A 57,671-nucleotide genomic window follows, 5' to 3' on the forward strand; every position below is an offset into this window, starting at 1 on the left:
GGGAAGGGCTCACTACAGCTGTAGTTCGAGTCGCGGTCCGCCGTGTGGTGAGTGATCCGAGGAGAGTGAGACGTCATGGACCAGCCCCGTGCCCTCGTCATCGGCGGTGGGATCGGCGGACTGACCGCGGCCGTGGCCCTGCGTCAGCGGGGGTGGGCGGTCACCGTGCTGGAACGCGCGCCGGAGCTGACCCCGGTCGGCGCCGGCCTCGCCCTAGCGCCCAACGCGCAGCGCGCGCTGGATGTCATCGGGCTCGGCGACCGGGTCCGTGCCCTCTCCGCCTGGCAGGGCGACGGCGGGCTGCGCGCCCCCGGTGGCCGCTGGCTCTCCCGTACGAGCGGTGAGGCCGTGGCCGACCGCTTCGGCGGCCCCCTCGTGCTGGTCCATCGGGCCACCCTCGTCTCGCTCCTGGCCTCCGCCCTGCCCGAAGGTGTGGTGCGCACCGGTACGGCCGCCGCGCTCGCCGATCCGGGCGGTGAGCGCGGTCCGGCCGTCGTCAGCACGCCGGACGGCGAGCTGGAGGCCGAACTCGTCGTGGCCGCCGACGGCATACGCTCCGCCGTACGCCGGACGCTGTTCCCGGGCCATCCGGGCCCGCGCTACACGGGATTGACCACCTGGCGCGTCGTCGTCCCGGCCCCCGAGCGATCGTTCGCGCCGCACGAGACCTGGGGCCGGGGGCGGTTGTGGGGCACCCAGCCGCTCAAGGACGGCCGTGTCTACGCGTACGCCATGGCCACGGCGCCCGAGGGCGCTCACGCGCCCGACGACGAGCGGGCGGAGCTGCGCCGGCTCTTCGGCGACTGGCACGATCCGGTGCCGGGGATCATCGAGGCCGCCGACCCCGGGCAGGTGCTGCGGAACGACGTCCATGAGATGGCCGTACCGCTGCCCGCGTACCACCGGGGCCGGGTCGCCCTGCTCGGTGACGCCGCGCACGCGATGCAGCCCACGCTGGGCCAGGGCGGCAACCAGGCCATCGAGGACGCCATCGTCCTCGCGCACCACGCCGGAGTGGACGGAGCTGGTCGGCCCGCCGCCGAGTTCGCCGCGGGACTCCCGTCCCACGACCCCGCCGCCGGACTCGCCTCCTACTCCGCCGACCGGCTGCCGCGTACCACCGCGATCGTCCGCCAGGCCACCAGAACGGGCCGGATGACCGCCGTCAGCAATCCGGTCGCCGTCGCCGTACGCGACGCGCTGATCGTCGCCGTGTCGCGCCTCGGGCCGGGGATCGTCCTGCGGGGCTTCGCCGGGATCGCCGACTGGCGGCCTCCGGGGCGCACGTATGCTTCCGGGACACCGCGTCAGTAATGCGGACAGACATGCGAACCCGCGTGTCAATCGCGCGTAAAGGCGCGTGGCGGCGCGTAAGGACAGGCTGGGGAGGCCCTTGTGAAGGTCGGCTGCATCGGGCTCGGCGACATCGCGCGGAAGGCGTATCTGCCGGTGCTCACCACACTGCCCGGGGTCGAGCTGCATCTGCAGACCCGTACGCCCGCCACCTTGTCGCGTACCGCCGAGGTCCACCACATCCCGGCGGACCGGTGCCACACGGATCTCGACTCACTGCTCGCCCAGGGACTCGACGCCGCGTTCGTGCACGCCCCGACCCCCGTGCACGCCGAGATCGTGACCCGGCTCCTGGCGGCGGGCGTACCGACCTTTGTCGACAAACCGATCGCGTACGAACTCGCGGACTCCGAGCGGATCGTGCGGCTCGCGGAGGAGCGGGGCGTGAGCCTCGCCGTCGGCTTCAACCGCCGGTTCGCGCCCGGGTACGCGCAGTGCCTGGAACATCCGCGCGAGCTGATCCTCCTCCAGAAGAACCGGGTGGGTCTCCCCGAGGACCCGCGCACCTTCGTCCTCGACGACTTCATCCATGTCGTGGACACGCTGCGCTTCCTGCTTCCAGGACCGGTCGAACACACCGACGTACGGGCGCGGATCCGGCAGGGACTGCTGCACCATGTCGTCCTCCAGCTCTCCGGCGACGGCTTCACCGCGATCGGCGTGATGAACCGGCTGAGCGGCTCCACCGAGGAGATTCTCGAAGTGTCGGGGCAGGACACCAAGCGGGCCGTCCACGATCTCGCGACGATCATCGACCACAAGGGGCAGCCGAGTGTCCGGCGGCGCGGCGACTGGGTCCCGGTGGCCCGTCAGCGCGGTATCGAGCAGTGCGTGCTGGCGTTCCTCGACACCGTACGGGCCGGAAAGACCCTCAGCGCGCGGGATGCGTTGCTGACTCATGAGCTGTGCGAGCGGGTGGTACGAGAGGCGCTGGACCAGTCCGCCGCCTGAGCGAGCGCGCGCCCTCCACCGCGAAGAACGCCGCCAGAACGGCCAGCGCGCCATGGACCGCCCAGTCGCCGAACCGCGCGTAGAGGGTCGTGCCCCGGGCCAGCGGGAGGTCGAAGACCGTGGCGGCCGAACGGTCGACACCGATCGCGCCGCCCACCCGTTCGCCCTCGGGGCCGAACACCGCACTGACGCCCGTGAGCGTGGCGTGGACCATCGCCCTGCCGGTCTCCGCGGCCCGCAGCGCCGCCAGTGAGGCATGCTGCTCAGGCGCCCAACTGCCCTGGAACGACGAGGTCGAGGACTGCGCCACCAGCAGCTGCGCGCCGTCCCTGACCAACCGCCTGCTCATATCGGGGAACGCCGACTCGAAGCAGATCAGCGGACCGAACCGCAGCCCGCCCCTGCCCTCGCCCGGCAGCACCATCACCGACTGGCGGGTGCCGCGCACACGGTCCTCACCGGCCGCCTTGCCCATCGAGGTCACCCAGCCCAGCGCGGCACGGGCCGGTATGTACTCGCCGAACGGCACCAGCCGCATCTTGTCGTACACATCGCCGGTCGGACCGTTCGGCCCCACCAGCACAGCGCGCTTGAATATGCCCGCCCGGCCCGTCGGGTCCGTACTGCGCGCATCGACGTTGACCAGGATCTGCGCGCCCACCGTGCGGGACAGTACGGCGATCCGCGCCGCGAGATCGGGCCGTGCCGCCAGATCGGCGCCGACGCTGCTCTCGCCCCACACCACCAGATCGAGATCCTGTCCGGCCAGCGTGCGGGTCAGTTCCTCGCCGCGCGCGAACCGGCGTTCCACGGCGCCCGTGCCGGACACCACGCCCGGCTGGACCACCGCGATCCGCGCCAGGCCCGACCGCTCGGGCCCCGGCGCCCACCACCCCACCGATCCCACCATGACGGCGCACACCACGATGCCGAGAGCCGCCGCCCCGCGCGCCCGGGGCACCGAGACCAGCAGGGTCAGCGCGGTGTTCACCGCGACCACCAGCAGACTCACCAGCCACACCCCACCCACCGAGGCCAGCCGCAGCGCGGGTGGGACCTCCCACTGGCTGGCGCCGAGCAGACCCCATGGCCCGCCAAGTCCCTCCCAGGACCTGACCAGTTCGATCATCAGCCAGCCCGAGGGGAGCACGGCCAGCGCGACGGCGGCACGGCCCGTGGACGGCGCCCCGCCGAGCACGGCGCGCACCAGCCACCCCCACGGCGCCCACAGCAGACCCAGCAGCGCCGCGAGCACCACGATGAACACATGAAGGCTCGGTATCAGCCAGTGGTGCACGGCGACGATGAAGCCGAGACCGCCGAGCCAGCCCTCCAGCGCCGCGCGGCGGCCCGTGGGCGCGGACCGTATGAGCAGCGTCCAGGGCACCAGCGCCACATACGCCAGCCACCACAGGGATGGCGAGGGGAAGGCGAGGGCCGGGAGCGCGCCGGCGGCCACGGCTGACGCGCCGCGCCACCACGGCGATGCCGTTCGCATACCGCGCCTCCTCTACCGTTCAGCAGTCCCTTCCCCCGATCGAGGGAACCGAAGCGGATACGGAGCAGCCGCGTCCGGCGCGTACCCCGCAGGTCAGCCGTCGACGGCGGGGACCACGGGGACGACAGGGACCGCGGACACGGCGGACGCGGAGGCACGGCGCCACTTCTCGTGGGCCTCGACCGTACGCAGCCGCCAGCCCTCCTCGCCGCGCAGCAGCCCGAACGTGAACCCGCCGCCGCTCATCAGGTCCTCGCCCGACTCGTGCCGCAGCGGGCAGAGATAGTCGGCTCGCAGCTCGGCGCGGTCGCCCGGATAGCCTCCGAGGTCCTGGATGCGCAGCCGCCGGTTGACGATCAGATGCTGACGGACGGTGAACGGCCGCAGCGTGCCGGCCAGCCAGTCGGCGACCTCGGCCGCGGACCCCTCGATACCGCCCGCCGCGGTGTAGTCGGCGCGGCCGTCCGGGGTGAACAGGGCGCGGAACCCCGGCCAGTCGGCGTCGTCCATGGTCACGGCGTAGTCGGTGATCACCTCATCGATCGACAGACGGTTCATCACGGTCGCGAGATCCACACGCTGTGTCATCGGTTCAGTCTCCGTCAGCGACAGGCCCAGGCCAAGGGCCAAGGGTGGTCGGATCGACATCCGGACACCAGCGTGGCCCATTCAGCGCCGTCCGAAGAACTCGATCTCGGCGACGGCGGGTCTGCGGCCGGGTCCGTTGCCATGGACATCGTCGATCGCGAGCCGCACCCGGACGACGTCCGAGCCGCGTATGTCGAAGGTCTGCTGGCCGGGCTGGTCCTTGAGCGTGATCCTCTTCTCGGTGACCTCGTCGGACGCGGAACGCAATGTCACGGTCAGCGCGGCGGGCCTGGCCTGCGCGAGGAACTCGTCCGCCTTGGCCGACCGGCCCGCGAAGACGACCAGTTTGAGCAGCCGTACCGGCTCCTCGAAGTCGGCCTCCAGATACTCGCCGAGCCCGGGTCCGGCCTCGGCGGGGACCCAGAAGCGGTTGGTGTAGGTGTCGAACGCGTCCCTGGGCGGGTGGTCCGACAGCGCGCTGGAGCCGCGGACCCGGATCGGGCGCAGCTCCTCGGGCGTGCCGGTGCTGTCCTTCGTGAAGTCGAACGCCTCGGAGAGGTGCGGACGTGCGAACCAGACGGCGGCGGCCAGGATGACGAGGGTGAGCGGAATGGCCAGGCTGGGCCGGCGCCACAGGCGACGCTTGGGACGCGTGCCCGCGGTCGGCAGGGCGCGCCGACGGCGGCGGGTGAGGATCCGGCGCCACCACGGCTGCGGCGGTTCGGGCGGTGGTCCCGGATCCAGCAGCAGACCGCAGCGCAGACAGAGGGTGCGGTCGGGAGCGTTCTCCGTACGGCAGTTGGGGCAGCGGACGGGGGGTCCGTGGTCCGGGCGCGGTACGGCGTCGGGGTCCGGCCGGCCGGCCGGTTCGTCGAGTTCCTCCCCGGGGCCGGGTACGGGGGAGTCGAGCCGGTCGCCGGGGCGCCGGGGGCCCGCGGTGACCGGCTCCGGGGCGGGCTCTCGTACGGGCTCTCGTACGGGCTCCCGGGCGGGTTCTGGGGCGGGTTCCGGCGCGGGCTCTCGTACGGGCTCCGGGGCGGGAGGGTCAGCGGGTGTGGGGGCAGGCGGTGTTGTGGGCGTAGACGTGGGTGTGGGTGTGGGTGTGGGCGTAGACGTGGGCGCGGGTGGCGGTGTGGGCGTTCGTGGCGACGATCCGGAATCCCCGGTACCGGTCCCCGTGCCGGTCCCGGCACCTGACCGCTCCGGATCGCCCCACTCCAGGAACGTCTCGCAGGACGCGCAGAACGCCGTGCCCGGCGCGTTGCGGTGCCCGCACTCGGGGCAGGTCATGGCCGCTCCCCGGGACCGCCGGACGGCGCCTCGGCCGACGGCAGGATCTCCACCTCGTACCCGATGTGCGCGGGGATCTCTCCCTCGATCAGCTCCTCCAGACCGACCCGGTCCACCGCGCCCGGCTCGGGCACCCGTAGCCGTACGGCCACCCAGGGGCGCTCCTCGCCCGGCAGTGCCGTGTGGGGGGTCGACGACCAGCCCGCGCCGCCGCTCTCGGTGATCTCCGGCTCCACACCGGTGCGCCGCCGGATCGCCTCCGCCAGCCCACCGCGCGTCCCCCGGCGGCTGTGCCTGGCCACCGCCTCCGTCACCGCCGTCCGGCGCTCACCGACCGGCGCGTCGCCGTGCGGCTCGGCGGCGACCCACCGTGCCACCCAGTCGAGGAAGTCCTCGGGCGCGCTGCGCGGATCCAGATGCGCGGGCAGATTGTCGAGGGTCAGCTGGATCGGGGCGAGCACCTCGTCCAGCGCGGAGAGGAAGCGCCTCAGGAAGTCCTGCTCCAGATAGAGCGCGGGCAGCAGCTCGACCAGCGGATGCGGCGAGGGCAGCCCGGCGACGGTTCCGCGCATCGCTCAGACCTCCCGTATCCGCAGCTGGTGTTCGTACGAGAAGGCCAGCGCGTGCCGGTCGAGCGTGATCCGCGTCGTCGCCTCCCCGCGCTGCCCGGTCATCGGGTCCGCCGGGAAGAGCCGTACGTCCTCCACCAGATCCACCTCCGGCACCCGCTGGAGCACCGCGAACGCCTCACCGGACTGGATGGGCCGTCCGAACGGCCAGCCCTGTCCGTCAGGGCCGCCGGTCAGCGGGTTGAAGTAGCCGTAGAGCGCGGTGAGCGCGGCCTCGCGCAGCCGCTCGGGTACGGCGCCCCGGCGCGCCTGCACCGAAGCGACGACGGTGACGCCCTGGTAGAACGGCGGCTCCACCATCAGCCGGGCCCCGATCGGACGCCGCTCGTCCAGATGCCCGCGGATCTGTGCCATCGTGTCCGGCGGCGGGATCAGCTCGTCGAAGCTGATCCGGCCCTGTTCGTCACTGCGCCCGGCCGGTACGACCAGCAGTCGCACCCCGCCCGCGTCCGCGTCCCGGCCCGCCGGTACGCAGTACACCCGCGCCGCGTCCGGGGCCACCTCGCGGGCCAGTAGTTCGTAGTCGTGCGGTACGACGGCGCGGTGCAGCGTCCGCAGCGTCATCGGCCCGCGCACCCGGGCGCTCTCCACCGTCTCGCCGTCGACCCCGCCCAGCGCGGGCCGCCGGTTCTCCACCCGCGCCACGAACGGCAGGGAGCCGCGCAGGACACGCAGCGCGCCCCTGGCGACATTGCCCCGTCTGCCCCCGCCCGTGCGGTAGCCGCGCACCCGGACCGCGCTGCCCTTGCGCGGGACCGCGCCGTAATACCGCAGGCCGCCGTCCTGCTCCCGTACGGCGGGACCGAAGTCCACCCGGCCGGAGTTGGGGTCCAGGGTGATGTGCCGGTCGTCGGGTCCCGAGTGGGCGAAGTCGTCGACCCGCGTCCAGTCGGCCCAGCCGGACCCCTCGTCCGGATCCGCCACCTCGACGACGAAGTCCCCCGGTACGACGGGCGGTCTCGCGAGCAGGAAACTCTGTCCGGGAACGCCCTCGGCGGCACCGAGCACCTCGTCACGTACCGTCTCGGCGTGCGCGGCCTCGACCGTCGCCCCGATCGTGAAAGCGGTGATCCGCCGGACGGTCGGCGGTGCCACATAGCCGGGCTGGCCCGGCTCGGACTCCAGCAGCCGGCAGCGCAGCCAGCCCGCGGTGCGCCGTACGACCGCCGAGGCGCTGTGGGTGCGCGGCAGATGCAGAATCAGCTCGCCCGACTTGTTGAAGCCGCCGGTATCGTCCTTCTCGATCTCGCAGGCCCGCCACTCCGTACCGTCCCATGCCTCCCAGCGCAGCGGCGCGCGCCGCGGATCGACACCCACGCCCTCGACCCGGCAGTCGAGACGCAGCACGACCACCCCCGCGGGCACCGCGGCGGAGAGGCCCACATAGAGCGCGTCTCCGGGGGTGGGGGTACGGCCGAAGCAGGGCACCTCGCGGCCGAGCGCCAACTCCTCCGACCGCTCCACCGCTTCGCCGTCCGCCGATCGGGTGGCCAGATACGCGAACGCGCAGGGAACGATGGACAGTGGCCGGCTCGTGGTGAAGACCACCGCCTCCTCGGTCTCGGTACGGACCGTGGCGACCTCGGTGCCCGCCCTGACCCGTACCGGCTCGGGCTGCGGCGCCGAGAGCCGGAACGTCACCTCGGTACGGGCCGCCGTCGGCGGATAGAGCCGTACCCCGATGAGATCGAGGAAGGTCAGATAGTTCTTCTCCGGCACCCGGTTCAGCCGGTAGACGAGCTGGTCGACCATCGTGGCGAAGGCCTCGATCAGGGTCACCCCGGGGTCGGAGACATTGTGGTCGGTCCACTCGGGACAGCGCTGCTGCACCAGCCGCTTGGCCTCGTCCACCAGGCCCTGGAAACGGCGGTCGTCCAGATCGGGGCTGGGAAGCGTCACGCGCCGTCCTCCTCGTGCTGGGGGATCACATAGAACGGGAATACGAGATTCCGGGGGTCGTTGGAGCCGCGCACCGTGTAGCCGATATCGATATAGAGGACTCCGTTGTCCGCCTCGTCGAACCGGACCGTCACCTCGGCCACCTCGATCCGGGGCTCCCACCGCTCCAGCGCGAGACGCACCTCGTACGCGAGCTGCCCCGCCGTACCCGCGTCCGCCGGGGCGAACACATAGTCGTTGACGGCGCAGCCGAACTCCGGCCGCATCGGGCGCTCGCCCGGCGAGGTCGCGAGGATCAGCCGGATCGACTCCTCCAGCGCGCGTTCGCCACTCACGAGCGCGATGGAGCCGGTGGCGTCCGTGCGCGGCGGGAAGGCCCAGCCCGCGCCGATGAACTGCTCTCCCATGGCGCTCAGCCCCCGATCAGCACGGTCGGGCAGCCGGTCACGACGGGTGAGCCACAGCCCGCCCGGTCACCGGCCCGGGCGGCCGGTCTGCCGCCGATCAGTACGGTGGAGCTGCCGGGGCCGGCGATCGCGGACGGCGGGTGTACGGCGGGCGGCGGGACGGCGCACTGGTGCGGGGTGCCGACGGTGGCGGCGGGCCTGCCGCCGATCAGCACCGACGGTACGCCCGGCGGGCCGACCGTACCGGGGTGGCCGGTGGGGTCGCCGACGCGTGCGGCTGCCGACATCTCCGTGTGCTCCTCTCGTCCGCTGGGTTGCTTGCCTCAGGTGGCTCGCTTGCCTCAGGTGGCTCGTCCGCTAGTTGATCTTGACCAGTGGTGCGTTGATGGAGCAGGTGCCGCCGCCCTTGATCTCGGTCCGCGAGGTTCCGTCGACCGAAACCTGACTGCCCGTCATATCGACTGTTCCGCTGGTGGCCAGCCGGAGCCGACCGGTCCCGCCGTCCACCTGAACGCCGCTGCGGGCCGTCAACTTCACCGAATCACCGGCGAGTTCGAGCGCGCCCTGCCCGGCGTCCAGTGCCACGCCGCTGCCCGCTCTGATCGAGACCTGTTGCCGGGCCTCGATCTCCACGCTGCCGTCGCTGTTGACGACGATGGTGGTGCCTCTGCGGTCGAGGTCGATCCTCAACTTGCCGTCGCCGGTGACCAGTCGTACGCCCTGCGGGCCGTTCGCGGCGTCCAGCAGCTCCAGTTGATTGCCGCCCCTGGAGGCGAAGGCGCGCCGGTTGACCGCGCCGCTGGTGGGGTCGATCAGCTCGCCGCCGCCGGAGCCCCCGGCGCCCTCCCCGCCACCGCCGTCGCTTCCGCCGCTGCCCTGGGAGGGCTTGTCCTGACCGTTGTAGAGACCGGCCAGTACATACGGCCGGTCCAGATGGCCCTGCTCGAACCCGACCAGCACCTCGTCCCCCACCTCGGGGATGAACGCCTCCCCGCCGCCCGTACCACCGGACTGCGCCGTACGCGCCCAGTCGCTCGCGTACTCGTCCGACAGCCACGGGAAGCGGACCTTCACCCGCCCCATCCCCTGCGGGTCCTGAGTGTCCGTCACCGTTCCATTGACCAGCCCCGAGCAGCGGCCGGCCGCGCCCGCACCGGCGCCGCCACCGCCCGAGCCCGCGCCGCCGCCGGTCAGACCGAACAGCGAGCGCTCCTGCTGCCCCGAGACGGTGATCCAGGTCTCGTAGCCGCGTACGGGGTCGAAGACATGCCGCGAGGAGGTGACCGTATAGCGCCCCTCGAAGGGCGCGCCCACGGCGTTGAGGGCCACGGCGCTGCCCGCCCGCACCCGTGGATTGCCCCTGATCACCGCCTCCAGCTCGGCGAAGGATCCGGCGATCCGCTCCGCCAGCGCCTTCGCCGCCTGGTCCACCTGCGCCTGCGTTCCGTACGAGGCGTCCGTGACGACGAAACTCGCCTCACCGAAGGGCGCCGACACCTCGGCCGCCGTCACCCCGAGGGCCAGCGTCGACGTACTCCCCGCCGGTGCCCGGCCCACCAGCGGCTGTTTGGCCGCCACGTCCCAGCCGCGCACCTCCACCTCGGAGACCTGCTCGGCCGACGACACCCCGGCCCGGCAGCGGATCAGATTGCTCCCCATCTCCAGTACCAGCGGGTTCTGTTCGGCCCGCGCGGAGCTGTCCGGCGCGCCACTGGCCTCGGCGGGCCTGGTGATATGCAGCCGGCCGTCCGTGACATACGCCTGGGCGCCCGCCTCCTCCGCGAGCCCGCGTACGAACTCCCAGTCGCTGATGTTGGGTTGGGCCACATGCTCCAGCACCGGCCCGGCGACATCGATCGTCCCGGGGCGCAGCCCGGCCCGCTGCGCCACCTGCGCGCAGATATCGGCGAGCGTCATGTTCTGATACCCGGCGACACGGCGGCCCCGGAACAGCCGGTGCGACTCGTCGAGCCCGCGCACCACCGTGAACGTGCCGGTGTCATCGATCTCGACCTCCAGGGCCGTCACCACACCGGTCAGCAGCGGTGTGGCGGAGGGGCCCCCGCCCGCGTGCGCCAGCAGCCGGGCCTCACCACCGATCTTGAGGCCCGTCCGTTCCAGCAGCACCCGGCCCGGATCGCGGAAACGCAGGACGAAGAGGTCCGGCAGCGTGCGGCTGTCGTCCACGTACCCCTCGACCAGTGTGTTGGCGAGGGCCGGTGGCAGTGGACTGCCACCGAACTCGATCACCAGCGCCTTGGCGACACTCTGCTGGGCCATCCGCCCTCACCCCCGCCCCGGCAGTTCCCGCGCGCGTTCGGATTCGCGCAGCCGGTCCAGCTCGTCGAGTGCGGGCAGCAGCAGCTCCTGGCCGCTGGTCAGCCGCATCGGGTCGTCGATCCCGTTCGCCTCGGCGATGACCCGCCACGCGCCCGGATCTCCGTACTCGCGGTGGGCGAGACCCGGCAGCGAATCCCCGGCGCGCACCCGGTGCACCCGCCGCGCCGCCAGCGCACCCGAGGTCGGGTTCTGCCCCGGTGTCTCTCCGCTGATCTCCTCCATCGTCACCTGGCAGAGCGCCCTGATGGGTACGCCGGAGGTCGTGAAGAGGGTGTACTTCGCCTGCACTTGGCTCACATAGCCGGGAAAGCCCGTGAGCCCGCCCCAGTGGAAGACCACCCATGGCGGTGAGGAACGCTGCTGCTGACGGGTCTCGTCGGTCGGCACACAGCAGGCGAAGAGCTTCTCCACCGAGGTCACCACACTGCTGTCCTGGGTGTCGCTGGCGTCGAAGAACATCTCCACCGTGAGCTTGCTCGGCTGCGGCCCCTGATACTCAGGCGGCCCGGAACTCTTCGCGCCCTTGGCCGGGGTGCGCTTCCAGGACGCCGCCTTCGTCAGGCTCAACTCCTTGGGATTGAACTGGAAGTCGATACGGCCGCACGGCCCGCCGGGGGTCAGACTGCCACCGGGCGGCGGTGTACGCAGCTCCAGATAGGCGTGCTCCAGCTTGGGCCTCGCCGAACCGGGCGCCCGGGAGGCGGCCGTACCGGAGCTGCCCGCGGCACTGAAGGCGATGGGCCCGCTCATCGTGCTCAGCCCTCCATCACATAGCCGTGATGGGCGATCTCGATCGTCTCGATCGCGACCTTGGGGGACTCGGGGGTGAAGGAGGGGCCGGTCCAGCGCACCGGTACGACCTCCAGCAGCCCCCACTGGGCGACCTTGCGGCCGTCGCCCGTCCTGGCCTCGATATGCGCGGTCTTACGACTGAAACCGGTCGTCATACTGGCGAACCACTTGGCGACCTTCTCCGTCTCCCGGGTCAGCGGGCGGGACAGCTTGACGTTCGAGTACTTGAGGCGGGTGGGCAACTGCCAGACGTGGCCGTTGTTGCCGCCCTCCTCGCGCGCTTCGAGCACCACTTCGCAGCCGAGACCGTCACAGGTGTTGAACGAGCCGAGTTCGATGCCGTCGATGGTGACGACGAAGCAGACGCTGACGGCCGGATCGTCGTTGTCGGTCGGGGCCATGGCACGTACCTCTCCACGCTGGTGTTGATCAGGTCAATGCCTGGTGTTGATCAGGAAGCCGGCGCGTTCGCGCTCCAGGCGCAGGTCCGCCTTGAGGAGTCTGCTCAGGGGCGCGTACAGCGCTCGTACGAGTTCATCGGTGACGGGTGGGGTGCCTGTGCCCGTGCTCGTGCCCGTAGCCGTGCCTGTGCCTGTGCCTGTGCGTGCGTCTTGGGTGTCAGGGAAGCCGAGTGGGGCGGACTCGGGGTCTTCGGGCACTTCCGGGGCGGTGGCGTCCGGGAACGCGGGGGCGTCGGCGCTCGGTTCCGGGTCCGGGGCGGTGGCCGACGGGAAGACGGGGTCCGGCGCGGGCGGGGGATCGGGGAAGGGTGCGGGGGCCGGGGGCTCGCTGATCGCGGTCGCACGCTGGATCGTCCGCGTACCGCCGAAGACCACGCTGCCGTCGGCCATCCGCTGGGCCACACCCGCGGCGACGGCCGCGGAACCGGCGTCCTGGAACGTGGCGGCGGGGCGCCCGGGATCACTTGTCGCGGTGTCTCGGGATGTGGCTTCTCCGGCCAGGGATTCTCCGGCCAGGGCGGCTCGGGACATTGCGGCTCGGGGCACGGCCGCTTGGGCTACGGCTGCACGGCTCACCGGCAACGGACCTGCTGAGGAGGAGCGTTGGAGCGATGTCGGCCGCGCGTCTCCAGGGGGCGCCCACCGGACCGGCACGGCCGGCGGCTCCGGGGCCCTGCCGGTGCCGGTGGGTGCGGGGGCGTCCGGCCCGGTGGCGAAGAGGGGGACCGCCCGCTGTGCGAGGAGCGGAGCCACCGGACCGGACGCCGGTTCTGTCGGCCGGGGGAGTACGGGAGGACCACTCAAGCGCTGGAGCGGGACGGGTGCGGGTATTACCGCGTCTGTCGGCGACGCGGTGAGTGGTTGATCCGTCCCGGACTCCGGCGCGTACGCGGTGTGTTGTGGTGTGAGGGAAGGCGCTTCGCCGAGCAGCGGCCCGATCGGTTCTCCCGTATCCGGCGGAGACGCGTGTGGTGTGGCCGGTGCGGTCGGCTCGGTTACCGGGCCGGAGGTGCGAGCGGCGATCGCCCGTTGTGCTGTCGGGGGCAGACCGGCCAGTGGCGCCCCCAGGCCCGGCATGCGCGGTCGGGGCGGCTGCGGCGGCTGCGGTGTTTCCGACGTTTCCGGCGCCTCCGACGTTTCCGGCGGGACGCGCGGGGGCGGAGCGGCATGAGACCGCTGAACGGCTTGAGGGGCGGGACCAGTTGGTGACGTACCGAAGGTGGGGACGCCGGGCAAGGCCGGTTCCATCGGCCGCTCACCGATCAGCTGACGTACGGGGAGTGCGGCGGGCGAGGCGTCGGCGGTGATCATCTCCCCCGGGGAATGGCTCCGTTGCAGTGGAACCGATCGCGGAACTGATCCCGGAACTGATCCCGGAACTGATCCCGGAACTGCTGGGGGAGCCGCTTGGGGCTGTATCTGCGCGTGCCCCGACGCCCCCGGCCAGGCGGCGACCACGTCGCCTTCCGCCCGTCGCGTCTGCTCGCTCCCGGCCTTCCCGCCCTCGGCCTGTCGGCTCACCGTTGTTGTCGTCGGACCGGTGGAGGCGACGAGTCCGTGCACCAGCCCGGAGGGCGCCTGGGGACTGACCAGATGGCCCAGCGGCGTACTGAGCGAGGTGTTCTGCCAGGTGCCGAGCGATCCCCGGAAGCCGTCCGGGTCCGTGACCAGGCCGGGCGTCGTCAACGTACGCTGGACAGGGGGGAGTTCGCGCCAGCCGGCCGCCGTCGGACGACCCCTCTCGGCCGGTACGTCGGCGTCCGCCGCGGTCCTACCGGCGTCCGCCGCGGGCCGGTCCCCACGCAGCCAGGACAGCAGTCCCATGGTGTCTTGTCCCTCCCTCGCGTTTCCGGTCCCCGCTGGACGCTTCCTGTTACTCCTGGCCGGTGAGCCGGGCGATCTGTGCGATATATCGGCGCCGTTCGGGATGCTCCAGATCGAGCAGTTCGTCGCGTGGCCAGTGGAAGTGATAGGCGAGGTACGCGACCTCCTCGTACAGCAGGTCGGCCGCGTACGTCACGATTCCCCCGGGCGACCACCTCCGGCGAGGTCCACGGCGAAGTTCGACTGGCAGGACGGGCAGGTCACGGCGGCGCGGGTATGACCCTCGGCGTTGATCCGGCGGTAGAAGTCCTGGAGGAAGGCGAGGTCCGAGGCGAACAGGTCCTCGATGACGCCCGGATGGATGTCATCGACGGTGCCGATCCGGCTGACCACGCGGGCGATCAGGACCACCGACAGATAGGCGGCGTTCTCCCGTACGCGGTCGTCCCGGAGCGGGATCAACTCGTCGCGGGCGGTGGCCAGCCGCATCACGCCATCGCGGTGGACGGTGCCGGCGTCGTCCACGTACCCGCGCGGCAGTTCGAAGGGGAACTCGGTCCGTAGCGTCTCGCGGGACTCGCGGGACTCGCGGGAGTCCTGGGAGTCCCGGCCAACGCGGGGCTCCCGTGCGGGAACACGTTCCTCGTCGCTCGCCCCACCGCGCGCGGAGGCTGACAGCACCCGCCGCATCAGTCGACTTCCATGCTCTCGTAGGTGATCGACAGCTTCTCCGTGAGCACGGAGGTGTCGCCCGCCTTCAGCGTGCCGATCTCCAGGGACTTCGGCCAGGCGTTGATCAGCTTGTAGCGCTTGATCGCGATGCCCTCGTAGTCGTAGACGATGATCGCCCCGTTGCGCCGGGCGTCCGACATCCGGCCGAACCGCGAGTCCTTGACCCACTGCTCGAAACTGTTGTCCTCGGTGAGTCCACGGCTGACGGTGACCTCACCCGCTTTGGGCCGTCCCGGAAGCTTTTTGATGGCGTATTTGCCGTCGGCGGTGTTCTGCTTCAGCTCGATGACATCCTGCTCCATCTTCAGACCCGTCACCTCGGTGATCTGCTTGATGACGACACTGTCGAATTCCAGACCGAAGGAATGTCCGACGGAACTGTCGAGATCGGGAAGTGGCACTACCAGCCTCCTCTGCGCTAATGGTCAGTTCGTCGACCGTCGGTGATCGATCGGCGAAGGTCATTTCTCGACGGTCATTCCGCGGCGGTCGTTCCTCAGCGGTCATTCATCGACGGCGCCGGTGCCACCGGTCAGCTGGGACAGCCGGAACACCACGAACTCCGCCGGCTTCACCGGTGCCACCCCGATCTCGCAGATGACCTGCCCCGCGTCGATGCTCTCGGGCGGGTTCGTCTCGCGGTCGCACTTGACGTAGAACGCCTCCTCGGGAGTCAGCCCGAACAGCGCGCCCCTGCGCCACTCATTGACCAGGAACGCCGATACCGTACGGCGGATACGGGCCCACAGCGCATCATCGTTCGGCTCGAACACCACCCACTGTGTTCCGGTCAGAATCGACTCCTCCAGGTAATTGAAGAGTCGGCGCACATTCAGGTAATGCCAGTCGTGGTCCGACGCCAGCGTTCGCGCGCCCCAGACGCGGATACCGCGACCGGGGAAGGCCCGGATGCAGTTCAGACCGATCGGATTGAGCAGATCGTGTTCGCCCTTGGTCAACTGCGTCTGCAAGGAGACCGCTCCGCGTACGACCTCGTTCGCGGGGGCCTTGTGCACCCCACGTGAGGCGTCGTTCCGGGCCCATACACCGGCGATGTGCCCGCTCGGCGGTACGAAGGTATTGCGGCCGGTCGCCGGGTCGAACACCTTGATCCATGGGTAGTAGAGCGTCGCGAACCTGGAATCGAAGCCTGTCGTCTCCGTCCGCCAGCCCCTGATCTGCTGTGGGCTCAGGGCGGGGGGCGTGTCCAGGATCGCGATGCGGTCACCCATCAGCTCGCAGTGGCTGATCAGGGCCTGCTGCACCGAGATGACCGACTCCTCGTCCAGTACTCCGCGCTCGAAGGCGCTCATCAGGTCCGGTACGGCGACCATGGTGACCTCGTCGATGGCCTCCAGCCCGCCGAGGCCGGTGCGCTGGTCCGGGTCTCCCACGTACTCGTCCGCGGACAGCGGCCCGGTCGCGGTCCCCGCGTCGTCCGCCGGCCGGAGTGTCACGGTCTGCGCCTCGGGTCTGCCCGGCGCGGGCCCGCGCCCCGGCTCGCGTACCTCGATCAGCTGAGACCGGGCCTTCACCTGCGAGGCGACATTGTCCTTGCTGCGCTTGGACGACACCGCGGGGTAGGTCTCCACGACCTTGCCGTCCCGGGCCACCACCAGACTGAACACGTCCTGCGGCGGATCCTCGCCCTCGGGATCGGCCACGGTCACAGTGATCTCACCGGTCACACCGGGCAACGCCTGTACGGTGTACGGCCCGAGGCGCGCCTCCGCGCCGGAAGTGAGCTCCCCGGCCGGACCGCTGCCCGCCTCGCCTCCGCCGATTCGAATCACGTAACAGGTGCCGCCGCCATTGGCGAAGAAGCCGTATACGGACGAGGCGAGATAGGTGCCCTCGACGAATTCGCCGAACTGGCATACGAACTGGGACCAGTTGGTGATCAGCGTCGGTTCGTTGAACGGCCCCCGCTGGGCGAAGCCGACAAAGGCGGCGACGGACGTGCCCACGCCCTCGATGGGGCGCGAGCCGGACTGGACCTCTTCGACGTACACGCCCGGGGACAGATACGACGGCATTGCGACTCTCCTTGACCGGGAACGTGGGCGCGATGACCGTGGATCGTGATGGATCAGGATCGTGGTCGATCAGGTACGTGGTTGATCAGGGAACGAGGGCGATTCTCGCCGTGGGCGAGATCATCCGGAACGGGCATTCGGCCGCCGCGTCGTACCGAGGCCACTGCCCGAAGAGGCAGAGTCGCAGGGACAGGTGATCGGGCAACGCATCGTGCCCTCGGAGCTGTCCCGCCTACGCTGCCGGGCGTACCGTACGCGCCCACACCCTGGCTGGTATGTCGGGGACCTGTGATCGGGAGCGGCGGTGAAGGCCGCTCCGGAGAAGAGCTCCGCGGCAGCTGCGCGCGCGGACGCGCCCCGGTCCTCGGCCCCCGCGAGGGAGGCGGCCCCCTCAGCTGACGTACCGACGGCATCCGCCCCCGGCCCGCGGCTGAATGTCCGGAGCCTCCACGGGCTCCAGGGCAGGGCGGGCAACGCTGCGGTGTCGCGGCTCGTCGCGCAACGGTACGCGGAGGTGGTGAAGCCTCCGCCGTCACAGGCGCCCGGCTTCCGCAAGGTCCAGCAGGACGTCGCCGCGAAGAAGCAGCGGATCAAGCAACACAAGCCGGCGGCGAGCGAATCGAGGTCGGCGCAGGACGCGGCCGTCGCTCCGCCGGACGACAAGCAGGCGCAGGGCAAGGCGGCCAACGCCGAGAAGATGAACGAGGCCAAGCCGGGGGAGTTCGACAAGAACGCGTTCGTCGGCGCGGTCAACGAGGCGATCGCCGCCCAGGCGCCGAAGAACCTCGACGAGGCCGATGGATTCGCCGACTCCGGTAAGGCCGACTCCATCAAGGACTCGGTCGACGGCAAGGTCAAGGACGGCAAGCAGTCGTCGGCCGAGGACATCGAGAGCACGACGACGGCCGCCCCGGACACTTCTCAGGCCAAGGAGAAACAGGTCACCCCGATGGGCCCGGACCAGCCTCCGGGCAACCCGGGCGCGCCCAGCGCGGCGGACGCGGTGCCGGACAGACAACCGGACAAGGTGCTGGATTTCTCCGAGGGAAATCAGCGGGTCGACCAGCAGCTGGCGGACGCCGAGGTCACCGAGGAGCAGCTGGCCAAGGGCAACGAGCCGCAGTTCGACGCGGCGCTGTCGGAGAAGAAGAAGGGCGAGCGGCACACCGCGGGCGTCCCCGCCAAGGGCCGCGCGGCCGAGGCCAAGCAACTGTCGGCGGCGCAGGCCGGCGCCGCCGCGTCCGGCGCGGCGGCCATGAGCGCCATGACCGCCGACCGTGCCGCGGCGGGTAAGGCGGTCGACGGCGGCAAGGGCGAGACGAAATCGGCGGACGAGAAGAAGCGCGAGCAGGTCACCGCCAAGCTCCAGAAGGTCTTCGACGCCACGCAGAAGGACGTCGAGAAGATCCTCGGTGACCTGGACGGAAAGGTCGACAAACAGTTCACCGAGGGTGAGAAACGGGCCCGCGACGACTTCACCGCCGACCACAAGCGCCGCATGAGGCAGTACAAGGACAAGCGCTACTCGGGATTCACGGGCAAGGGCCGGTGGATCAGGGACAAGTTCAAAGGACTGCCGCAAGAGGGCCTGGACATCTTCAAGAAGTCCCGCGAGCTCTATGTCACCAGGATGCAGGCCGTCATCTCGTCCATCGCCGACACCATCGGCACCGAGCTGGGCCGGGCCAAGGCCCGTATCGCCACGGGCCGCGCCGAGTTGAAGGCGGAGGTCGACAGACTCCCCGCGGATCTGAAGCAGTTCGGTGAGGAGGCGGCGGCGGATTTCGCCGGCAAGTTCGACGACCTGGAATCCGAGGTCAACGACAAGTCCACCCAACTGGTCCAGGACCTGGCCCAGAAGTACACCGAGGCCCTCAACTCGGTGGACGAGGAGATCAAGAAACTAGAAGAAGAGAACAAGGGCCTGATAGCGAAGGTCGTGGACGCCGTGGCAGGCGTCATCCAGACCATCATGGAGCTGAAGAACCTCCTGATGGGCATCCTCGCTAAAGCCGCCGGCGCCATCGGCAAGATCATCAAGGACCCGATCGGCTTCCTCAGGAACCTGGTCTCGGCGGTCGGCTCAGGCCTGAATCTCTTCATCGGAAACATCGCCACCCATCTTCAAAAGGGGCTGGTCTCCTGGCTTCTGGGCACGGCGGTCAGCACGGGCCTCGAAATCCCCGCCCGCTTCGACCTCAAGGGCATCATCCAGCTCATCGCCTCGCTCTTGGGCCTGACCTGGGACAACATCCGAGCCCGCGTCACCCGCAAGGGCGTCCCCGACGAAGCGATGACCAAGGCCGAACAATCCGTCCCCGTGGCCCAGGCCCTGGCCCGAGAAGGCCCGGCCGGCGCCGCCCAGGAGATCACCGCGGAGACAGGCGATCTCAAGTCGACCATCCTGGACGACCTCAAGTCCTATCTGATCCCGACCGTTCTCATGGCGGGCATCACCTGGATTCTCTCCCTCCTCAACCCCGCCTCGGCATTCATACGGGCGGTCAAGGGGATCATCGACATCGTCACGTTCATCGTGACCCAGGGCGCCCAGATAGTCGAATTCGTCAATTCGGTCCTGGACGCGGTAGTGGCCATAGCCAACGGCGCCGCTGCCGCCGTCCCCAAAACAGTGGAAACCGCCCTGGCGGCCGGCATCCCTCTCCTCATCGGCTTCCTCGCCTCACTCCTGGGAATCGGCGGCCTGGCCAACAGGGTCAGACAAGCCTTCCAAAAGGTTTCCCGCCCGGTGAACCGAGCCGTCGACAAAATAGTCGACAAAATCGCGAAGGCCGCCAAAAAACTCGTCAGAAAGAACAAGAAGATGTCCGGGGATCCCAGCGACCGGAAACGGGGAGCGGAAAGAGGTGATCCCAGAAGGGGAGATCGGAGAAATGAGAACGAGAAGCGTGATGCCGTTCGCGCTGCCATACGTGACGTCGAGAGAGTAATGGGAGTCGATGACAATCCGAGAAGCGTTGTGGAGAAGGCTCTTCCCGGAATCAGGCGTCGAAGGAGAGTGAGGGAGCTATTCCTCTTCGACTCGGCCGATGGTTCGTATCGTGCGCGGGCAAAAATTAATCCGGAGGAAGACAGTGCTGAGGATTCCGATGTCGATCTTGTGGGCAGGAATTTGATCAAGCACGGAGACGTCTTGATCGGGAAAGCCCACTCGGATTGGTGGGACAAGCAGCTTCAGCATCCAGAGGTCTCGAACGTGAAGCTGTGGGCGGACAGTGGAATTCTGCCCCCCACGGACGTTTTGGCGAAGAACTACCTTAATGACAGGGAAGTGCACAAGAAGGTCACAAAGGACTACTACGCCGATGGGCGAAGTGACCCTACGAACGACAACTTTTTTGCCAGAGTTCTCGGGAACTCGGAAAAGTATGCACGGAAGGACATTGTTGAGGCACTTGGAAGGGCTGCACTCGGAACCGTTCGCCAAGTCGGCTCGGGGAGCGTGCAGGACAGTGCGACCGAAAAGATCCTTCGGAAAATGCGCTTCCTGCCTGACGAGGGACACTATGGACGTTTCTATCCGTTCCCCAAGGGGCAGAAATCGCCTGACCGAGACCTTGAGCAGGCCATTGAGGGGGTCAGCGCGCCACCAAGAGAGAAGATTATCGAGTTCCTTCGGCGGATAATGGAAGGAGAAACTGTTGGAAAGATCGACTGGTTCAAGTTCAAAGATTTATGGCGAAATCACGGCAATTCGAGGAGATATGTAAAGACTAAGTTCCGCGAGGCAGACGGAGGGAAGCATGAGTGGATCCCTACGAATTACATAGAGAATGTGATGGAATTTGCGGTGGAGCACAGGTCGAATGGACGGCTGGAGGCCGGACGCGACTGGATGACCTTGCATCATAAATTACGTTCCTTTACTTCCGATGTGATCTATCGCATTGAGATACCGCCAGGCGCTGAGTTGATCACGAGGGGCGCGATCGGTGCGCACGTGGGCGCGTTTATTACCGTCGCAGACAGGGCATTTGTGTTCAATGAAGGAGATGATCCGTGGCACAACGGCCTTCGGGGGTTGTTCGATGGCTTCGTAGCTGCTAACCCTGAAGGAACTGCTTTGGAATTTCTTGGGGTACTTCAAGCAAAGTTGCCTGAATCTGGGAGCTTACCCGAAGTCGCTCGTCTCATATGGGACCCCGAAGTGCAGCCCATCCCTGCCTCCATGCGTAATGTGAAGGTCGACGCGATATACCGCAAAGTTACGGTGGGTGCGGATGGTGTCAGTCGGACGGACGAGCGCATAAATATAGAGTTGGGAGATCTGGAGGCTCTCCAGAAAATAAACTACGACCGAGTCCACGCAGACTTCGAATTGGTTCGCGAGATTCTCAGTAGGGAGTGAAATTTCAATGGAACACCCTATGGAACCAGAGATCGAAAAGGCTCTTGAGCTGGCACGGTTGCATAAAAAGCTGAGGGGTGACACTAGTGACGTAATCACCGAACTGCATGTGAGTCATGCCGCTTCTCTGGGTGGGCTCAAGAACTTCCCGGAACTTGAAGTGCTGATTATCGCCGGATGCGATCCTGTGTCTCCGTCGGATCTCCCTCCCCTGGAGAGCCTGCTCTCGCTGAGGATCAATGACAGCGGTTTGCGCAATGTTGCAGGTATGGAAAAGTTACCGCGCTTGCGTATCTTGCGAATCCAGAGGAACTTCGTCCGAGACTTGACTCCGCTCCTTGAGTGCACCCTTACGACCCTTGAGGTCGCGGGAAATCCGTTGTCCGAGGAATCGTATGGCGAGGTGCTGCCGAAATTGGTGGAGCGAGGATGTGAGGTCTCCTGCTCCGGAGAACGAGAATGGCGGGCCGCTCTTCGCCTGTCGAACGCGAATATTCCACTCAGTTGCTACGAAAATGACGGACGTTATTACCTGTGCAGTCCCGGCCTCGGTGTGACCAAGTTTCCTGATTATGACCATCCCGAAGTCGAAATATCTGAGGTAGAAGGACTCTTGGACCGCGACCCGGGTGAACTGCTGAGGGTGTTCGAGAGTCGTGGGGGTATCTGGTCCTCGCCGGACGCATGAGGGTTGTCCCGTAAACGCTGCCCCGACCAGTTGACGAGGGATCTGCCCCGGATCTGTGGCCTCGGCCAAAACCCTGGATCCGGGCCTTGCGGATGTGACAACCTGCCGTCATGCCAGCAGAGCTGCGAGAGTATGCAGGCCGCCGCTAGCTGGTATGGATCACGGCGTCCGCCCCATCCTCGTCAGGGCGACGTGGGGGCGGTGCGTGGGTCTCATAGCCCGGTGTCTTCGCGGTGTGCGGGGTCTCGGCTGCACAGCCAGCCGTTGATGGCGAAGCGGCTGTCCGCGTGGTGCTTGGTCGGGCAGCTGACCGGGCGCACCTCGTGCCAGGCGGTCGGCCGGAAGAACACGATGCTGTTGTGCTCGGGCGGCCAGTCCCGCCAGGTGCGCTCCTCCCACCTGCCCGTTGTCTCGGTGTGGAGCGGCAGGGCGGCATCGAACACACGCAGCTCGCCCCCGTCGAAGGGCCGGGGTGTGCGATGCAGGTAGTACACGAATGTGAGCAGTCGCCGAGGGGCGAATCGAGCGGCGGTGTCCTGGTGCGCCCGGTAGAAGTCGCCGTCGTTGTGCGCGTTGAGGCTGTAGTCGGGTTCGGTGTTCCGGCAGGAGACTCCGAGAGTGTGCTCGATCGGCTCCAGTACCTCATCGATGGCCGCCATCAACTCGGGTACGGGGAAGTCCTGTCGGGACCGGGACCGGCGAATGTCGGGGACCAGCTCCCGGTCGCGGATCAGGGAGGGCTTCAACGTGTCTCCGGTGGAGGCGATGGCGCGCTCCAGCAAGGCGTCGGCCGTCCGCTCGCTGAGGAACTGGGTGATGCGACAGACCGTCACGGGCAGCCGCCAGACCGCGTCCGTACACATCGGCGACGGCTGATCCACCGTCCCGGACGATCCCGTCACGGTGTCCTGTTGTGTCATGGTGTTCTGCCTTCCGATCGCGATGAGTGTTCCGCGGGGATCGACAGGGGCTGACCCACCCCTGTGCGCGAGCACCTAAGACGCGGGCTCGGCCTCGGCGTCGGCCTGGGGCTCGGCCTCGGGCCGGTTCACGCTCGACGCTTCTCGTAGACGAGCCACTTCGGCCGTGAGTTCTTCCACGTGGCGGTGCAGTGCCTGGACGCACACCAGGGCGACGCCGAGGCCGTCGACCACAGGGATCTTGGTGTCGTCCTGGTTGAAGCCGAAGGCGGCGTGCCAGTCCTGGGCCATCGGCCCGAGGTGACGTACCTCCTCGGGCTCCCAGAGGTAGCGCCAGGTGCTGATGGGCAGCGTGGCCACCGTCTCCAGAATCTCGTAGCCGTTGACCGCTCCGGCCGGGGCCACGGTGTCGCTCTCCCGTGCGCCGGCCGAACGACGGGCCGGGGCACCGTGGTCGGCCGCCCGGCAACGCCGACGGAAGGACCACATCTCTACCGGCTCCAGTCGACCGGCACCACGTCCTGCTTGAGTCCGCGGTCACTGCAGACGGAGCACGGGCCGGCCGGTACGCCGGGGCCTTGGTCGATGCCGATGGTGATCGCTCCATGGGCTCCGGCCGGGGCGTGAACGCCGTCGCCGATCATCGAGGCTTCGTAGCCGCCCAGCAGCTCCTGGAGGGTTCCGGGGCCCAGGTTCTCCGGGGCGGTGATCGCGGCGATGCCGTCGTAGTCGGTGTAGGACGCCCCCAGCGTCCGGCCGCCGATGGTGGCGAACACGATCCGCGCACCGCGGATGGGCTCCCCGGTCACCGCATCGACCGCCATCGCGTGAATGTTCTCCAGCTGCATCTGCGTGACATTCAGGGAGGCTTGGCTTGCCGTGAGCCTGGTCGGCTTCAGGGTGGTGCAGTCCTCCGCCCCGCTGCACGCCGGCGCCGCCGTGTCGGCCGCGGTGGCGGGGGCGCCGCTTCCCACCCCGAGCGCCGCCAACGCCACGGCCATCGCCGAGACAGCCATACGCCCCGAAGACCTCATGTCCACTCCTCTTCCGCCGGCGGATGCCGTCGCATCCGGACGGCACAGGAGACAGTAGGGGCGCACGGCCGCCGATCCCGCTGGGCGATGAGTGATGCCTTCCATCGAGTGAACTCCCCTCAATGCACGGTGACTTGACGCAGCATCAGGCGTTGATGTCAGGAGTTGATGTCAGGAGTTGAGCAGATCCAGATAGGGGCCGAACTCCGAGGCCAAGGTCAGACGGCCCAGTTTCTGGTACTCGCGTTGGATCGCGTGGATCAGGATCGGCATCGTCACCGGGGTGCCCGAGGCCGCTGAGAGGTAGGCCGCCGTCACCGCTACCGAGCGGATGTTGCCGCCCGCCAGCTCGAAGGACTCCGCGCAGAACGGGAGGTCAAGGCCGGAGGCGCGCGGGAGTGCGGGGCCCAGACAGCGTTCCCAGAGGAGCAGGCGTTGGGGCGGGTCCGGGACGGGGAAGTCGACGACCAGGTCGAGGCGGCGTGTGAAGGCGTCATCGAGATTGGCACGGAGGTTGGTGGCCAGGATGGCGAGGCCGTCGAAGGACTCCATGCGTTGCAGCAGGTACGCGCTCTCGACGTTGGCGTAGCGGTCATGGGCGTCCTTGACCTCCGAGCGTTTGCCGAAGATCGCGTCCGCCTCGTCGAAGAGCAGGACGCCGTTCACACCGGCCGCTTCGGAGAAGATGCGTTCGAGGTTCTTCTCGGTCTCGCCGACGTATTTGTCGATGACCGTCGCGAGATCGACCGTGTAGAGGTCGAGACCCAGATCCGCCGCGATCACCTCGGCCGACATCGTCTTTCCGGTGCCGGAGTCGCCCGCGAAGAGGGCCGATACGCCCCGGCCCCGGCCGCCGCCCGGGCGCATTCCCCACTCGCCGAGGACCTGGTCGCGGTAGCGGGCCCGGGCGGTGAGTTCGCGGAGCTGGGCGTGCGCGTCCGGGGGGAGGACCAGGTCGTTCCAGGTCACGGAAGGTTCGATACGGCGGGCCAGCCGGTCGAGGCCCGCGGCGTTCTGGGCGCGGGCGCCCCGGCGGATGTGGTCGGCGCCCAGGGCGCCACCGTCCAGTCGGGCCGTCTGGGCCGCGCTGCGGGCCGCGCCCTCGATCTGGTCCGGGGTGAGGAGGAACGGGGAGAGCAGAACGTCGACATCCAGCTCGGCCGGGACCGGCTCGGCATAGGCGTCGCGCCAGAGGGCGGCCCGTACCGCCGGTTCCACCCGAGGGGCGGGCAGCAGCAGTGGCGGGCGCGTCGACCAGGCCGCGTCCCAGGGCGTGCGGCCCACCAGAATCGTCGGCAGCAGGGTGTCGGTGAGCAGCCGGAGGGTCCCCGGGTGGTCACGCGACAGCGCGTCCAGCGGCGCGCAGACCAGCCCGGCCCCCGTCAGCCGGCCCTCCCGTACCAGCGCCCGCACCGCCTCGACGGGCGTCGGATCCTCGGCCAGCCGGGACAGATCCAGGCCCAGTACCCGGCGCCCCGCGAGGCTCAGCGCCGTGGCGGCCAGCGCCGTACCGGCGCCGCCCTGTTCCTCGCGGAGATACGCAAGCCGGACACCGGAACCGAGGGTACGGGCGAGCGGTCCGGGATCACCCACACCCGGTACGGGGTGCCAGGGCGCCAGCAGGCCGGTCAGCCGGGGATCGGGGCTGTCGTCGCCGAGGAGGTGCGCGGTGACGCGGTCGGGAACCCGTAACGCGCGCCCCAGGAACGGCCGGTCCGCCTCCTCCACCAGCAGCAGCCCGCCTGCGCGCAGCGGTGCCCGGGGGCCGAGCCTGGCGCGGGCGTCCGCGTCCGCCGGGGAGAGACCGCAGAGACCGAGGGCGAGTCCGGAGGTCGGGCGACGGCGGGTGACATCGTCGTTGAGGTAGCCGTAGAACGCCTCGAACCGGTCGTCGAGATCCGGCAGCAGCGCGATGAGCAGAATCTCGACATCCAGCGGACCGAGGTCGAACTCCCTTGCCAGCGTGGTGAGTCGGGACGGCGGCCCATGCGCGGGGGAAGCGCTGCCCTCGTCAGGCGTACCTGTCGCAGAGGTCGCGCCTGTCGTATCGGTCTCGTCCGGCGCGGGGAACGTACGCCGCTCGTCCAGCAGCCGGGTAATCGTCTCCTCGGTCAGATACAGACCCCGGAACTCGTCGTCCGGATGCGGGTCCGTGAGCCGGCGCGCCTCGACCGCCCGGCGTACGCGCCGCTCGATCCGTACGGCACAGCTCAGGAGATGGCGGAGGTCCCGGCTTTCTCCGTCGGAATCGGCCCGCTTCCCGTCGGGCCGTTCGGGCTCAGGCATCGCCCCGGTTCTCCGTAATCCGCAGCGACAGCCCAGGGCGCCGCCGCGCCGTCTCGCCCTCGTCCGCACCGCCGGGCTCGCCCCCGCCGGCGCCCTCGTTCGCCGGCTCCCCGCCACGGTCGACAGTCGCCCCGTACACCGGAAGCGCCCCACGGCCCGGCATCGCCCCGGCCGGCCGTCGCGCGCGCTCCTCCCGCGCACGGTCACTCGCGCGGTCACCGAAGTGGACACGCATCCCCTCGTCACCCACCGGCGGACCCACGGCATAGGTCGGCGACGCCGTGACCGGCACACTGATCACCAGGTCGAGCGACGGCTTCAATTCGCCGCCGAGCGCGCTCCACACGTCCGCGAAGGAACGGTCCTCCGGCGGCGGCAGCGCGATGGTCATCGGTACGGCCACCCCGATGTCCTGGAGCGTTCCCGTCAGCCGCTCGGAAGGCAGCGCCTCGTACCGCAGCAGACAGGCCAACAGCGAGGACAGCAGCCGGTGTTCGTCCTCCGGCCGCTTCGTCCAGGCGGTGATCAGATACGAGAGCTTGAAGAAGCGCGGCGGCCTGCGGCGGGCCACGACCGTGCCGCGCTCGTCGTACTCGTTGTGCAGCCCGCGCTCGCGCCGCCGCATGTCCTCGCGGATGTCGTAGAGATACAGATTCACCGTGGGCGCGTTGACTTTGGCGGCCCAGTCGCGGGTCGGCGCGTCGAACACCACAGCGATCTGGGCGCCTTCGAGGACCTCGGCCCTGAGCAGCGCGCGCAGGGCGTCGTCCACCTCGTGGATCACGACCCCGCCCCTGTCATCCCCGGCCCCGTCATCCCGGACTCTCTCATCGTCTCGCTCATCCGCGCCCCGCGAAGTCCGGTGGCTGGAGCTTGCGTTGGACCACCAGGACGGGCTCGGTCAGCCGGTCGAGTCCAGTGACGTCCGCGCGGAGATCGCGTGGCCCGAGCCGGTCCCTGCGCAGTACCGGCACCTGTGCCTCGAACGTACCGTCGCGACCCACCGTCACCGGCGAACCGTTGGCGGTGATGCCCGCGCTCCAGCTCAGCCGTACGTTCGAGCCCGGCGGGAAGTCCGTCCCCCGTGCCAGCACCACCTGCCCCGGTGTGGCGACCGGCGGTGTGACGGCCAGCTTCGGCTGGAGGACGCGGAGCGCGCCCCGGTCGGTGTTGTTGGCCGGTCTGCGGTCGGGCAGTGTGGCGACGGCGGTCGCGTGGACGTCTCCGCTGATCGCCATCCGGTACGTGGCCGTCTGGCTGACCTCGACCCGGCCGCCCGCCGGGATGGTGCACGGCGCGGACGGGGTGCAGCGCGACAGCCCGGCCAGCGTACGTCTGCCCGCGTCCGGCGTCCTCGGCCAGGCGGAGGTGACGATGACACCGGTCGCCGTGTCCGGACCTGTGTTGGTGAGGAGGAAGCGGGCACGTGTGGTGCGGCCGGTGTATGTGCGCGACGGGGTGAGCTGTACGTCCACGGTGACATCGGCCGTCGGAGGCACAGGGGGAGCGGGGGGAACCGGCGGAACGGGCGGGACAGGTGGCAGCTCAAGCACCTCCACCGTGGCCGTGTCCGTTCCGGTGTTTCCGTTCGAGTCGGTGGCCGAGCAGGTGACCAGGGTGCGGCCGACCGGGAAGAGCGAGCCCGACGCTGAGGTGCAACGTACCGGCAGCCGACCGTCGTTGGCGTCCACCGCGGTCACGGTCAGCTCGACACGGGCCCCGTCCGGGTCCCTGGTCGCCACCGTACGGTCGTCCACGACGACCACCGGCGCCTCGACATCGTTGACGTCGATGTTGATCGTCTGCGTCAGCCCGGGGTCGGCCACCGCGTTCGGCCCGACGGCATCCGTACCTGGCGGGCTCGTGCCCAGCAGGAACTGGACCGTGCAGGTCAGCCTCCGCCCCTGCGGAGCGTCCTCGGCGACGGTGATCGTCTCGTCGAAGGCCGCCGGATCACCGCTGGTGACGGTACGGGTGGGCGGGGCGAGCGTCACCGTCAGGGCGGGATCGCAGTTCTCCAGGTGGTGGCCGACCTGAGTGGGCAGGTTGGCGAGGCCTTCGGCGATCGAGGTCACCACCGCGTCCGCGTCGACGCCGGGGATCAGCCGGCCCCTGGTGGCCTCGATGACCTTGTCGGCCTGGCCCGGGTCGTGCAGTGGGATCTCGATCTGGCCGGGCACACCGGCGTCCCCGTTGCCGTTGAGTCCGTCGCCGACGGCGGTGGCGACATCCACGCCCAGGACCCGGATTTCCCGGTCCTGGAGCGCGTAGACGGTGTCGGTCAGGGAGTGGCCCATGCTGGGGTCGTGGCTGGAGGCGTCGCCGACCAGGACGACCACGGGACTCGCGTCCGAACGGAACTCGGTCTGGCCGCCGCTGCCGTTGGCGATCTGCCACAACGCGTTGATCCAGTCCTCGGAGGGGCCCATGCTGCCCTCGCCGCGTTCGACAGTGAGGTCGTCCACCCCGTCCTGCACCTTGCCGAGGTCGTCCGTGAACGGCTGGAGCACGGTATAGGTCCGGGCGCCGTCGACCTGCTGGTCGCCGTACGTGGCCACGGCGAAGCGCGAGTCGGGCTGCTCCTCGATCACTCTCTCGGTGATCACGGGCAGGTTCCGCTGGATCTGCTCGATGGACGGTTCCATGCTCAGGGTGCCGTCCACGAGCAGCACGATGTCCGGCTTCGGCGGGATGGCCGGCGTGCGCACCAGCTTGTCCACGGAAACGGACTCACCCGGGTCGAGCCGCTCCGTGACCACGGCGGGTGTGACGGGCGGTTCGGGTACGGGGACGGCCGCGCGCGGTTCGGCGGCCGAGCTGGGCAGACCGCTCACGACCAGCAGCAGGAGGGCGAAGGACAGGACGAGGCGCAGGGTATTGCCGTTGCGCCGTGGCTGTTTCCGTGTAGTCCGTGTAGTTCGTGTAGTCCGTGTGGATCCTCGGAATCGCTGTTCTGACCGTTTCCATGCCGACCGCCGGAACCGCTGAGACCGCCGCACGGAACCCTCCCCCAGATCGGCGCACCGGCGCCCACCATCCCGTACTCGCGCCCCGCGGGCAGCGGGGCGCGAGTCATATCCGCGGGTACCGAGTTCTGCCCTTTGGGGCAGCCGTGCGGCGCGTGGCCGTGATGAAGATCAGAACCCGGCGCGGTTCGAACAATGGATCTCTTCAGCCCGTGGATCTTCTCGGTCCGCGATCTTCTCGGTCGTGGATCTTTTGGGCCTGCGGATCTTTTGGGCTGGTGGATCTTTTGGGCTCGTGGATCATTTCGGCCCGTGGATCTTTTCGAACTGTGGCTCAGATCAGACCCTGGCGCAGCGCGTACGCCACCGCGTGGGAGCGATTACGCAATTGAAGCCGGGTCATGACCGCGTGCAGGACGTTCTTTATCGTGCGTTCGGAGTACGCGAGCTTGGTCGCGATATCGGCGGTGTCGTATCCCTCCGCGACCAGTCGGAGCACATCGATCTCGCGGGAGGAGAGTCCGGTGAAGTGCAGGCCGCGTGGTCCGAGCACCTGGCCCTGCAGCTTTCCCACCTGCTCCAGAAGGCGTCCGAGAAGGTCGGCGGGGACATGGCCCTCGCCGTTCGCCACGGCGACGATGACCCGTACGAGATGATCAGGTGTCGCCTCCGAGCGCCGCACCACCCCGGCGACACCGCACTCCGCCGCGCTGACCAGCTTCTGCTCGTCAATCTCGGTGGCCACCAGCACTCCGCGTGCCGTACCGCTGCGCTGGATATTGCGCAGCATCCGTAATGCCTCCTCATCTATGACGTCCACGACCACCACGACCACCTGCGGGGTGAGTTCACCGTCCTCCCATCCGGTGAGTGTCACCTCCGGCCTGGTCCGCAGTTGGCTGGCCACCCCCGCTTGGGAGATCGGATCCTGTGCGCGTAAACCAACGATCGTACGGTCTGTCATGAATTTCCCCCTCCGCAAATGCGAACCGATGGCGTCATCATGGGCCGTATGGGACCTGGCAAACTGAGCGGCGGTTGCCTTACGCATCGGCAGATACTCCATTCCCACCGAGTGCGGACGCGAAATCCGCAGCCGCCCGATGGGCACTACATCTGCCCGAAAGTGTTCCTGTCCGACCGCTGCTCCCGGTAATGCGCGGTCCTACGGTGCGACGTATGAGTCTTACGGCCAGCCTCGACGCATCGTCCGTCACCGCCGAGCCGGGCGCGCCGACGGACGTACCCCTACAGATCCTCAACTCCGGCAGTACGGTCGAGGAATACCGCTTCGAGGTGGTCGGAGCCTGCGCCGCGTGGGCGACCGTGGAACCGCGGACGCTCTCCCTCTATCCGGGCGCCTCCGGCACCGTCGTGCTACGGCTGACACCGCCGCGCGACCCCTCGGTGCCCGCGGGCGAGACACCGTTCGGTGTCCGTGTGGTGCCGACGAGCGAGTCGAGCGAGACCGTGGTGCCCGAGGGGCGGGTGACCGTGGCGCCGTTCACCGAGGTGACCTCGGAACTGGTGCCGCGCGGCTCCACCGGCGCTCGCCGCGGCAGTCACCAACTCGCCGTGGACAACAGGGGAAACGCGCCGGTGACCGTGCGCCTCAGCGGACGGACCGGCACCGAGCGCGCCGGTGTCCGCTTCGCCACCACCGAGCTGCTGATACCGCCCGGACACGCGGACTTCGCGAAGGTGTGGGTGCGGCCGGCCAAGCGGTTGTGGCGCGGTACGCCGGTGACCCACCCGTTCCAGGTTCTCGCGGCGCCCGTGGCGGCGGAGGAGGGCCAGGAGCCGTACGAACCGGTGGTACTCGACGGATCGTACGAGCAGCAGGCGATCCTGCCCGGCTGGCTGCCCCGCGCGCTCCTCCTCGCGGCGGTCGTGGCGATCGCGCTGGTCGGGCTCTGGTACGCGCTGCTGCGCCCCGCGGTGAAGTCGGCGGCCCGGGAGGCGATCACCCCGGAGGCGGTGGCGTCCGCCGCGGAGAAGACGGCGTCTCCGAGCGGCGGGACGGCGGACGGCGGAGCCACGGCCGGCACCGGCGGCGGGAACGCCGGCGCGACAGCCGGTGCCACAGCCGGTGCCGAGGGAGGCGCGACCAGCGGAGCGGGGCAGAACGGGACCGGCTCCGGGGCGAGTTCGGGATCCGGTACGGGCGCGGGCAGTGCGCAGGGGGCGGGCGCGCCGACGAGCGCGCGCGTCGAGGTCAGGGACGCGGTGGGCGGCGGCTCGGCCAGCGGATCCGCGTACCGGGTGCCGGCCGGCAGCACCTTCGAACTCACCGACATCGTGGTCCAGAACCCGCAGGGCGACGCCGGAACACTCATTGTGTCCAGCCAGAATGATCCCGTGCTGCGACTGGCGCTGGAGAACTTCCGTGACTCCGACTATCACTTCGTCACCCCCATTCTGGTACCGGCGGGCGGCGAGATCACGATGACCGTCGACTGCCGGCAGGTGGGCAGGCCGGTACAGGCGCCGAGGCCGTCGCGCTGTGCGGAGTCGCTGTTTCTGGGAGGGACGCTGCGGTCGGGCTCGGAGTGAGGGAGGGATTTCCCGGCGTGGTCAGGCGGGCGGGGCCTCTTCCTCTTTCTCCTCCTCGGAACCCTCCTCGGCCCGCTGGACGAAGGATCCCTGTACGTTCGCGGGCTCCTCGTCCTCGTCGTCTGTGGCCTGACGTTGGACGGGGGCCGTGGCACCGGTGGTAACGGGTGCGGGAGTGGGGGTGAGGGTGGGGGCGGACTCGGGTGTCGGCGTCGGTGCGGGGCTCGGCTCGGCGAGCACGCGGTCGGCGTTCGCGACGGCCTCCTGCTCGAAGCGGTCGGACGGATCGCTCACGCGGATCCCGCCGGGCGCCTCGGACCCGTCCACCGGACCGTTGCGCTGCTGGACCACATGCGTCAGCTCGTGCGCCAGTGTGGTCCGTCCGTCGGGTGAGGACGGGTCGTAACTGTCGCGCTGGAAGACGACATGGCTGCCGACGGTGTAGGCGCGGGCGCCGACCCCCTTCGCGGACTCATGGGCCGCGGCGTCGGTGTGCACGCGTACGTCGGAGAAGTCGGCGCCCATGCGGCTCTCCATGTCGCTACGGGTATCGGCGTCCAGAGGCGAACCGCCACCGGAGGAGATCACATCGTGCACGGGGGAGCGGTCCTGGTGGGCGCCGGGTGTGGGGTCCTCCTCGGGTGCCGCGTCCCTGCTGAGCATCGTCCCGACAGCGCTGTTTCCCACGGAGCGTTGGAGCCTGCTCAGCCCGGCCGCCCCGACCACATCGGGCCGCCCGGCGGCCGCTGCCTTGAAGAGATACGAGGTCTGCGCGGACTCCCGTGCGTCAGTGGCTGAACCTTGTTCGGCGGACCGGAAGGTTTCGTCGTGCTCGTGCTCGTGCCCGCGTTCATGCTCCGACTCGTGCCCTTGGTCGTGTGCGCGCATCTCCGTCTCCCCTCTCCCTTGACTGTGCCGCTCACCCTGCCTGGACCTCCACTGCCCACTCTCGGGCCGAGCGCCGAGGACGGTCCAGCCCGGACTTCATAGGCGGGGGGCATCGCGTTCTGCCTTATGGGGCAGGGGGGGGCGGCTCGGGAGGGTGGGTGCGGGTTCGGGATGGGGGGGGGGTAGTCGGGGGCGTCCGGAGTCGGTCATGGCGGGTGGGGGCCGCCCCTAGGTTTCAGTTTCGCGGTTCCGGGTCGGGCGTCAAGGGCGCTCCTACGTCGCGTCGGCTGCGCCGATTCCGCTTCGCTCCACCCTGGACACCCAACCCTCCACCGCAAGTGCAGCTTTGAGGGGGGCGGCCCGAGGGGAGGGGTCCCCGGGGAAGCTCCCATGTACGGAGGGTCCGCTCCCGGCCTCGGGCCGGTGGGTGGTCTGCGCGGCAGTGGAATGGGGCGGCCCGGCACCGGCAAAGCGACTGACCCCCGTGGGCAGCTGGGATTCATGCCCCGCTGGTGGCGGTGTGTGGGTGGTGGGGTGGCTGTGACTCATGAGGCGCTGATCGGGCCAGTCGGAGGAGGTGATGTGTCGTGGGGACGACTTAATCGAACCCAGGACACATCACCCGCCCGAGGCCCCCGGAATGGCCCGCCAAACTGGGACATAGGGGCCAGGTGGCGGGTCCGTCCGCCTCGGCTGACAGGTGCACCCGTCAACGGACTGCCACCAGCGGGGCATGAATCCCAACCACCCACCCACATCAGCCCGCTGAACCGGAGCCGGGCCGCCCCATTCCACTGCCGCGCCCCCACCCACCGGCCCGAGGTCGGCAATGGACCGTCCTCATCTACGGATCCTTTCCGGGGACCCCTCCCCCAGTAGGTCCAACACTCTGGGACTTGCTCGGGTAGCGGACCGTTTCCGCAGGTCACAAGGGGTATCCCCATGGCGACAGGCACTCAGGTCACGGCACGCAGGAAACCTCCGGTCTCCCGAGAGACCATGAAGAAGACAACCGAACGGGGCACCGCCCCTGTCCCTGCCGCACTCGACAACCGCCCCGAAGTGGACCTGTTGCTCAGAAAGTCCAAGGTCGTCCGCGAGGGGGAACGCGCACTCTCCATCCGCGCACAGGAAGAACGAGGCCGTGCGTGGGCCGAAGAGAACGGCTACCGCGTCCGCAGGGTGTGGAAAGAGAACCTGTCGGCGTGGTCGGACGTGAAGCGTCCGAAGTACGACGCGGCCATGGACGCCGTACTCAACGGTGAAGTGACCTGTCTGTGGGTGTACGCGCTCGACAGGTTCAGCCGTAAGGGCGCCGAAGCGGTCGTACCGATCCTCGGCAAAGCCCGCGTCATCTTCGACTACGAGCGCCTTGACTCGATGGATGAGCGGGACCGCCGGTGGATCATCGACCGTGCGGAGAACGCGCGTGAGTACTCGCAGCGTCTGTCACACAACGTCCGCAGTACAAAGGCCAAGCAGCGCAACGAAGGGCGCTGGCTCGCCAGGGCACCGTTCGGCCTGGTCGCCGATCCCGCCACGCGCAAGCTGTCCCCGGACCACACCCCCTACATCTGCCTGGCCAAAGGCAAGCGGGAAATCACGCCGTGGCAAGTAGTCGTACGCATCTACAACGGGATCGCCGAGGGCATGTCGGCGCGCTCTCTCTCCCGTGCGTTCAACGCAGAGGGCATCACGTCTGCCACCGGTAAGGCATGGACCGGTGCCACCATCCGGGCCATCCTCGTACATCCGGTCTATGAGGGCTGGCTCACCCTCACGAACGCGGGGAAGATCCCGGCGCACTACCTCAACAGCATGGGTGAGCGGGTCCGCTGTGTCACAGACGATGTCCTGCCGCAGATGATCCCCGCCGATCTCGCCGCACGTGCCCGCCGGCTCGTCTCCGGACACCAGATGTTCAACACCGCCAAGCCCCAGACGGGGCGCCGGGTCCACCCGCTCACCGGACTGTTGCGGTGCGCCGACTGCGGACACGCGATGTCGTTCGGCGGCGGATCCTACGAGTGCCAGTACTACTCCGGTGGCGGAGCCTGCAACAAGCCCGCGTCCGCTTCCCGTCCCCCGCTGGAGCGGTATGTAGTCGAAGCGTGGGCCGCACGGCTCCACGAAGCGGACGACGAAGACGAACTCATGATTGCCGTTGCCGAGCGCTGGCAGGCGGTGACCCGTCCCGAGGAGACGCAGGAGATCAGGGACGCGCGGGCGGAACTCAAGGCAGCGCAAGCCAAGCTCGATGCCTTCCACGCGGACGACGCCGCAGACTTCTACACGGGCCGTTCCGCGCGCTACCGCATCCCCCACAAGGTCGCTGCGGAAAAGCGCCTCGATGCTGCCGAGGCGCGCATCCGGGAACTCACCGGAGACACCCGGGTTGACGTGTCGTTCGTCGTCAACGGCCACGCACTGAAGGTGTGGGAGGCGGCCGACCCCGGCATGCGGCAAGACCTCCTGGCCCTCGCGATCGACCGCGTGACCGTGACCAAGTCCCCCAAGCAGGGTGGCAAGTTCAAGGGCGACGAACGCGTGACCATCATCTGGGCAACCCCGGAGGGTGCGGAGCCCAGTGCGGATGAGTTCGAGCAAGCGGCGTAACAGCCCTGTACGGCCCGAGACAGCCCCGGTTGGTCCGCGTGACCGCCGGGGCTGTTTCGTGTTTCACGTCGTGCTGAAAGGCACCCATGGGCAGTAACGGTCCCTAAGCTCGGTCCCATGGACTCACTGACGGACAACGACGTACGCAGGACCCTGCACCCGTTCCGCGACGGTGGGGTGACCAGTCGCCTGTACGCCACGGGTGAGATCACAGAAGAAACCGTGCCCGCCCTCGGTGTGCTGTCGTCCGAACTGGACGAGCGGGGCGAGGACGAGACCGCGGAACGGGTGGCAGACGTGATCAGCTACGCGGACGCAGCCGGTGAGCGGCCCCCGTGAACGCCTGGACGAGCAAGGTGTGAGCACGTGCCGCACGCTGCCCCGGTAGGTCCCTGGTGGGCCTACCGGGGCTTTCTGCTGTCCGCCCTCGGGGCCCGCCGGCTCGTCCTCGGCCGACCGGCCCAACAGCGGGGCGAGGGGTGGCGGAGTGACGGTTTACACCACTTTTTTAGAACACGTAGAAAAAATAGAAGAGAAGAGAGACCGGACCCCGTTTCGGCACACCGCCACGGATTAGCACTCCGGGAAACCCTCGCTCTCCCTTACAGATTGGAAGGGGGACCGGAGACTGCCCCGCAAAGCCCCTCGGGGCTCGGGAAACCTCCGCTCTCCCGATTATTCCGAAAGCGGGATTACCGCGCACCCACCCAACACGGGGGCAGTCGGCGGACTGAGTGCCCGACTTTCGGAACAAGCGTTGCCCGTGCACCACGCACCCGCTGGGGGTGGCCGCAGGGGTCATGATGCAACGCGCGGGGACCGCACCGCCCATGAGTAACCGCCCTTTGGAGGCGCTGAACAGGGTTGTAAGACCGTGCGGTCCCCATGTCGTCCCGCCGTTCGTCAATGAGCGCCAGGACGACGACCAAGTCCGCTGACCCAACGGCAGAGGTGCGCGGTACCGGCCCCCGCTTCGGGGAGATCCGGAAGCACTCCGCAGAGTTCCGAGGTTCGAGCCCTCGGGCGGGCACCTACTACGCGTTTAGCGCATCCGTGAACGTCTTACCAGCCGTGAACTTCACAGTCTTGGCCGCTGTGATTTCAACCGGTTCACCGGTCTTCGGGTTCCTTCCAGTCCGCGCCGCACGCTCCCCCACGGTGAACGAACCGAATCCAATCAATTGCACGGCACCGCCTGCCACGACGGCATCCTTGATGGCCACAAGCGCCGCATCGAGAACCTTGTTAGCGGTTGTCTTGGAGATGTCGGCTGATTCCGAAATGGCATTGATGAGTTCCTGCTTATCCAATGTGACTCCTCTATCAGGGACGTTCGCGTACGTCCGTGGAGTCCAACGAGCCACACGCCGAAAGATCACGACCAGGGGGACGCACATGCGCTGTATCGACTGCACCGAGCCTGCGACGCACCGCGGACGCTGTAGGACGCACCACGGGGCGTACGAGGGGCGGCCGGGTGTCCGTTCCCGACGCGCACGGGGCAGGCGACGGGCGAACCGTCGGGACGCTGCTGCGAGGCTCCGCCGGCGAGTGCAGGAACGGGGCTCGGCCTGGTGCGACTGGTGTTTGGGCGACTTCCCCTCGGACGGGGTGGACGTGGACCACGTGCGCCCGCTGTCCCTCGGTGGCGAGGACATTGACGGGAATGTTCAGGTGTTGTGCCACGGATGCCACGGGCTCAAGACGAGTACGGAGTTCGGGGGCGCTGGTATCCGTCTAAAGAGCTGATCTCTTGGGTAACAACCCCGGATATAGCCCGGCCCCGGTACGGGCTTTGACGGGTCCGTACCGGGGCCGGGTCACGAGTCAGGCTGTCCTGAAGGCAACCGACGAGAATCCGAACATATACCCATTGGCATCCCGAAGACGTGTGCCCGGGGCGAAATCCTGCCACTTTCCGGCGCAGCCGGGATCTCTGAAGACTGTAACGGTTGCGTTGGTGCGATTGACCCCGGTGCTTACACGTCGCCGACCGTCAACGTTGAGGTCGTAGCACAAGTTGTTTTTCGGGTCGACCAGCTTGGAATCTACCATGTTGGAACCCGAATCACTCAAATAGGTATACTCGAAAATTCCCGTTGCCGCGTTGGCCGAAGTGGGAACAGTAAGCAGGAGCGTGAGTGCGCCGAGGCCAGCAGCCACGGCGTTTCGAAGGCGCATCAGAAGTCCGTTTCTTGTTCTTGAGCGGCTATAGGACCTTGCAGTCCATCTTTCAAGATCATGCACGAATCAGTTGTGCCCACACTCGGATACCCCCGAAGAAAGGTTCCTCCGCTACTCGTTCGGAGTACCCCCATGCCGCGTAAGCCCCGCCCCCCGTGCTCAGTCCCCGGCTGTCCCGAGCTGACGACGGGCGGGCGCTGGGCGACTCCGGGTAGCACTTCGCCCCGGTACGGGCTGACGGGCTCGTACCGGGGCTCATGTGCTGCCAGTGATCGAAACCGGGCGGCAGAGGCGGTTCGACGCTGCCCCCGTTACATGACTCCGCAGTCTCCGCCGCACTGACAGGGGCCGCCTGACTGGCACCCGCACTGACAACCGGGGCCGCATTTACAACCGTTGGCGGGCTGATTGCTGATTCCGGCAACAGCCCACTGCGCGTCAGTAGTGGTCGTGTTCATGGTGTTCACCTTCCTGGCGAGCCCAATACCTACCGTAGGAGATCGTCGCACAACACAGAGTGACGGTACTAGCCCTCTTGACAAGAGGTGTCCCATTGCTCCGTAGACCCCGCCCCCCGTGTTCTGTCCCCGGCTGCCCGGAGCTGACCGCCCGTGGCGGTCGCTGCCCGAAGCACACCAAGGAAGCGAACGCGGATCGTGCGTCGCGCGGCGGAGCCGTCTACACAACGTGGTGGCAGCGCGTCCGGCGCGCGTACCTGTATGCGAACCCGTGGTGTGTGCTCTGCGGACAGTCGGCGAACGTTGCCGACCATTTCCCGCTGTCCCGACGCGAGTTGATCGCACGGGGCGAGCCGAACCCTGACGCTGCGAAGCACCTTCGCCCGCTGTGTATCGCGTGCCACAACCGCGAGACCGCACGCAATCAGCCGGGCGGGTTCGCCGCAGAAGCACGGTCACGGCGCGAGGCGAACGAACGCCCGCCGTTCTGACCAGGGGGGTACTCCCCTCTCCTCCCGAGATTGAGCGTGGGGGAGGCAAAAGACTCGCATGGTTCATTAGAACGTTTCGGCGGGCTATCGATTATCGAAAGATTGACAGAAAAAATCCATTCAATCAAAACAAAGGGAAAAAGTAATGTCTCTGACTCTCGCTGAATCAGCCAAGATCACTCAGGACATGCTCAAGCTTGGCGTAATCGAAATGTTCGTTCAGGAATCACCGATCCTCGATCGGCTGCCGCTTATCGACGTCCAAGGCAGTGCGTACAAGTACAACGAAGAATCCAAGCTGCCAGGTGTTGCCTTCCGGGCTGTCAACGAGGCGTACCCGGAGAGCGTTGGTGCGGTTAATCAGAGGATCGAAACCCTTGCCATCCTCGGCGGTGACGCGGATGTCGACAAGTTCATTGTGCAGACGCGAAGCAATCTCAATGAGCAACGTGCCATCCACACGCACATGAAGATCAAGGCTGCATCAATTCACTTCTCCGATCAGTTCTTCAACGGTGACGTCATGGTCAACCCGAAGGGTTTCGACGGTCTCCGGAAGAGACTGATTGGATCACAGGTGGTCGATGCCGGGGGGACTTCACCTGTGGCGGATGGATACGCGTTCTTTGATGCGCTGGATTCCCTGGTCGGGCGGGTTCGCGGACTCAGCGGAGCGAACGGAGCCATCTATAGCAACAGCGAGATAATTGCCAAGATCAAGTCTGGATTCCGACGACTGGGGGGCAGTGAACTCCTCATGAGCGAGATCGGGGGAAAGCTTGCTCCCACGTGGAACGGGATTCCCCTTCTGGACGCCGGCCAGAATCTCGACGGCACAGACGTGATCCCGCTTACGGCTGGTGAAGATGGCAAGGAGACCAGCGATATGTACGCCGTCCGTTTCGGCGCTTCCGAGGCGGACACCGGGGTAACCGGTCTCACCAACGGCGGGATTCAGGCAACCGATTTGGGTGAGGCCCACGAAAAGCCGGTGTACCGAACCCGGATTGATTTCTATTGTGGACTCGCCATGTTCGGCGGTAAGGCCGCCGCTCGCCTTACCGGAGTCCTGAACGGCTGATCGCTTCACAGAGCCCCCGTGCTCGTCTCCCTTGAATAGGGCGGCGGGTACGGGGGATTTCTTGGTTTTCAGGCTGTTACCGAAGCGGGGGCAACCAGGCGGGCGCGCTCATAGAGGCCGCGGGCAGCCTGATTCTTGAGATATGGACGAATGTGTGCATGCATTTTGGAGATGCTTTGATCGCATTGTCCCGACTGTACTTGTGGATAGATTTCCACAGCCTTCATCCACGTTTCGCACGCGTTCTCAAGATGACCCAATTTGAGCTGGCGTTCGGCGAGCATCGAAAGATAGCGAACGCGATTCCTCTTGAAGGAGTGGTGTCGTAGTCTATCGGACTCATGCAACGCTTCGATCGAACCGCGAATATCACCTAGTTCATAGCGGACCTGTCCAGCGTGATAGGTAAGCGACGATGGATTGTAAGAGCCGAAGGTCGTCGCTTGTGACTCGGCTTTCTCCATGGCCACTTCGGCTTCCCGAAGATACGTAAGGGCGTTAGTGCGGTCTCCGACTTTCGCTGATGCATGAGCCTGTTGTCCAGCAAGGAACGCGCGCATTCGTGGACCGGCCTTCGGGGAAGCTGCTGCGGCAGCATTGGCGAGCCGCATTGCGGCCTTTCCGTGTCCTAGGTCAACAGCCTGGACGCTCATTCCGCGCAGTGTGGTGCAATAAGTGAGATGGTCCTCAGACGCTCCAGCCAGCTCTAGTGCCTTCAAATAGTACTGCTGGGCAAGCCCGTGAACCCCCTCATCAACAGCCATGTATCCCGTGAGGTAACACAAGTCGGAGGCGGCCGACATCATCGCTTTGCGTACTTCCTCCGGGGCATCGGCCTTGAGGTATGGCGCGACCGTGTTCAAGAGGAAAGCCGCTGCCATCGGCCGGGCATGTCGGCCTCCGAATTGGTCGTCTAGTTCGGATACGCGCTCCGTCATAGCGATGACCATTTGAACCTCGGCCATTCCTATGCGTTGCGTCTTTCCGGTCTGGGCAGCTTCCATTCGACCGACAACGTCCGGCCAGTTGGGGACGGTAAGTGCGACAGAGAATAGGGTTGCTCCGACAACGCTACGGCGGGACGGATCCACGTCATGCCTCCCCAAGTCGATCAGCCCTTCCACCGTACCCGGATGGGCGTTCGACTCTTTCGGGGGCGCGGGAAACCCTGCCTCGGCGTGTGTGATCGGGCGGAGCAGCCTCCGGGCGAACGCCTCCAAGATGATCGGTCGCGTCCCCTCCTTGGGTAACTGTCCCTTCAGCCACTGACTGACTGACGGCTGCTGGTACTTGAGAGGAGTCCCGCGTTCGGTTCCGATGCGGTTGACCTCTTGGGCGAGTTGGCGCATGCTCCACCCGCTCTCGCGGTACAGCCGTTCAAGTGCTGCGTTCGGCTCCAGTGCCCTCACTGTTCCCATCCCCTCACAGCCGGTCTTATGGCTCTTATGTCTTCGCGCCGTGACAAGCGTAGCGCTGTGAGTAGTCGTCAAGTTGCCTAGATCGTGCCGAGCTCACTTCAGGAGGCGGGGCGGTCATGAACCACCAGGGGACACCAGTAAGGACACCCACGAGCGTTGCCGACGAGTTGTGTGCGCTGATAGCGGTCGGCGGCTTCTGGAGGCTCGCTCCGGTATGGGCCCCGTGGTGGTTCTACGACGCCAGCGAGGTTTCCATTGCGACGGCTTGCGACAACGGTGTTGATCGCCTTGTGCCGGAGATCGGTGAGGAATGGTGAGTCCCCATGATGTACCTGAGGGCGGTAACCCACCGATCGTGTCGGCGCTCAAGTGGCCCCGGTGTGAGTGTCCGTGGGACGAGTGCGCCGAGCGACCGCAGGTGAGAGCGAGCGACCACGAGCCGGAACGTGTCGACGACAGGTCGAACAGTCCCACCATGGAACGCCTTCGTCCCCTTCTGGAGAGGCAGAATCACCAGGCCAACGGGGGACGTTGGTCGTGACCGGAAAACCTCCATTCGATCCTGTCAGAGAGTTCGCAGTAGTTGAGCGGCGCTGCGGTGCCCTGCAAACAGCCATTGAGAAGGCACTCGCAGAGCAACAGCCGTTGCATACCCGACTGCTTCTTACTGATCTTCAGAAGCTGGACGATGCGGCGTTCTACGAGAGCGTCTTCGGCTGTCCACCACCGAAAAAGGGCCGGGAAGAGTGAGCGACGGAGAGTGCGCGAAGTGCGCGGAACTAACAGCCAGGAAGAAGGCCGCCGAAGAATCTCGGGACCAGACCACGGTCACCGACTGCGTGGGATTGCTCCGCCGACATCCGCAACACAACACGCTCCCCGTCGCAGGGCCCCTTGCCGAGCATTGGGCGTGGTGGTGAATACACCCGGCTACACCCCGTGAACTCCGTTCCCGCTGAGAACCGAACCAGGGCCCCAGCCCTCGCGCTTCCCGGCGAGAACGGTACGACCCCGTGCTGATCGCCCCTTCCAACGGGGACGGACGACGGCCGGCACGGGCGGGGGATGGAGGCGGGCTCTGCCTGACCATCCCCGGCAGCGGCCCCGTCCGTGCGTCACCCCCGGCGCATGGGCGGGGCCTCTCACCACCATCGAACGTGAAACGCCCCGACAGACCGCTTAGGACCGGTCCGCCGGGGCTCCGACCGAACAGCTTTCTGAGGAGCTGAACGACGTATGCGCGATGTTATCGCCCGTGCCCTGGTGTGGGTGCTTCGGCTGCTCCTGCCCGCCCGTGGAAAACACACCGCCGAGCACCCCGCCCCCGTGGAAACGCCGACACCCCAGCAGGCTGTCAATCCGTGGTCTAAGCCCTGGACGAGCCCGACGCGTGAGCAAGCGCGAGAACTGTTCCGGCTACAGGCGGAAACCACCATGGAACTCGGCATCGTTCAGCGAGAACGGCGCGCGGCTGTACTCCTCGCAGACATCGGCATCGACTACCCGTACACCTACGACGGAGCCCCCTTCCCCGCAGCCGCGTTCGTCCAGCCGCAAACCCGGACAGCCATGAACACCACCGGGCGCCGCACGGCATAGCCCCACCTCAGACCGCAAACCAGCCCCGTCCGGCCACATGCCGGGCGGGGCTCCTTCTTGTGCCCTGACCTGGTGTTTTCCCAACTCCCAGGGTGTACGGTCTACCCCCGGGCCGCCCCCCTCAAAGCTGCACTTGCGGTGGAGGGTTGGGTGTCAAGGGTGGAGCGAAGCGGAATCGGCGCAGCCGACGCGACGTAGGAGCGCCCTTGACGCCCAACCCGCAACCGCGAAACTCAAAGATCAGGGGCGGCCCCCACCCGTCTCCGAACCCTCCGGGCGACTACCCCTCGGTCCTCACCCGCACCCGACAACCAACCGCCACCAGCCGGGCATGAATCCCAACTGCCCACGGGGGTCAGTCGCTTTGCCGGTGCCGGGCCGCCCCACTCCACTGCCGCGCAGCCCCGCAGGGCCCACCGACCTGCGGTCGGCAATCGGCCCCCGGAACAGAGGTGCTTCCCCGGGGACCCCCTCCCCGGCCCACGGCCGAACAACGAGCCCACCGACGAAGCGAGTGACGGACCGTGGTGCGCCACACTGCTATGTGACATGCTACTGACATGGGCAGCTCGGAGAGATCTCCAGATGTGGTTGTCATCGGGGCGGGCATGGTCGGCGCCGCCTGTGCCTACTACTGTTCGGCGGCCGGTCTCCGCGTCACCGTGGTCGAGCGGGGCGCGATCGCCGCGGGAACCACCTCCGCCTGTGAAGGCAACATCCTGCTCTCCGACAAACAGCCAGGACCCGAACTCGATCTGGCGTTGCTCTCCGGGCGCCTCTGGGGCGAGGTCGCCCAGGACGTCGGTCCCGAGCGACTGGAGTATCAGCGAAAAGGCGGCGTCGTGGTCGCCACTTCACGGGCCACGGCCGACGGTCTCCGGAAACTCACCACCGTTCAGCGCGCCGCCGGAATCGACGCGATCGACATGTCCTCCGGCGAAGTCGCCGAGTTGGAGCCGCACCTTACGCCCGACGTGGTGTCGGGCGCGTACTACCCGCAGGACTGCCAGTTCCAGCCCATGCTGGCAGCGGCTCGGCTGCTCCAGCGCGCCCGGGGGCGCGGGGCCACCGTACTGCCGGGGACGGAGGTCGTCGGATTCGTACGGGACGGCCGTGGCACCGTCATCGGCGTCCGTACGGACTCGCCCACGGCGCCCGTGATTCACGCCGGGCGGATCATCAACGCCACCGGCACCTGGAGCGGAGAGACCGCCCGGCTCGCGGGCGCGCCCGTCCCGGTGCTGCCGCGCAAGGGGTTCATCCTGGTCACGGAGCCACTGCCGCGGGTCATCCGGCACAAGGTGTACACCGCCGAGTACGTGGCGAATGTGGCCAGCGGGGACGCGGCGCTGGAGACCTCGGTCGTGGTGGAGGGCACCCGGGCCGGGACCGTACTGATCGGGGCCAGCCGCGAACGCGTCGGCTTCGACCGGTCGATGTCGCTGCCCGTCCTGCGTACGCTCGCCGCACAGGCCATCGCCGTCTTCCCGTTCCTCGCCGAAGTCCGGCTGTTGCGCAGCTACTTGGGCTTCCGCCCCTACTGTCCGGACCACCTTCCGGTCATCGGCGCCGACCCGCGCGCCCCCCGGGCTCATCCACGCCGCGGGGCACGAGGGCGCCGGGATCGGGCTGTCCGCCGCGACCGGACATCTGATCGCGCAGCTGATCGCCGGTACGGAACCCGACCTGGATCTCACCCCGTTCCGCCCGGACCGGTTCGGTGAGGAGGTGGCGGCGTGAGCGACGAGGGCGAGACCTCCCAACCGCGGTTCCAGTTCCTGTTCGACGACGGGACGATCGACGCCTCGGCGGGCCAGACCATCGGCGCCGCGCTCATCGCCGCCGGACACCGCTCCTGGCGCCGTACCCGCCTCGGCGGCGCTCCACGCGGTGTGTTCTGTGGCATCGGGGTGTGTTTCGACTGCCTGATCACCGTCAACGGGCAGCCGAATCAACGGGCTTGTCTGGTCGAGGTCGCGCCCGGTGACCGGGTGCGTACTCAGGAGGGGGCGGGCCATGACGACCTCGCGCGCTGATCCGGCCGGCGCACGGTCCGACGGCTACGATCTCGCCGTCCTCGGCGCCGGCCCGGCCGGTCTCGCCGCCGCGGTCACGGCCGCCGGCGCCGGAGCACGCGTCGCACTGATCGACGCGGCGCCGCGTCCCGGCGGCCAGTACTGGCGCCACCGCCACGGCGACAACGACGCGTCACACGACGGCCGGCCGGTATTCCAACGGCTGTTGCGCGGACTCAGCGACCACGCGGAGCGGATCGCCTACCTGCCGGGGCAGTCCGTGTGGCACATCGAGCGGACCGCCGAGGCGTCTCCGTACCGATTCCGCACCCACACCACCGCCACGCACACCCCTGCCACCCACGCCACTCCCACGCACACCACTGCCACCCTCACCACTGCCACCCCCACCCCCAACGACGGCGCCGAGCCGGTCGTCGAAAGCCGTACGGTGGTGATCGCCACCGGAGCGTACGACCGTCAACTCCCCTTCCCTGGCTGGACGTTGCCCGGCGTCTTCACTGCGGGCGGCGCGCAGGCGCTGCTCAAGGGGCAGGGCGTACGCGCCGGTCGGCGGATCGCGGTCGCCGGCACCGGCCCCTTCCTCCTCGCCGTCGCCGCCGGACTCGCCGAGGCGGGCGCGGACGTCGTCGGCGTCTTCGAGGCCGGGCTGCCCACCGCCTTCGTGCGGCATCCCCTCGCCCTGGCCCGTAACCCCGGCAAGTTCGCCGAGGGCGCGGGGTTCCTCCGTACGCTGTTGCGCCACCGCGTGCCGTACCGGACCCGTACGACCGTGGTCGCGGCCCATGGTGAGGGCGAGGTGTCCGGGGTCACGGTGGCCGCGCTCGACGCGCGGTGGCGGATCGTGCCGGGCAGTGAGCGCCGGGTCGACTGTGACACGCTCGTCGTCGGCTACGGCTTCACGCCCCAGATCGAAATCCCGCTCCAGCTCGGCTGCGACACGCGCCGTGACCTCGACGGAAGCCTGGTCGCCTGCGCCGACGGCCGACAGCTCAGCACGGTTCCCGGGGTCTATCTCGCGGGCGAGGTCTGCGGCGTCGGCGGCGCGGACCTGTCCGTGATCGAGGGCCGGCTCGCCGGACTCCACGCCGCGTACGCCACGGTCGGCGCCACCCCGGACCCGGCGGCGGTGCGCCGTCTGTCACACCGGCGCGCGGCGCTGCGCGCCTTCGCCACCGCCCTGCACGAGTCCTCTCCGGTGCGCCCGGGGTGGACCGGGTGGATCGACGACGACACCGTGGTGTGCCGGTGCGAGGAAGTCACGGCGGGAGCGATCACCGAGGTCATCGAGGAGTTGGGCGCCACCGATTCGCGCGCGGTGAAGCTGTTCGCACGCCCCGGTATGGGGCTGTGCCAGGGGCGCGTCTGCGGATACGCCACCAGCTGTCTGGTCGCCGCACGCACCGGACGCGAACCGACCGAGGACGATCTGCGCTCCATGGCGAGCAGGCCCATCGCGCAGCCGGTGTCGCTCGGCGCCCTGGCCGCGGGCGCGGGACCCACCGCCGAGCCCAGTCAGCCCCGTCAGCCCACTCAGCAGAGTCTCCGTGGAGGTCGTATGAACGCGTCAGCGCCCCGGCAACCGCAAGAGCAAGACCAAGAGCAGCCGCAAGACCGAGAGCACAAGCACGAGCAGTCTCAACGCAAGCCCTGGCACGGCGTGCTGGTCGCGACAGCGCTGCCGCTGCGCGACGACCCCACCGGCCGGCTGGAGGTGGACTTCGACGGCTACGCCGACCATGTCGGCTGGCTCGCCGCGAACGGATGCGACGGCGTCACCCCGAACGGCTCGCTCGGCGAGTACCAGACCCTCTCGCCGGAAGAACGTGCCCGTGTGGTGACCACGGCGGTCGAGACCGCTCCCGAGGGCTTCACGGTCATGCCCGGCGTGGCCGCCTACGGCGCCGACGAAGCCCGCCGCTGGGCCGAGCAGGCCGCCGAGGCGGGCGCAGCCGCCGTGATGCTGCTCCCGCCGAACTCCTACCGGGCCGACCCGCGCGCCGTGGTCGCGCACTACCGCGAGGTCGCCAGAGCGGGCCTGCCGGTCGTCGCGTACAACAACCCCTTCGACACCAAGGTCGATCTGGTGCCCGAGCTGCTCGCGGAACTCCACGCCGAGGGATTGATCGTCGCGGTCAAGGAGTTCTCCGGCGATGTCCGCCGGCCCTACCGGATCGCCGAACTCGCCCCAGGGCTCGATGTGTTGTGCGGCGCCGACGATGTCGCGCTGGAGCTGGCCATCGCGGGCGCCCCCGGCTGGGTCGCCGGCTATCCCAACGCGTTCCCCCGCGCCTCGGTCGCGCTGTGGCGCGCCGCCTCGGCCGGTGATCTGGAGACCGCGCTGCCGCTCTACCGGGCGCTGCACCCACTGCTGCGCTGGGACTCCAGGACGGAGTTCGTACAGGCGATCAAGGCGAGCATGGATCTGGTCGGCCGCTACGGCGGTCCCTGCCGTCAGCCGCGCGTTCCGCTCACCCCGGAGCACGAGGAGATCGTGCGCCGGGCCACCGAGAAAGCGCTCGCGGAAGGGCTCGGGTAAACCGTATGCGCAGCAGTCGGGTCTTCCACGCGGTCGATTCCCACACCGAGGGCATGCCCACCCGGGTCATCACCGGCGGCGTCGGTGTTGTGCCCGGCGCCACCATGTCCGACCGGCGCCGGTACTTCATCGATCACCTCGACCACATCCGTACGTTCCTGATGAACGAGCCCCGTGGCCACGCGGCGATGAGCGGGGCGATCCTGCAACCGCCCACCCGATCCGACGCCGACTACGGTGTGCTCTATATCGAGACCTCCGGCTGTCTCCCGATGTGCGGCCACGGCACCATCGGTGTCGCCACGGTCCTGGTTGAGACCGGCATGGTCGAGGTCATCGAACCCGTCACCACCATCCGCCTCGACACCCCGGCCGGGCTGGTCGTCGCCCGGGTCCGGGTGACGGACGGAGCGGCGACGTCGGTCGTCCTGCGGAACGTACCGTCGTTCGCGCTCGGTCTCGACCGTACGGTACGAGTCGAGCCCTGGGGCGATGTCCCCTACGACCTCGCCTTCGGCGGCAACTTCTACGCCATCGTCCAACTGGACAAGCTGGGCATCCCGTTCGCGCGGACGGAGAAGCGGCGCATCCTCGACGCGGGTCTCGCCATCATGGCCGCCGTCAACGACCAGGACCGCCCCGTCCACCCCCTCAACCCCGAGATCAACGGTTGCCACCATGTGTATCTGGCCGCCCCCGGGTCGGACGCCAGACACTCCAGGCATGCCATGGTCATCCACCCGGGCATGTTCGACCGCTCGCCGTGCGGCACCGGAACCAGTGCCCGTATGGCCCAGCTGCACGCCCGTGGCGAACTCGCGCTCGACACCGACTTCGACAACGAGTCGTTCATCGGTACGCATTTCACCGGCCGCCTCGTCGAAGAGGGCGTCCTCGGCGGGCAGGGCGTCGCCGACGGGCCCGGGCAGGGCGTTGCCGACGGGTCCGGGCAGAGCGTCGCCGACGGACCCGAAGCGCCCCGCGGCCTCACCACCGTGATCCCCACCATCGAGGGCCGCGCCTGGATCACCGGCACCGCCCAGTACCACTACGACCCGGACGACCCGTTCCCCGAAGGCTTCACGTTGTGACCGTACGAAGGAGCAGGCCCATGACCACGACCGAGGGCGACCACAGCGCGCCGGTACTGCCCTCGTTCGGCGCCCGGCGCAATCTCCGTGAGGAGATCATCGAAACCCTGCGCGGCGCGGTGATCTCCGGTCAACTCCGCCCCGGCGTCGTCTACTCGGCGCCCAGCCTGGCCGAGCGGTTCGGCGTCTCCTCCACCCCCGTACGGGAGGCGATGCTCGATCTCGCCCGCGAGGGGCTGGTCGCCGTGGTCCGTAACAAGGGCTTCCGGGTCACCGACTTGTCGGACGCCGAACTCGACGACATCACGCATCTGCGCGCACTCATCGAAATCCCCACCGTGCGAAGGATCGCCGAGGCGGGCGTCGATCCCGCCGCCATCGAGCGGCTGCGTCCGCTGGCCACGGCCATCGAGGACGCGGCACGCCGTCAGGACCTCATCGCCCATGTCACCATCGACATGGAGTTCCATCTCACGCTGCTGGGTCTGACCGGTAACACCTATCTGGTCGAGACCGTGCGCTCCCTCCGCTCCCGGTCACGGATCTACGGCCTCAAGATCCTGGCCGAGCGCGACCAGCTCATCCCCTCCTCGCACGAGCACTCCGAACTCCTCGACCTGATCAGTGCGGGCGACGCGGACGGCGCCGAGGAACTGATGCGGCGTCATATCGGCCATGTCCGCGGCATCTGGGCGGAGAAGGCGGCGACGGAGGACGAGGACAGCCACCGCTGAGAGCTGCCCCCCTGAGGACCGCCACCCCTGAGAGTGGTCTTCGGCAGCTCCTGTTCCGTTATCGGGTGTATGCCGCGATCACGGGAATGTATGGATGAAAGCCCCTTTCGGGCTTCGGGCCGCCGCCTCCGGTCGGCCCGTCCATCGACCAGGAGACGGTGGCCGTGAGCGTTGTCGGTGGCATCCCGCACTACCCGTTCAGCTTTCGCGGCGACGCCCTGGCGAGTGAGCTGGGCAGATTCGTGGTCGGGGAACCGGTCACCCGCGTGGTGACCAACGCCGGCGCGCTCGGCTGGCTGGTGACCGGTTACGACGCCGCGCGCGAGGCGTTGAAGGACCCCCGGCTCAGCCGGAGCCTGATCGCCGACCCCGAGATGCCGCAGGAGGACCACTCGGCGCCGCCGCTCAGCGTCGTCGGCACCATGACCATGCTGCGGGCGGCCGGGTTGCGGGACGAGGCAGTGAAGGGCATGGGGCCGCGGCAGACGTATATCTCCCTGGAGCGGGTGCGTGACATCACGGGCGCTCTGCTCACCACGATGACGGCGAACGGGCACGCGAACGCCGAACCGGGCGATCTGGTGGCCGACTTCGCTCTCCCGTGGGCCTCCCAGGTGACGTGTGAACTGCTCGGGCTGCCCACCGAAGCGGCCCCGGAGCTGGCCGGCTGGTTCCGTCTGCTCTGCACCGGCGAAGAGGCGGACGAGCACCTTTTCTCCGACTGGACGAAGGCGCTGAGCCGCTTCGACGACTGGATGACGGGCATCGGCCCGGAAGGGCTCCTGGGCCGCCTCGCGCTGCTCAACCGCTCCTCCGAACACCCGCTGAGCCACCGGGAGCTGGTGGAGATCGCGCTGTTCCTCTTCGTGTCGGGTCTGGGGAACCCGGCCGGCTTCCTGGCGCTCTGCGGTCTGGTGCTGGCGCGCGACCCGGTGCTGGCCGCCCGGCTGAGGGCGGAGCCGCAGGCGCTGCCCGGCGCTCTGGACGAGCTGTACCGGTGGTCGGTCATGCTGGGCGATTCCATTACGCGTATCGCCCGGGAGGAGGCCGAGATCGGCGGAGTCCTGGTCCGCGCCGGTGAGCTGGTGCTGATCTCCACCGACGCGGCCAATCGCGACCCCGCCGTATTCGACTCGCCCGACCGGCTGGACATCGACCGGCGGCCGTCGGCGCCGCATCTCCGGTTCGGGCAGGGACGGCACTTCTGTCCGGCCGCCGCGCTGAACAGGGCGCAGACCGAAGTGGCGTTGCGGGCCCTGCTCGACACCGTCCCCGGGCTGCGGCTGGCCGTCGCGCCCGAGGAGATCCGCTGGCGGCAGGACCACGCCGTACTGCTGCCCGAGACGATTCCGGTGCGCTGGTGACGGTCGTCCCCTGCTCCACCGGCTACGGCACCGCCGTCGCCACGCCCACCGGAGCGACCGCGGGCCGCGTCATATAGCCCGAGGTGAAGAAGTACTCCAGATAGCGGTCGAGCATCACCGCGTCCACCGGCGGGCAGTCCAGACCGCTCCCGGCCAGCGCCGCTTCGGTGTTACGGCGGCTCAGCCGGGGGAAGACGCCCTCCAGATACATCTCCTTGACCGAGATGTCGCCCTGGTTCGCCCGGTCCACACAGAGGGACACGAAAGGCGCGGTCGGGCTGGTGGGGTGGAGCGCGACATGACGTACCAGCTCACCCACCCACTCCCCGTACGGCAGCATGCGCATCGCGCACCCCGCCGCCCGCATCCGGTCCAGCACATCACGCAGCACGGCCGGGCGCGGATTGGTGAGGTGGTAGACCCGGTCCGTCGCCCGGTGCCGGGTGGCGATATGCACCACGGACTCCGCCACATGATCGACCGGTACGAAATCCATCGGCAGCGCGATGTCGGGAGCGAGCCCCGTTTCCGCGATGGTCTTGAACAGCGAGCAGATGGCGGTCTCCGTGTTGCAGGCGCCGTGCAGCCTGTCCCCGGTGACCTCGTACGGACGGTAGACGGCGACCGGAAGCCCTTGCTCCGCCGCGTCACGCAGCAGCCCCTCGGCGACCCACTTGCTCTCGGCGTACCCCATTGTGAGCCCGTCCGCGTGGTCCAGCCGTACGTCCTCGTCGACCTCCCGCGCACCGGCGGTGCCGAAACCGGCGAGTACCGCCACCGTGGACAGGAAGTGCACAGGTACCCGGCGGGGGGCCGCCAGTTTGACGATCTCGCGGGTGCCCTCGACATTGGCGGCCCGCAGAGCGCTGTACGGATAGAGGAAGTTGACCTGGGCGCCGTTGTGCACGACCAGATCCAGGCACGCGGCCAGAGCGGCGGCGTGTTCCGCTGACAGGCCGAGCCCGGGAGCGGCGAGATCGGCGGGGAAGCAGACCAGCCGCTGCCGCGCGGTGTCGTCCGCGCGCAGGCCGTAGCGGGTGAGCGCGGCCAGGACGCGTCGCTCCGCGTGCGCCGCGCCCGACGCACGTACCGGGCAGTGGATACGGGCCGTGGTGTCCCGTAGCAGCCGGTCCAGGAGGAACGCGCCGACGAATCCGCTGGCGCCGGTGAGCAGGACGTCCGAGGGGTCGCCGGGCCGCGGGGCCGGCGTCCTGGCGGGCGGCAGCGGGAAGCCCAGCGCGCTCTCGCGTACGAAGTCGACCTCCGCGTCCGGGGCCTGCGGAGGAACGCCCGCCCGCCGGGTGCCGGCCGGCCGGCCGCGATGGGCGCCGACGGCGGACGCGAAACCCTCCAGGGTCGGGTCGGCGAGCAGGGCGCGGATCAGACCGCTCCCGAGCGCCGCGTCGAGATCCAGCAACGCGAGCGTACGGGCGACGACTTCGGCCGCCAGCAGGGAATCGCCCCCGATGAGGAAGAAGTTGTCCGTGGGCGCGGGACGTACGCGCAGCACCACCCGCCACACCTCGGCGAGCGCCTCCAGCGGGCCGTCCAGGTCAGCGCCGCGGCCGGACCGTGTCCCCCCGCCCGGACCGGATGTGTACGGGGCGCTCTCCCGCGACGCACCGCGCGACGCGCTCCCCTCGCCGTGCCGTGATTCGGCCAGCAGACGCCCGCGGTCGACCTTGCCGCCGCTGGTGACCGGGAACCGGTCCCGCGCGATGAGGGTGGGCACCGCCTGGGCGGGCAGCCAGCTCACGCAGTACCTCCGCAGCGCGTCCACCGGGAGGGTGCCGCCGGGCCGCGCGGGCGTGAGATAGGCGGCCAGGACACCGTCGTGGAGTTCCACGACGGCTTCGCCGACCTCGGAGTGACCGCGCAGCCGTGCCTCGATCTCGTCCAGTTCGATGCGCAGGCCGCGCACCTTGACCTGCCGGTCCAGCCGACCCCGGTACTCCAGCAGGCCGTCGGGGCCCCGTACGACACGGTCACCGGTCCGGTACAGCCGGCCGCCCTGTTCGTACGGCGAGCTGATGAACCGTTCCGCCGTCAGCTTCGCGTCCCCGATGTACTCCAGCGCCAGACCGTCCCCGCCGACATACAACTCGCCTTCCTCGTCCGGCGCGGCGGGCGTGCCGTCGGGGCGCAGTACATGGCAGGTGGAGGTGGCGAAGGGACGGCCGATGGGAAGGTGGGTCTCGTCGCCGGTCAGCTTCGGCAGGAAGTACGCGGTGGACACCACGCTGTTCTCGGTGGGCCCGTAGAAGTTGACGATGGTCGTGCCGGGGCAGGCGGTCTGTACGGCGCGGGCGAGACCGGGGTCCATCGCCTCCCCGCCCGCGGAGGCGAACCGCAGTCCGCGCAGGGCGCCGGGCCGGGTCCTGGCCAGATGGTGGAAGACGCTGGTGGTGAGATAGGCGACGGTCACGCCCTGAGAACGGAAGCGCTCCTCCAGGACGGCGGGGGCGAGCAGCTCCTCACGGTCCACCAGTACGAGGCAGGCGCCGCCGAGCAGTCCGCTCCAGATCTCGACCGTGGAGGCGTCGGAGGAGAGGCCGTAGCCGTGCAGCACTCCGTCGCCGGGGCCGGGCGGGGGCAGCCGCGGATCCGACAGCACCAACTGGATCACACCGCGGTGGGCGATCGCGACGGGCTTCGGCCTGCCCGTGGAGCCGGAGGTGAACATCACATAGGCGCGGTCGGTCGCCGCCGGGGACGGCAGCGGGGTGCTCTCCGTGGCGGGAGGGGCGTCGGTGATCCGGCCCAGCTCGACGCGCGTGCGCAGACCGCGGATACGGCGGGTACCGCTGGGCAGGACGACGGCGACATGGACGCCCGCGTCCTCGGCCATCGCACGCAGCCGGGCGGGCGGATGGTCCTCGTCGAGGGGTACGTAGGCACAGCCGGCTTTGAGGACGCCCAGGAAGGCGACCAGCGCCTCCAGCGAGCGGCTGCCGCAGACCCCCACCGCCGAGCCCGGTTCGACCCCGGCGGCGAGCAGCCGGGCCGCCAGACGGTCGGACTCGGCGCCGAGCTGACCGTACGTCAGGACGCGGTCCCGGTGCCGGGCCGCGGGCGCCGACGGGGCGGCCCCGGCGCGCGCTTCGAACAGGTGCGGGAGGCTGCTGTTCCGTGGATAGCCCGGGTCCGGGTGGGCTGAGTCCCCGGGTCGGCCCGGGTCCGGCGGACGGCCGGGGCGTGGCCGGACGGGGCTCGGAGGGTGCGCGCGACCAGGGGCGAGGGGCGCGACGGCCGGTCCGTGGCGGTCGGCGACGGGGTCGGGGTGGCTGGTGGTGGGGTCGGTCGTGGGGTCAGGGTTGCCGGTGGTGGGGTCGGGGTGGCTGTCCGTACCGTGCGTGTCGATACCGTCCGTGCGGGGGTCGGTGTCGGTCATGCGGTCCTGCCTTCCGGCGCTGTCGGGGGCGGATCAGCGTGAGCCCTCGGCACCGGCGAACTCGGCGGCGAAGGCGGCGAAGTCGGCGCTCCGCCAGCGCTCCGGACGCATCCGGAAAGTGATGTCGTCGACGAGCTGGTCCCGTGTCCCCGCGAGGTAGTCCCGCGCCTCGGCGGCCCCCAGATAGCGATGGGCCATGGCCTCGCGCTCCGCCGCGTCCAGCGGATCCGCGACGGACGTGACGGGACCTTCCACGCTGACGTAGCGGTAGGGGGCGGTCTCGTCCTGTACGCACAGGCTGAAGCGGCCGGCCTCTTTGAGAAGACGCGCCTTGAGCGATGTCCTGCCGGTCTGCACCACGACGTCCTTGCCCGGTTCGTACCGGTACCAGACCGGTACGAGCAGCGGCGCGCTCACTCCACGGGGGTCGGTGACTCCCAGGACACCCACATGGGTGTCGGCCAGGAATCGTTCGCGTTCGTCACCTTGCATGGCGGGCACCATCGAGGCCTCCACATCTCGGTCAGGACCGGGAGGCCGTCACGGGCCCCGGCAGTTAGGGGAGAGCAGCGGAGGCGGGCTCACCGCGGCCGGGGAGATCCGGCCGTCACGCCGCGTACGGGCCGTACCGCTCCCGCCGTACTCCGCAGCACATGTCTCGCCCCACCGATATGCCCTTGCCTGCGCCACATGACCCGGTAAGTAATCCCTTTGAGGGTTTAGTGCTACTAATCGACCTACGCGGAGAGCGCGGTGGAGAAGGTCGGTGGCGAGAGGTGGCGGCGAGGGGGTGCGGAGGGGCACCCAAGGCCCTCTTCGCTTAACGTAGCTGTTCGGATACGGTGTGTGTCGATCGGGGCCGGGCCGGAGAGACGGAGACGGATATGACCATGCCAGCGTCGCGGGTGGAGCGTGTCGGTGTGTTCTGCGGCGCCAGGCCGGGCGCCCGCCCCCAGCATCTGAGACTCGCCACCGAGTTCGGCGAGGCGCTGGCACAGCGCGGGACGGGACTGGTCTACGGCGCGGGAGGCGTCGGCATCATGGGCGCCGTCGCCGATGCCGTGCTGGACGCGGGGGCGCCGGTGACCGGAGTGATTCCCCGTCAGTTGTACGAACGGGAACAGCCGGACGAGTCACGCACCGAAGTGATCGTCGTGGAGACGATGCATGAGCGCAAGGCGCTGATGTACCGCCTCGCGGTCGGCTTCGCGGTGCTCCCGGGCGGCCTCGGCACGCTCGACGAGCTGCTCGAAGTGGCGACCTGGAACCAACTGGGCATTCACCACAAGCCACTTGTGCTGGTCAACCAGGGTGGATTCTTCGATCCGCTGCTGACGCTCCTGGACAATATGGTCTCCGACGGCTTCATCAGTCAGGAGGAACGCTTTGTCATCCAGGTCGCGTCCGGCGTGGAGGAAGCGCTCGACCGTCTGATCAGCCCGGAGCCCAGGCCCGAGCGGCCGACACCCCCGTCGGCCGCCGCGTCCCGGACTCCGGCGGCCCCCACCGCCGCGACCTGACCGAACCGGCGGGCGGGGGACTCGACCGGGAAGCTCAGGCCGCCTCGTCCACGCCCTCGTGGAGGGCCGCGGCCCACTCCAGCAGCAGGACCTCGTACGCCTCCGCCGGCCACGTTCCGTCGGACGAATCGGTCGCGTCGACGAGCGCGCGGATGCGCTCATTGGCCGCGACGGCGTCGGATGCCGGGGTCGAGGAAGCGGAGGAGGAGGACATGTGACCAGCCTAGGGGCCCGCACCCCCGCCCCGGTGCCGATCAGGGAGCGTCCTTGCTCACACTTCGTTCACACACTGCCACGCTTCTCGCAGGGCCACCCGGCGGCCGGGTCAGCCGGCCGACTCGCCCGCGTGCGGGCTCAGCGTGTCCGTGCCGACCAGGACCAAGAGCGCGATGCCGAGCAGGATCCGGTAGATCACGAACGGCATGAAGCTCTTCGTAGTAATGAACTTCATGAACCAGGCGATAACGGCATATCCAACAACAAACGCGATGAATGTCGCGAAGATGGTCGGCCCCCAGGAGACATGCCCCTCGCCCGCGTCCTTCAGTTCGAACGCGCCTGAGGCGAGCACCGCCGGGATCGCGAGCAGGAACGAGTACCGCGCCGCCGCCTCACGGGTGTACCCCATCAGCAGACCACCGCTGATCGTGGCGCCCGAGCGCGAGACACCGGGCACCAGCGCCATCGCCTGACAGAAGCCGAAGATCAGACCGTCCTTGACGCTCAGCTCCTTCAGCGACTTGCGCTCCTTGATCGCGCGGTGCTTGCCGCCGGTCTCGTCGCGGGCCGCCAGCCGGTCGGCGACACCGAGCACGATGCCCATCACGATCAAAGTGACGGCGATCAGCCGCAGATCACGGAACGGACCGTCGATCTGGTCCTTCAGCGTCACACCGAGGACACCGATCGGGATCGAGCCGACGATGACCAACCAGCCCATCTGGGCGTCGTGATCACCACGCATCGACTTGTTCACCAGCGAGCGGCTCCAGGCGGAAACGATTCGGGCGATGTCCTTGCGGAAGTAGATGAGGACCGCCGCCTCCGTACCGATCTGGGTGATCGCGGTGAACGCCGCGCCCGGATCGTGCCAGCCGGCGAAGACCGCCGTCAGCCGCAGATGGGCGCTGGAGGAGATGGGGAGGAACTCGGTCAGCCCCTGGACGAGCCCGAGGATGAAAGATTCGAACCAAGACATGGGGTACTACGCCATCCAAGAGATGATCAAGCACTGGCCTGCGGAACAGCGGCACAGTGACGGACTGACGGCTGACGGTCGAAGCGCGGGTTGGATCATATGGATGGGTGAGTGGTCCTACTCATGCCGGCTCTTCACTGACGTGGCGCTGCTGTGGCACCGCTGAGGTCGGTCCCGGGCTGAGTCCAGGACAGGACAGATCATCGCCGTCCGCAGGGAGCGACGGCGATCACAAGGTGGTGGTGGGCAGCGTAGCGTCTGCGGGTAACGGGACGGCGGTGACCCCTGGTGCCACGGGTCCTCGCCCCGGCACATCCCGCACCATGAATGACCTACACCCGAGGCGGCTCGGCGAGGGCAAGGTCACAGTGTCGCCCTCTGCTACTCGTTCGCCACGCTGCCATAACATCTGGGCATGACGGTCCTGCCTGACGACGGGCTTTCCCTGGCCTCCGAGTTCCCCGACGCGACCCGCGAGCAGTGGCAGAGCCTGGTGGCAGGCGTGCTGCGCAAGTCGGGCCGGGATCTTCCGGGGCCGGCCGCTGAGGACGCGCTCTCCACCACGCTTCAGGACGGGCTCACCACCCGTCCGTTGTACACCGCGGACGACGCGCCCGGAGACACCGCTCACCCCGGCTATCCCGGCTTCGCGCCGTTCATCAGAGGCGGCCGGCCCGAGGGCGCCGTGGTCTCCGGCTGGGACGTACGGCAACGCCATTCGCTCCCCGATCCCGTACGCGCCAACGAAGCCGTGCTCTCCGACCTGGAGAACGGGGTCACCTCCCTCTGGCTGTCAGTGGGTTCCACCGGAATCCCGGTGTCCGGGCTCGCCACGGTGCTCGACGGCGTCTATCTCGACCTGGCGCCGATCGCCCTCGACGCGGGCGCCGAATTCGGGCCCGCCGCACGGGAGTTGCTGAAGCTGTACGAGGAACGCGGGGTGGCCCGCGACGCGGCGCGCGGCACCCTCGGCGCCGACCCCGTCGGTGAACTCGCCCGTACGGGACGGGAAGTGACGGGCCTGATGGAAGAGGCCGCCGAACTCGCCGCGCTCTGCGACCGGGAGTACCCGGGCCTGCGCGCGATCACCGTCGACGCCCTGCCGTACCACGAGGGCGGCGCCTCCGACGCACAGGAACTGGGCTGTGCCCTCGCCACCGGGGTCGGCTGGCTGCGTGACCTCACCGCGGCCGGACTCACCGTCGAAGCCGCCTGTGAACAGATCGAGTTCCGGTACGCGGCGACCGCCGACCAGTTTCTGACGATCGCCAAACTCCGGGCCGCGCGCAGGCTCTGGGCCCGGGTGGCCGAGGTGTGCGGCGCCGACGCCGGTTCCGGTACCGGGGCGCAGCGTCAGCACGCCGTGACCTCACCGGTGATGATGACCCGGCGCGACCCCTGGGTGAACATGCTGCGCACCACGGTCGCCTCGCTGGCGGCCGGCGTC

The 57,671-nt window shown here is 68.7% G+C and carries 47 protein-coding genes and 2 pseudogenes (1 of these 49 only partly in view); 20 read left to right on the forward strand and 29 right to left on the reverse strand.

What is annotated here, in order from left to right; translation table 11 throughout:
- Positions 1 to 75: 75 nt before the first annotated feature.
- Both AB0M67_RS22425 and AB0M67_RS22430 read left to right on the forward strand, forming a co-directional pair.
- Entirely contained in the window at positions 76 to 1,314 is a 1,239-nt protein-coding gene (locus AB0M67_RS22425; protein ID WP_365747965.1) for an FAD-dependent monooxygenase, read from the forward strand.
- Between the two features lie 81 nt (positions 1,315 to 1,395).
- Positions 1,396 to 2,304 (forward strand): Gfo/Idh/MocA family oxidoreductase, encoded by a 909-nt coding sequence (locus tag AB0M67_RS22430; protein WP_365747967.1) that lies wholly within the window; start codon positions 1,396 to 1,398, stop codon positions 2,302 to 2,304.
- Here the strand turns inward: AB0M67_RS22430 and lnt are convergent.
- The 15 genes from lnt to AB0M67_RS22505 all read right to left on the reverse strand — a co-directional run bounded on the left by lnt (position 2,225) and on the right by AB0M67_RS22505 (position 16,800).
- Entirely contained in the window at positions 2,225 to 3,802 is a 1,578-nt protein-coding gene (lnt, locus tag AB0M67_RS22435) for an apolipoprotein N-acyltransferase (protein WP_365747969.1), read from the reverse strand. The genes AB0M67_RS22430 and lnt overlap by 80 nt on opposite strands.
- A gap of 93 nt (positions 3,803 to 3,895) precedes the next feature.
- The gene (locus AB0M67_RS22440) at positions 3,896 to 4,390 is read right to left on the reverse strand and encodes a nuclear transport factor 2 family protein (RefSeq protein WP_365747971.1); all 495 of its coding nucleotides are present in this window, start codon (positions 4,388 to 4,390) and stop codon (positions 3,896 to 3,898) included.
- 81 nt (positions 4,391 to 4,471) lie between these two features.
- Positions 4,472 to 5,680: a zinc ribbon domain-containing protein gene (locus tag AB0M67_RS22445; RefSeq protein ID WP_365747973.1), complete on the reverse strand. Its 1,209-nt coding sequence runs from the start codon at positions 5,678 to 5,680 to the stop codon at positions 4,472 to 4,474.
- Positions 5,677 to 6,252 (reverse strand): phage tail protein, encoded by a 576-nt coding sequence (locus AB0M67_RS22450; protein WP_365747974.1) that lies wholly within the window; start codon positions 6,250 to 6,252, stop codon positions 5,677 to 5,679. Before AB0M67_RS22450 ends, AB0M67_RS22445 begins: the two co-directional genes overlap by 4 nt.
- 3 nt (positions 6,253 to 6,255) lie before the next feature.
- Positions 6,256 to 8,208 (reverse strand): putative baseplate assembly protein, encoded by a 1,953-nt coding sequence (locus AB0M67_RS22455; RefSeq protein ID WP_365747976.1) that lies wholly within the window; start codon positions 8,206 to 8,208, stop codon positions 6,256 to 6,258.
- Positions 8,205 to 8,615: a GPW/gp25 family protein gene (locus tag AB0M67_RS22460; protein WP_365747978.1), complete on the reverse strand. Its 411-nt coding sequence runs from the start codon at positions 8,613 to 8,615 to the stop codon at positions 8,205 to 8,207. The genes AB0M67_RS22455 and AB0M67_RS22460 overlap by 4 nt, the downstream gene beginning before the upstream one ends.
- A gap of 5 nt (positions 8,616 to 8,620) precedes the next feature.
- A complete protein-coding gene (locus AB0M67_RS22465) occupies positions 8,621 to 8,902 on the reverse strand; it encodes a PAAR domain-containing protein (protein ID WP_365747980.1) in 282 nt (93 codons plus the stop codon).
- 70 nt (positions 8,903 to 8,972) lie between these two features.
- Positions 8,973 to 10,895, reverse strand: coding sequence for a VgrG-related protein (locus AB0M67_RS22470; RefSeq protein WP_365747982.1), 1,923 nt, complete (start codon positions 10,893 to 10,895; stop codon positions 8,973 to 8,975).
- Between the two features lie 6 nt (positions 10,896 to 10,901).
- Positions 10,902 to 11,705, reverse strand: a complete 804-nt coding sequence (locus AB0M67_RS22475) for a LysM peptidoglycan-binding domain-containing protein (RefSeq protein WP_365747983.1) — start codon at positions 11,703 to 11,705, stop codon at positions 10,902 to 10,904.
- A 5-nt stretch (positions 11,706 to 11,710) separates the two neighbouring features.
- Positions 11,711 to 12,148, reverse strand: coding sequence for a phage tail protein (locus AB0M67_RS22480; RefSeq protein WP_030353089.1), 438 nt, complete (start codon positions 12,146 to 12,148; stop codon positions 11,711 to 11,713).
- Positions 12,149 to 12,181: 33 nt separating this feature from the next.
- On the reverse strand, positions 12,182 to 12,739 hold the full coding sequence (locus AB0M67_RS22485) for a hypothetical protein (RefSeq protein ID WP_365747985.1): 558 nt from the start codon (positions 12,737 to 12,739) through the stop codon (positions 12,182 to 12,184).
- A 1,342-nt stretch (positions 12,740 to 14,081) separates the two neighbouring features.
- Entirely contained in the window at positions 14,082 to 14,228 is a 147-nt protein-coding gene (locus AB0M67_RS22490) for a DUF6760 family protein (protein ID WP_365747987.1), read from the reverse strand.
- Positions 14,225 to 14,722: a hypothetical protein gene (locus AB0M67_RS22495; protein WP_365747989.1), complete on the reverse strand. Its 498-nt coding sequence runs from the start codon at positions 14,720 to 14,722 to the stop codon at positions 14,225 to 14,227. The genes AB0M67_RS22490 and AB0M67_RS22495 overlap by 4 nt, the downstream gene beginning before the upstream one ends.
- Positions 14,722 to 15,165 (reverse strand): phage tail protein, encoded by a 444-nt coding sequence (locus tag AB0M67_RS22500; RefSeq protein WP_365747991.1) that lies wholly within the window; start codon positions 15,163 to 15,165, stop codon positions 14,722 to 14,724. Before AB0M67_RS22500 ends, AB0M67_RS22495 begins: the two co-directional genes overlap by 1 nt.
- 102 nt (positions 15,166 to 15,267) lie before the next feature.
- A complete protein-coding gene (locus AB0M67_RS22505; RefSeq protein WP_365747992.1) occupies positions 15,268 to 16,800 on the reverse strand; it encodes a phage tail sheath subtilisin-like domain-containing protein in 1,533 nt (510 codons plus the stop codon).
- A 304-nt stretch (positions 16,801 to 17,104) separates the two neighbouring features.
- Between AB0M67_RS22505 and AB0M67_RS22510 the strand changes: the two genes are divergently transcribed.
- Positions 17,105 to 21,169, forward strand: coding sequence for a hypothetical protein (locus AB0M67_RS22510; protein WP_365747993.1), 4,065 nt, complete (start codon positions 17,105 to 17,107; stop codon positions 21,167 to 21,169).
- 19 nt (positions 21,170 to 21,188) lie between these two features.
- Positions 21,189 to 21,857 carry a hypothetical protein gene (locus AB0M67_RS22515; protein WP_365747995.1) on the forward strand — a complete coding sequence of 223 codons (669 nt, stop codon included), beginning with the start codon at positions 21,189 to 21,191 and terminating at the stop codon, positions 21,855 to 21,857.
- A gap of 212 nt (positions 21,858 to 22,069) precedes the next feature.
- On the opposite strand, the gene AB0M67_RS22520 is transcribed toward AB0M67_RS22515, so the two are convergent.
- The 7 genes from AB0M67_RS22520 to AB0M67_RS22550 all read right to left on the reverse strand — a co-directional run bounded on the left by AB0M67_RS22520 (position 22,070) and on the right by AB0M67_RS22550 (position 30,027).
- Positions 22,070 to 22,777, reverse strand: coding sequence for a 2OG-Fe(II) oxygenase (locus tag AB0M67_RS22520; protein ID WP_365747997.1), 708 nt, complete (start codon positions 22,775 to 22,777; stop codon positions 22,070 to 22,072).
- A 75-nt stretch (positions 22,778 to 22,852) separates the two neighbouring features.
- On the reverse strand, positions 22,853 to 23,182 hold the full coding sequence (locus tag AB0M67_RS22525; RefSeq protein WP_365747999.1) for a tail fiber domain-containing protein: 330 nt from the start codon (positions 23,180 to 23,182) through the stop codon (positions 22,853 to 22,855).
- 86 nt (positions 23,183 to 23,268) lie between these two features.
- Positions 23,269 to 23,811, reverse strand: a complete 543-nt coding sequence (locus tag AB0M67_RS22530) for a hypothetical protein (protein WP_365748001.1) — start codon at positions 23,809 to 23,811, stop codon at positions 23,269 to 23,271.
- Positions 23,812 to 23,982: 171 nt separating this feature from the next.
- Positions 23,983 to 26,097, reverse strand: a complete 2,115-nt coding sequence (locus tag AB0M67_RS22535) for an ATP-binding protein (protein WP_365748003.1) — start codon at positions 26,095 to 26,097, stop codon at positions 23,983 to 23,985.
- A complete protein-coding gene (locus AB0M67_RS22540) occupies positions 26,090 to 26,881 on the reverse strand; it encodes a DUF4255 domain-containing protein (RefSeq protein WP_365748005.1) in 792 nt (263 codons plus the stop codon). Before AB0M67_RS22540 ends, AB0M67_RS22535 begins: the two co-directional genes overlap by 8 nt.
- Before the next feature lie 55 nt (positions 26,882 to 26,936).
- Positions 26,937 to 28,931 (reverse strand): VWA domain-containing protein, encoded by a 1,995-nt coding sequence (locus AB0M67_RS22545; RefSeq protein ID WP_365748006.1) that lies wholly within the window; start codon positions 28,929 to 28,931, stop codon positions 26,937 to 26,939.
- 466 nt (positions 28,932 to 29,397) lie between these two features.
- Entirely contained in the window at positions 29,398 to 30,027 is a 630-nt protein-coding gene (locus tag AB0M67_RS22550; protein ID WP_030353099.1) for a response regulator transcription factor, read from the reverse strand.
- A gap of 215 nt (positions 30,028 to 30,242) precedes the next feature.
- On the opposite strand from AB0M67_RS22550, the gene AB0M67_RS22555 reads away from it, so the two are divergent.
- A complete protein-coding gene (locus tag AB0M67_RS22555) occupies positions 30,243 to 31,616 on the forward strand; it encodes a hypothetical protein (RefSeq protein WP_365748008.1) in 1,374 nt (457 codons plus the stop codon).
- Positions 31,617 to 31,637: 21 nt separating this feature from the next.
- Here AB0M67_RS22555 and AB0M67_RS22560 read toward each other — a convergent pair whose 3' ends face one another.
- On the reverse strand, positions 31,638 to 32,504 hold the full coding sequence (locus AB0M67_RS22560) for a DUF4157 domain-containing protein (RefSeq protein ID WP_365748010.1): 867 nt from the start codon (positions 32,502 to 32,504) through the stop codon (positions 31,638 to 31,640).
- Positions 32,505 to 33,503: 999 nt separating this feature from the next.
- Between AB0M67_RS22560 and AB0M67_RS22565 the strand changes: the two genes are divergently transcribed.
- Together AB0M67_RS22565 and AB0M67_RS22570 are read left to right on the forward strand one after the other, a co-directional pair.
- Positions 33,504 to 35,120 (forward strand): recombinase family protein, encoded by a 1,617-nt coding sequence (locus AB0M67_RS22565; protein WP_365748012.1) that lies wholly within the window; start codon positions 33,504 to 33,506, stop codon positions 35,118 to 35,120.
- A gap of 117 nt (positions 35,121 to 35,237) precedes the next feature.
- On the forward strand, positions 35,238 to 35,459 hold the full coding sequence (locus tag AB0M67_RS22570; protein WP_365748014.1) for a hypothetical protein: 222 nt from the start codon (positions 35,238 to 35,240) through the stop codon (positions 35,457 to 35,459).
- 695 nt (positions 35,460 to 36,154) lie between these two features.
- Here the strand turns inward: AB0M67_RS22570 and AB0M67_RS22575 are convergent.
- Positions 36,155 to 36,517 carry an HU family DNA-binding protein gene (locus AB0M67_RS22575; protein ID WP_365748016.1) on the reverse strand — a complete coding sequence of 121 codons (363 nt, stop codon included), beginning with the start codon at positions 36,515 to 36,517 and terminating at the stop codon, positions 36,155 to 36,157.
- Here AB0M67_RS22575 and AB0M67_RS22580 point away from each other — a divergent pair.
- Together AB0M67_RS22580 and AB0M67_RS22585 are read left to right on the forward strand one after the other, a co-directional pair.
- Positions 36,516 to 36,869 carry an HNH endonuclease signature motif containing protein gene (locus AB0M67_RS22580; RefSeq protein ID WP_365748018.1) on the forward strand — a complete coding sequence of 118 codons (354 nt, stop codon included), beginning with the start codon at positions 36,516 to 36,518 and terminating at the stop codon, positions 36,867 to 36,869. The genes AB0M67_RS22575 and AB0M67_RS22580 overlap by 2 nt on opposite strands.
- 1,529 nt (positions 36,870 to 38,398) lie before the next feature.
- Complete coding sequence (locus tag AB0M67_RS22585; protein WP_365748020.1) at positions 38,399 to 39,334, forward strand: major capsid protein; 936 nt, start codon at positions 38,399 to 38,401, stop codon at positions 39,332 to 39,334.
- Between the two features lie 68 nt (positions 39,335 to 39,402).
- On the opposite strand, the gene AB0M67_RS22590 is transcribed toward AB0M67_RS22585, so the two are convergent.
- Positions 39,403 to 40,752 (reverse strand): tetratricopeptide repeat protein, encoded by a 1,350-nt coding sequence (locus AB0M67_RS22590; protein ID WP_365748021.1) that lies wholly within the window; start codon positions 40,750 to 40,752, stop codon positions 39,403 to 39,405.
- 537 nt (positions 40,753 to 41,289) lie between these two features.
- Between AB0M67_RS22590 and AB0M67_RS22595 the strand changes: the two genes are divergently transcribed.
- From AB0M67_RS22595 to AB0M67_RS22635, 9 genes and pseudogenes are all read left to right on the forward strand, one after another.
- Complete coding sequence (locus AB0M67_RS22595; RefSeq protein ID WP_365748023.1) at positions 41,290 to 41,502, forward strand: hypothetical protein; 213 nt, start codon at positions 41,290 to 41,292, stop codon at positions 41,500 to 41,502.
- 486 nt (positions 41,503 to 41,988) lie between these two features.
- Positions 41,989 to 42,351, forward strand: a complete 363-nt coding sequence (locus tag AB0M67_RS22600; RefSeq protein WP_365748024.1) for a hypothetical protein — start codon at positions 41,989 to 41,991, stop codon at positions 42,349 to 42,351.
- 560 nt (positions 42,352 to 42,911) lie between these two features.
- Positions 42,912 to 44,091 (forward strand): annotated as a pseudogene (locus AB0M67_RS22605) (FAD-binding oxidoreductase).
- Complete coding sequence (locus tag AB0M67_RS22610; RefSeq protein WP_365748026.1) at positions 44,088 to 44,387, forward strand: (2Fe-2S)-binding protein; 300 nt, start codon at positions 44,088 to 44,090, stop codon at positions 44,385 to 44,387. Before AB0M67_RS22605 ends, AB0M67_RS22610 begins: the two are co-directional and overlap by 4 nt.
- Positions 44,368 to 45,753, forward strand: a pseudogene (locus tag AB0M67_RS22615) (FAD/NAD(P)-binding oxidoreductase); the annotation flags it as partial. The gene AB0M67_RS22610 and the pseudogene AB0M67_RS22615, both read left to right, overlap by 20 nt.
- Before the next feature lie 294 nt (positions 45,754 to 46,047).
- Positions 46,048 to 46,926, forward strand: coding sequence for a dihydrodipicolinate synthase family protein (locus tag AB0M67_RS22620; protein ID WP_365748256.1), 879 nt, complete (start codon positions 46,048 to 46,050; stop codon positions 46,924 to 46,926).
- A 5-nt stretch (positions 46,927 to 46,931) separates the two neighbouring features.
- The gene (locus AB0M67_RS22625; protein ID WP_365748028.1) at positions 46,932 to 48,017 is read left to right on the forward strand and encodes a proline racemase family protein; all 1,086 of its coding nucleotides are present in this window, start codon (positions 46,932 to 46,934) and stop codon (positions 48,015 to 48,017) included.
- 20 nt (positions 48,018 to 48,037) lie between these two features.
- Positions 48,038 to 48,751, forward strand: coding sequence for a GntR family transcriptional regulator (locus tag AB0M67_RS22630; protein ID WP_365748030.1), 714 nt, complete (start codon positions 48,038 to 48,040; stop codon positions 48,749 to 48,751).
- Between the two features lie 164 nt (positions 48,752 to 48,915).
- Positions 48,916 to 50,115, forward strand: coding sequence for a cytochrome P450 (locus AB0M67_RS22635; protein ID WP_365748032.1), 1,200 nt, complete (start codon positions 48,916 to 48,918; stop codon positions 50,113 to 50,115).
- A gap of 22 nt (positions 50,116 to 50,137) precedes the next feature.
- Here the strand turns inward: AB0M67_RS22635 and AB0M67_RS22640 are convergent, their stop codons facing one another.
- Both AB0M67_RS22640 and AB0M67_RS22645 read right to left on the reverse strand, forming a co-directional pair.
- Complete coding sequence (locus tag AB0M67_RS22640) at positions 50,138 to 53,506, reverse strand: amino acid adenylation domain-containing protein (protein WP_365748034.1); 3,369 nt, start codon at positions 53,504 to 53,506, stop codon at positions 50,138 to 50,140.
- A 33-nt stretch (positions 53,507 to 53,539) separates the two neighbouring features.
- Entirely contained in the window at positions 53,540 to 53,998 is a 459-nt protein-coding gene (locus AB0M67_RS22645; RefSeq protein ID WP_365748036.1) for a pyridoxamine 5'-phosphate oxidase family protein, read from the reverse strand.
- 392 nt (positions 53,999 to 54,390) lie between these two features.
- Here AB0M67_RS22645 and AB0M67_RS22650 point away from each other — a divergent pair, with 392 nt between their 5' ends.
- Positions 54,391 to 55,026 (forward strand): TIGR00730 family Rossman fold protein, encoded by a 636-nt coding sequence (locus AB0M67_RS22650; protein WP_365748038.1) that lies wholly within the window; start codon positions 54,391 to 54,393, stop codon positions 55,024 to 55,026.
- A 34-nt stretch (positions 55,027 to 55,060) separates the two neighbouring features.
- Here the strand turns inward: AB0M67_RS22650 and AB0M67_RS22655 are convergent, their stop codons facing one another.
- Together AB0M67_RS22655 and AB0M67_RS22660 are read right to left on the reverse strand one after the other, a co-directional pair.
- Entirely contained in the window at positions 55,061 to 55,240 is a 180-nt protein-coding gene (locus AB0M67_RS22655) for a hypothetical protein (protein ID WP_365748040.1), read from the reverse strand.
- 111 nt (positions 55,241 to 55,351) lie between these two features.
- The gene (locus AB0M67_RS22660; RefSeq protein WP_365748042.1) at positions 55,352 to 56,224 is read right to left on the reverse strand and encodes an undecaprenyl-diphosphate phosphatase; all 873 of its coding nucleotides are present in this window, start codon (positions 56,222 to 56,224) and stop codon (positions 55,352 to 55,354) included.
- A 415-nt stretch (positions 56,225 to 56,639) separates the two neighbouring features.
- Between AB0M67_RS22660 and mutA the strand changes: the two genes are divergently transcribed.
- Positions 56,640 to 57,671, forward strand: partial view of a methylmalonyl-CoA mutase small subunit gene (gene mutA, locus AB0M67_RS22665; RefSeq protein ID WP_365748043.1) — the 5' portion only. 861 nt of this gene lie beyond the right edge of the window; only the first 1,032 of its 1,893 coding nucleotides appear in the window; its start codon is at positions 56,640 to 56,642; its stop codon lies beyond the right edge, outside the window.

The organism is Streptomyces sp. NPDC051662 (assembly GCF_040681655.1).
In the GTDB taxonomy this organism is placed as follows: Bacteria; Actinomycetota; Actinomycetes; order Streptomycetales; family Streptomycetaceae; genus Streptomyces.

Excerpts from the sequence above, each read along its gene's own strand:
- AB0M67_RS22555 (WP_365748008.1), top strand. The coding sequence starts at position 30,243 with ATGAGTCTTACGGCCAGCCTCGACGCATCGTCCGTCACCGCCGAGCCG.
- AB0M67_RS22535 (WP_365748003.1), bottom strand. The coding sequence starts at position 26,097 with ATGCCTGAGCCCGAACGGCCCGACGGGAAGCGGGCCGATTCCGACGGA.
- AB0M67_RS22580 (WP_365748018.1), top strand. The coding sequence starts at position 36,516 with ATGCGCTGTATCGACTGCACCGAGCCTGCGACGCACCGCGGACGCTGT.
- AB0M67_RS22480 (WP_030353089.1), bottom strand. The coding sequence starts at position 12,148 with ATGGCCCCGACCGACAACGACGATCCGGCCGTCAGCGTCTGCTTCGTC.
- AB0M67_RS22505 (WP_365747992.1), bottom strand. The coding sequence starts at position 16,800 with ATGCCGTCGTATCTGTCCCCGGGCGTGTACGTCGAAGAGGTCCAGTCC.
- AB0M67_RS22485 (WP_365747985.1), bottom strand. The coding sequence starts at position 12,739 with ATGTCCCGAGCCGCCCTGGCCGGAGAATCCCTGGCCGGAGAAGCCACA.
- AB0M67_RS22460 (WP_365747978.1), bottom strand. The coding sequence starts at position 8,615 with ATGGGAGAGCAGTTCATCGGCGCGGGCTGGGCCTTCCCGCCGCGCACG.
- AB0M67_RS22590 (WP_365748021.1), bottom strand. The coding sequence starts at position 40,752 with ATGGGAACAGTGAGGGCACTGGAGCCGAACGCAGCACTTGAACGGCTG.
- AB0M67_RS22655 (WP_365748040.1), bottom strand. The coding sequence starts at position 55,240 with ATGTCCTCCTCCTCCGCTTCCTCGACCCCGGCATCCGACGCCGTCGCG.
- AB0M67_RS22530 (WP_365748001.1), bottom strand. The coding sequence starts at position 23,811 with ATGAGGTCTTCGGGGCGTATGGCTGTCTCGGCGATGGCCGTGGCGTTG.
- AB0M67_RS22445 (WP_365747973.1), bottom strand. The coding sequence starts at position 5,680 with ATGACCTGCCCCGAGTGCGGGCACCGCAACGCGCCGGGCACGGCGTTC.
- AB0M67_RS22515 (WP_365747995.1), top strand. The coding sequence starts at position 21,189 with ATGGAACCAGAGATCGAAAAGGCTCTTGAGCTGGCACGGTTGCATAAA.
- AB0M67_RS22450 (WP_365747974.1), bottom strand. The coding sequence starts at position 6,252 with ATGCGCGGAACCGTCGCCGGGCTGCCCTCGCCGCATCCGCTGGTCGAG.
- AB0M67_RS22650 (WP_365748038.1), top strand. The coding sequence starts at position 54,391 with ATGACCATGCCAGCGTCGCGGGTGGAGCGTGTCGGTGTGTTCTGCGGC.
- AB0M67_RS22565 (WP_365748012.1), top strand. The coding sequence starts at position 33,504 with ATGAAGAAGACAACCGAACGGGGCACCGCCCCTGTCCCTGCCGCACTC.
- AB0M67_RS22625 (WP_365748028.1), top strand. The coding sequence starts at position 46,932 with ATGCGCAGCAGTCGGGTCTTCCACGCGGTCGATTCCCACACCGAGGGC.
- AB0M67_RS22425 (WP_365747965.1), top strand. The coding sequence starts at position 76 with ATGGACCAGCCCCGTGCCCTCGTCATCGGCGGTGGGATCGGCGGACTG.
- AB0M67_RS22550 (WP_030353099.1), bottom strand. The coding sequence starts at position 30,027 with ATGACAGACCGTACGATCGTTGGTTTACGCGCACAGGATCCGATCTCC.
- lnt (WP_365747969.1), bottom strand. The coding sequence starts at position 3,802 with ATGCGAACGGCATCGCCGTGGTGGCGCGGCGCGTCAGCCGTGGCCGCC.
- AB0M67_RS22520 (WP_365747997.1), bottom strand. The coding sequence starts at position 22,777 with ATGACACAACAGGACACCGTGACGGGATCGTCCGGGACGGTGGATCAG.
- AB0M67_RS22600 (WP_365748024.1), top strand. The coding sequence starts at position 41,989 with ATGCGCGATGTTATCGCCCGTGCCCTGGTGTGGGTGCTTCGGCTGCTC.
- AB0M67_RS22470 (WP_365747982.1), bottom strand. The coding sequence starts at position 10,895 with ATGGCCCAGCAGAGTGTCGCCAAGGCGCTGGTGATCGAGTTCGGTGGC.
- AB0M67_RS22560 (WP_365748010.1), bottom strand. The coding sequence starts at position 32,504 with ATGCGCGCACACGACCAAGGGCACGAGTCGGAGCATGAACGCGGGCAC.
- AB0M67_RS22660 (WP_365748042.1), bottom strand. The coding sequence starts at position 56,224 with ATGTCTTGGTTCGAATCTTTCATCCTCGGGCTCGTCCAGGGGCTGACC.
- AB0M67_RS22570 (WP_365748014.1), top strand. The coding sequence starts at position 35,238 with ATGGACTCACTGACGGACAACGACGTACGCAGGACCCTGCACCCGTTC.
- AB0M67_RS22640 (WP_365748034.1), bottom strand. The coding sequence starts at position 53,506 with ATGACCGACACCGACCCCCGCACGGACGGTATCGACACGCACGGTACG.
- AB0M67_RS22440 (WP_365747971.1), bottom strand. The coding sequence starts at position 4,390 with ATGACACAGCGTGTGGATCTCGCGACCGTGATGAACCGTCTGTCGATC.
- AB0M67_RS22585 (WP_365748020.1), top strand. The coding sequence starts at position 38,399 with ATGTCTCTGACTCTCGCTGAATCAGCCAAGATCACTCAGGACATGCTC.
- AB0M67_RS22630 (WP_365748030.1), top strand. The coding sequence starts at position 48,038 with ATGACCACGACCGAGGGCGACCACAGCGCGCCGGTACTGCCCTCGTTC.
- AB0M67_RS22575 (WP_365748016.1), bottom strand. The coding sequence starts at position 36,517 with ATGTGCGTCCCCCTGGTCGTGATCTTTCGGCGTGTGGCTCGTTGGACT.
- AB0M67_RS22465 (WP_365747980.1), bottom strand. The coding sequence starts at position 8,902 with ATGTCGGCAGCCGCACGCGTCGGCGACCCCACCGGCCACCCCGGTACG.
- AB0M67_RS22645 (WP_365748036.1), bottom strand. The coding sequence starts at position 53,998 with ATGCAAGGTGACGAACGCGAACGATTCCTGGCCGACACCCATGTGGGT.
- AB0M67_RS22495 (WP_365747989.1), bottom strand. The coding sequence starts at position 14,722 with ATGCGGCGGGTGCTGTCAGCCTCCGCGCGCGGTGGGGCGAGCGACGAG.
- AB0M67_RS22475 (WP_365747983.1), bottom strand. The coding sequence starts at position 11,705 with ATGAGCGGGCCCATCGCCTTCAGTGCCGCGGGCAGCTCCGGTACGGCC.